48 protein-coding genes and 1 tRNA gene (1 of these 49 running past the window's edge) are annotated in these 57,671 nt (G+C 68.5%); 9 read left to right on the plus strand and 40 right to left on the minus strand.

Going from position 1 to position 57,671, the window contains the following annotated elements; all coding sequences use genetic code 11:
- Together B5F40_RS11820 and B5F40_RS11825 are read right to left on the minus strand one after the other, a co-directional pair.
- Nucleotides 1-2,917, minus strand: a 2,917-nt coding sequence (locus B5F40_RS11820) for an FtsK/SpoIIIE domain-containing protein (protein ID WP_140396497.1), incomplete at its 3' end; no start/stop codon positions are given.
- 139 nt (nt 2,918-3,056) lie between these two features.
- The gene (locus tag B5F40_RS11825) at nt 3,057-3,350 is read right to left on the minus strand and encodes a WXG100 family type VII secretion target (protein WP_087194489.1); all 294 of its coding nucleotides are present in this window, start codon (nt 3,348-3,350) and stop codon (nt 3,057-3,059) included.
- A 245-nt stretch (nt 3,351-3,595) separates the two neighbouring features.
- On the opposite strand from B5F40_RS11825, the gene selD reads away from it, so the two are divergent.
- On the plus strand, nt 3,596-4,651 hold the full coding sequence (selD, locus tag B5F40_RS11830) for a selenide, water dikinase SelD (RefSeq protein WP_087194490.1): 1,056 nt from the start codon (nt 3,596-3,598) through the stop codon (nt 4,649-4,651).
- 346 nt (nt 4,652-4,997) lie between these two features.
- Here selD and B5F40_RS11835 read toward each other — a convergent pair whose 3' ends face one another.
- The 4 genes from B5F40_RS11835 to B5F40_RS11855 form a co-directional block, all read right to left on the minus strand.
- On the minus strand, nt 4,998-5,246 hold the full coding sequence (locus B5F40_RS11835; protein WP_239443036.1) for a DUF3343 domain-containing protein: 249 nt from the start codon (nt 5,244-5,246) through the stop codon (nt 4,998-5,000).
- Nucleotides 5,243-6,391 (minus strand): aminotransferase class V-fold PLP-dependent enzyme, encoded by a 1,149-nt coding sequence (locus B5F40_RS11840; protein ID WP_087194491.1) that lies wholly within the window; start codon nt 6,389-6,391, stop codon nt 5,243-5,245. The genes B5F40_RS11835 and B5F40_RS11840 overlap by 4 nt, the downstream gene beginning before the upstream one ends.
- Before the next feature lie 4 nt (nt 6,392-6,395).
- Nucleotides 6,396-7,019 (minus strand): sulfurtransferase-like selenium metabolism protein YedF, encoded by a 624-nt coding sequence (gene yedF, locus B5F40_RS11845; protein ID WP_087194492.1) that lies wholly within the window; start codon nt 7,017-7,019, stop codon nt 6,396-6,398.
- Between the two features lie 627 nt (nt 7,020-7,646).
- Entirely contained in the window at nt 7,647-8,492 is an 846-nt protein-coding gene (locus B5F40_RS11855; RefSeq protein ID WP_087194494.1) for a formate/nitrite transporter family protein, read from the minus strand.
- Nucleotides 8,493-8,849: 357 nt separating this feature from the next.
- Here B5F40_RS11855 and selA point away from each other — a divergent pair, with 357 nt between their 5' ends.
- Nucleotides 8,850-10,331: an L-seryl-tRNA(Sec) selenium transferase gene (gene selA / locus B5F40_RS11860; RefSeq protein ID WP_087194495.1), complete on the plus strand. Its 1,482-nt coding sequence runs from the start codon at nt 8,850-8,852 to the stop codon at nt 10,329-10,331.
- A complete protein-coding gene (gene selB, locus B5F40_RS11865; RefSeq protein ID WP_087194496.1) occupies nt 10,328-12,271 on the plus strand; it encodes a selenocysteine-specific translation elongation factor in 1,944 nt (647 codons plus the stop codon). Before selA ends, selB begins: the two co-directional genes overlap by 4 nt.
- Nucleotides 12,272-12,406: 135 nt before the next feature.
- On the opposite strand, the gene B5F40_RS11870 is transcribed toward selB, so the two are convergent.
- The 29 genes from B5F40_RS11870 to dnaG all read right to left on the minus strand — a co-directional run bounded on the left by B5F40_RS11870 (nt 12,407) and on the right by dnaG (nt 42,950).
- Nucleotides 12,407-14,086, minus strand: a complete 1,680-nt coding sequence (locus B5F40_RS11870) for an L-lactate permease (protein WP_087194497.1) — start codon at nt 14,084-14,086, stop codon at nt 12,407-12,409.
- Between the two features lie 67 nt (nt 14,087-14,153).
- The gene (locus B5F40_RS11875) at nt 14,154-14,876 is read right to left on the minus strand and encodes a LutC/YkgG family protein (RefSeq protein ID WP_087194498.1); all 723 of its coding nucleotides are present in this window, start codon (nt 14,874-14,876) and stop codon (nt 14,154-14,156) included.
- Nucleotides 14,873-16,354: a LutB/LldF family L-lactate oxidation iron-sulfur protein gene (locus B5F40_RS11880; RefSeq protein WP_087194499.1), complete on the minus strand. Its 1,482-nt coding sequence runs from the start codon at nt 16,352-16,354 to the stop codon at nt 14,873-14,875. Before B5F40_RS11880 ends, B5F40_RS11875 begins: the two co-directional genes overlap by 4 nt.
- A gap of 3 nt (nt 16,355-16,357) precedes the next feature.
- Nucleotides 16,358-17,104, minus strand: coding sequence for a (Fe-S)-binding protein (locus B5F40_RS11885; RefSeq protein ID WP_087194500.1), 747 nt, complete (start codon nt 17,102-17,104; stop codon nt 16,358-16,360).
- Between the two features lie 907 nt (nt 17,105-18,011).
- Nucleotides 18,012-18,108 (minus strand) — tRNA-Sec (locus tag B5F40_RS16300).
- Nucleotides 18,109-18,212: 104 nt separating this feature from the next.
- Nucleotides 18,213-19,667, minus strand: coding sequence for an AMMECR1 domain-containing protein (locus B5F40_RS11890; RefSeq protein WP_087194501.1), 1,455 nt, complete (start codon nt 19,665-19,667; stop codon nt 18,213-18,215).
- A 458-nt stretch (nt 19,668-20,125) separates the two neighbouring features.
- Nucleotides 20,126-20,950: an aldo/keto reductase gene (locus B5F40_RS11895; RefSeq protein WP_087194502.1), complete on the minus strand. Its 825-nt coding sequence runs from the start codon at nt 20,948-20,950 to the stop codon at nt 20,126-20,128.
- 128 nt (nt 20,951-21,078) lie between these two features.
- Nucleotides 21,079-21,567, minus strand: a complete 489-nt coding sequence (locus B5F40_RS11900; protein ID WP_239443037.1) for a peptide chain release factor family protein — start codon at nt 21,565-21,567, stop codon at nt 21,079-21,081.
- Between the two features lie 282 nt (nt 21,568-21,849).
- Nucleotides 21,850-23,523, minus strand: coding sequence for an AMP-binding protein (locus B5F40_RS11905; protein ID WP_087194503.1), 1,674 nt, complete (start codon nt 23,521-23,523; stop codon nt 21,850-21,852).
- Between the two features lie 191 nt (nt 23,524-23,714).
- The gene (locus B5F40_RS11910) at nt 23,715-24,266 is read right to left on the minus strand and encodes a helix-turn-helix domain-containing protein (protein WP_087194504.1); all 552 of its coding nucleotides are present in this window, start codon (nt 24,264-24,266) and stop codon (nt 23,715-23,717) included.
- A gap of 188 nt (nt 24,267-24,454) precedes the next feature.
- Nucleotides 24,455-25,009 carry a 2-oxoacid:acceptor oxidoreductase family protein gene (locus B5F40_RS11915; RefSeq protein WP_087194505.1) on the minus strand — a complete coding sequence of 185 codons (555 nt, stop codon included), beginning with the start codon at nt 25,007-25,009 and terminating at the stop codon, nt 24,455-24,457.
- Nucleotides 25,006-25,851 carry a thiamine pyrophosphate-dependent enzyme gene (locus B5F40_RS11920; RefSeq protein ID WP_087194506.1) on the minus strand — a complete coding sequence of 282 codons (846 nt, stop codon included), beginning with the start codon at nt 25,849-25,851 and terminating at the stop codon, nt 25,006-25,008. The genes B5F40_RS11915 and B5F40_RS11920 overlap by 4 nt, the downstream gene beginning before the upstream one ends.
- Nucleotides 25,852-25,854: 3 nt before the next feature.
- Nucleotides 25,855-26,937 (minus strand): 3-methyl-2-oxobutanoate dehydrogenase subunit VorB, encoded by a 1,083-nt coding sequence (locus tag B5F40_RS11925; RefSeq protein WP_087194507.1) that lies wholly within the window; start codon nt 26,935-26,937, stop codon nt 25,855-25,857.
- A 5-nt stretch (nt 26,938-26,942) separates the two neighbouring features.
- On the minus strand, nt 26,943-27,149 hold the full coding sequence (locus B5F40_RS11930) for a 4Fe-4S binding protein (RefSeq protein ID WP_087194508.1): 207 nt from the start codon (nt 27,147-27,149) through the stop codon (nt 26,943-26,945).
- Between the two features lie 124 nt (nt 27,150-27,273).
- Nucleotides 27,274-27,999, minus strand: coding sequence for a nucleotide-binding protein (locus B5F40_RS11935; RefSeq protein WP_087194509.1), 726 nt, complete (start codon nt 27,997-27,999; stop codon nt 27,274-27,276).
- Complete coding sequence (locus tag B5F40_RS11940) at nt 27,996-29,786, minus strand: AMP-binding protein (protein WP_087194510.1); 1,791 nt, start codon at nt 29,784-29,786, stop codon at nt 27,996-27,998. Before B5F40_RS11940 ends, B5F40_RS11935 begins: the two co-directional genes overlap by 4 nt.
- 132 nt (nt 29,787-29,918) lie before the next feature.
- Nucleotides 29,919-30,500 (minus strand): helix-turn-helix domain-containing protein, encoded by a 582-nt coding sequence (locus B5F40_RS11945; RefSeq protein WP_087194546.1) that lies wholly within the window; start codon nt 30,498-30,500, stop codon nt 29,919-29,921.
- A gap of 219 nt (nt 30,501-30,719) precedes the next feature.
- The gene (locus B5F40_RS11950; RefSeq protein WP_239443038.1) at nt 30,720-32,606 is read right to left on the minus strand and encodes a transcription antitermination factor NusB; all 1,887 of its coding nucleotides are present in this window, start codon (nt 32,604-32,606) and stop codon (nt 30,720-30,722) included.
- On the minus strand, nt 32,599-33,552 hold the full coding sequence (gene fmt / locus B5F40_RS11955; RefSeq protein ID WP_087194511.1) for a methionyl-tRNA formyltransferase: 954 nt from the start codon (nt 33,550-33,552) through the stop codon (nt 32,599-32,601). The genes B5F40_RS11950 and fmt overlap by 8 nt, the downstream gene beginning before the upstream one ends.
- A gap of 2 nt (nt 33,553-33,554) precedes the next feature.
- Nucleotides 33,555-34,097: a peptide deformylase gene (def, locus tag B5F40_RS11960; protein ID WP_204217397.1), complete on the minus strand. Its 543-nt coding sequence runs from the start codon at nt 34,095-34,097 to the stop codon at nt 33,555-33,557.
- A 796-nt stretch (nt 34,098-34,893) separates the two neighbouring features.
- On the minus strand, nt 34,894-35,835 hold the full coding sequence (locus B5F40_RS11965; RefSeq protein ID WP_087194512.1) for an SPFH domain-containing protein: 942 nt from the start codon (nt 35,833-35,835) through the stop codon (nt 34,894-34,896).
- Nucleotides 35,832-36,260: an NfeD family protein gene (locus B5F40_RS11970; RefSeq protein WP_087194513.1), complete on the minus strand. Its 429-nt coding sequence runs from the start codon at nt 36,258-36,260 to the stop codon at nt 35,832-35,834. Before B5F40_RS11970 ends, B5F40_RS11965 begins: the two co-directional genes overlap by 4 nt.
- A 152-nt stretch (nt 36,261-36,412) precedes the next feature.
- Nucleotides 36,413-36,760, minus strand: coding sequence for a DUF4176 domain-containing protein (locus B5F40_RS11975; RefSeq protein WP_087194514.1), 348 nt, complete (start codon nt 36,758-36,760; stop codon nt 36,413-36,415).
- Complete coding sequence (locus B5F40_RS11980; RefSeq protein ID WP_087194515.1) at nt 36,747-37,634, minus strand: hypothetical protein; 888 nt, start codon at nt 37,632-37,634, stop codon at nt 36,747-36,749. Before B5F40_RS11980 ends, B5F40_RS11975 begins: the two co-directional genes overlap by 14 nt.
- Nucleotides 37,631-38,494 carry a hypothetical protein gene (locus B5F40_RS11985; protein ID WP_087194516.1) on the minus strand — a complete coding sequence of 288 codons (864 nt, stop codon included), beginning with the start codon at nt 38,492-38,494 and terminating at the stop codon, nt 37,631-37,633. The genes B5F40_RS11980 and B5F40_RS11985 overlap by 4 nt, the downstream gene beginning before the upstream one ends.
- 5 nt (nt 38,495-38,499) lie before the next feature.
- Complete coding sequence (locus tag B5F40_RS11990) at nt 38,500-39,990, minus strand: hypothetical protein (RefSeq protein WP_087194517.1); 1,491 nt, start codon at nt 39,988-39,990, stop codon at nt 38,500-38,502.
- On the minus strand, nt 39,987-40,328 hold the full coding sequence (locus tag B5F40_RS11995) for a hypothetical protein (RefSeq protein ID WP_087194518.1): 342 nt from the start codon (nt 40,326-40,328) through the stop codon (nt 39,987-39,989). Before B5F40_RS11995 ends, B5F40_RS11990 begins: the two co-directional genes overlap by 4 nt.
- A complete protein-coding gene (locus B5F40_RS12000; protein WP_087194519.1) occupies nt 40,325-40,603 on the minus strand; it encodes a hypothetical protein in 279 nt (92 codons plus the stop codon). The genes B5F40_RS11995 and B5F40_RS12000 overlap by 4 nt, the downstream gene beginning before the upstream one ends.
- Nucleotides 40,604-41,081: 478 nt before the next feature.
- Nucleotides 41,082-42,950 carry a DNA primase gene (gene dnaG / locus B5F40_RS12005; protein WP_087194520.1) on the minus strand — a complete coding sequence of 623 codons (1,869 nt, stop codon included), beginning with the start codon at nt 42,948-42,950 and terminating at the stop codon, nt 41,082-41,084.
- Between the two features lie 627 nt (nt 42,951-43,577).
- On the opposite strand from dnaG, the gene B5F40_RS12010 reads away from it, so the two are divergent.
- Nucleotides 43,578-44,804, plus strand: coding sequence for a deoxyguanosinetriphosphate triphosphohydrolase family protein (locus B5F40_RS12010; RefSeq protein ID WP_087194521.1), 1,227 nt, complete (start codon nt 43,578-43,580; stop codon nt 44,802-44,804).
- Here B5F40_RS12010 and B5F40_RS12015 read toward each other — a convergent pair.
- The gene (locus tag B5F40_RS12015; protein ID WP_162610970.1) at nt 44,783-46,243 is read right to left on the minus strand and encodes a LuxR family transcriptional regulator; all 1,461 of its coding nucleotides are present in this window, start codon (nt 46,241-46,243) and stop codon (nt 44,783-44,785) included. The genes B5F40_RS12010 and B5F40_RS12015 overlap by 22 nt on opposite strands.
- Nucleotides 46,244-46,531: 288 nt before the next feature.
- Here B5F40_RS12015 and B5F40_RS12020 point away from each other — a divergent pair, with 288 nt between their 5' ends.
- The 4 genes from B5F40_RS12020 (at nt 46,532) to yfcE (ending at nt 50,848) form a co-directional block, all read left to right on the plus strand.
- Nucleotides 46,532-48,937 carry a molybdopterin-containing oxidoreductase family protein gene (locus B5F40_RS12020; RefSeq protein WP_087194523.1) on the plus strand — a complete coding sequence of 802 codons (2,406 nt, stop codon included), beginning with the start codon at nt 46,532-46,534 and terminating at the stop codon, nt 48,935-48,937.
- A 3-nt stretch (nt 48,938-48,940) separates the two neighbouring features.
- Nucleotides 48,941-49,480, plus strand: coding sequence for a 4Fe-4S dicluster domain-containing protein (locus tag B5F40_RS12025; protein ID WP_087194524.1), 540 nt, complete (start codon nt 48,941-48,943; stop codon nt 49,478-49,480).
- 115 nt (nt 49,481-49,595) lie between these two features.
- Nucleotides 49,596-50,237, plus strand: a complete 642-nt coding sequence (locus tag B5F40_RS12030) for a TorD/DmsD family molecular chaperone (protein ID WP_087194525.1) — start codon at nt 49,596-49,598, stop codon at nt 50,235-50,237.
- Between the two features lie 62 nt (nt 50,238-50,299).
- Nucleotides 50,300-50,848 carry a phosphodiesterase gene (gene yfcE / locus B5F40_RS12035; protein ID WP_087194526.1) on the plus strand — a complete coding sequence of 183 codons (549 nt, stop codon included), beginning with the start codon at nt 50,300-50,302 and terminating at the stop codon, nt 50,846-50,848.
- 836 nt (nt 50,849-51,684) lie between these two features.
- Here the strand turns inward: yfcE and B5F40_RS12050 are convergent.
- Both B5F40_RS12050 and B5F40_RS12055 read right to left on the minus strand, forming a co-directional pair.
- The gene (locus B5F40_RS12050) at nt 51,685-53,001 is read right to left on the minus strand and encodes a Na+/H+ antiporter NhaC family protein (protein ID WP_087194529.1); all 1,317 of its coding nucleotides are present in this window, start codon (nt 52,999-53,001) and stop codon (nt 51,685-51,687) included.
- 171 nt (nt 53,002-53,172) lie between these two features.
- On the minus strand, nt 53,173-53,976 hold the full coding sequence (locus tag B5F40_RS12055; protein ID WP_087194530.1) for a type III pantothenate kinase: 804 nt from the start codon (nt 53,974-53,976) through the stop codon (nt 53,173-53,175).
- A gap of 164 nt (nt 53,977-54,140) precedes the next feature.
- On the opposite strand from B5F40_RS12055, the gene B5F40_RS12060 reads away from it, so the two are divergent.
- Nucleotides 54,141-55,868 carry an OPT/YSL family transporter gene (locus B5F40_RS12060; protein ID WP_087194531.1) on the plus strand — a complete coding sequence of 576 codons (1,728 nt, stop codon included), beginning with the start codon at nt 54,141-54,143 and terminating at the stop codon, nt 55,866-55,868.
- A gap of 120 nt (nt 55,869-55,988) precedes the next feature.
- On the opposite strand, the gene B5F40_RS16705 is transcribed toward B5F40_RS12060, so the two are convergent.
- Together B5F40_RS16705 and B5F40_RS12070 are read right to left on the minus strand one after the other, a co-directional pair.
- Complete coding sequence (locus tag B5F40_RS16705; protein ID WP_239443039.1) at nt 55,989-56,588, minus strand: hypothetical protein; 600 nt, start codon at nt 56,586-56,588, stop codon at nt 55,989-55,991.
- Nucleotides 56,589-57,283: 695 nt separating this feature from the next.
- Nucleotides 57,284-57,671, minus strand: the final stretch of a protein-coding gene (locus B5F40_RS12070) for a glycosyltransferase family 2 protein (protein WP_087194533.1). The gene runs 644 nt beyond the window's last position; 388 of the gene's 1,032 nt are visible here — the last part of the coding sequence; its start codon lies off the right edge, out of view; its stop codon occupies nt 57,284-57,286.

Genomic DNA, 57,671 nt, shown 5'->3' on the forward strand with positions numbered 1-57,671 from the left:
AGATGTGTATAAGAGTCTGGGCCGGGCGGGCCGACGCGAGCGCGCGGCCGGCGCCCGAGACGAGCTCCACCGCGTCGTCGGCCGCCGGCGCGAAGGCCTCGGCCGGCTCGTAGGGCGCGCCCGCCCAGGCGGCCTGGCCCGACGAGAACTGCTCGTTGTAGCCCACGAGCATGAAGAACCTGCCCGCCTGGGACAGCGCCGCCGCGTCGGGGCGGCGGATCATCTCCTTGGAGTCGGCCGCGTCGGCCACCTTGAGGCAGACCTTGAACTTCGAGTTCGACCATATCTGGTCGTTGACCACCCCCGTGGGCTTCTGGGTGGCCAGCACCAGGTGCACCCCGAGGGAGCGGCCGATGCGCGCGGCGCTCACCAGCTCGTCCATGAACTCCGGCTCCTGCTGCTTGAGCTCGGCGAACTCGTCGGCCACCACGAACAGGTGCGGGCAGGGCTCGCCCACCTTGCCCTCGCGGAAGAGCTCCAGGTAGCGGTAGACGTCCACGGTGCCGCCCCCCGCCGCGGGCCTCGCGGCGTTGAACAGCGCCTGGCGCCGGCGCAGCTCGCTCTTCAGCGAGGCGAGCGAGCGGGCGATGGCCGCGCCGTCGAGGTTGGTCACCGTGCCGGCGAGGTGCGGCAGGCGGGCCCGCTCGTTGTCGAAGGCCCCGGCCAGGCCGCCCCCCTTGTAGTCGATGAGCACGAAGGCCGCCTCCTCGGGGGAGTACTCCACGCACATGGAGAGCACCCACGAGATGAGGAACTCCGACTTGCCGCTGCCCGTGGTGCCGGCCACGAGGCCGTGCGGGCCGTGGAAGCGCTCGTGGAGGTTCAGGAGGAACGGCTCGCCCGACGGGCCCGCGCCCACGCGGGCGGCCAGCGTCTCGGAGGCCTTCGCCTCGGCCCAGCGGGCGCGCACGCCCAGCTGCCCCACGTTGCCCGCCTCGTACATCTCCAGAAAGCCCAGGGAGTCGGGCAGGGCCTCGCGCGCGGAGGCCACGTCCAGGCGCACGAGGTCGAGCGCGCGGCAGAGCGCCTCGCAAGCCCGCGGATCGGCGAACGCGTCGGGGCGGAACGCCAGACCCTCCCCGCTCGCGTCGTCCTTGGCGCGTATCGTGCCCGCGCCATCGGCCACCTCCACGATACAGGTGCACTGCCGCGGCAGGTCCTTGCGCGCCTCGGCCACGCACACCACGGTGAACCCAGGCGCGGGGCGGCGCGCCAATCCGGCCACCAGCTCGCCTTTGTCGGCGAGGCGCTTCGACGCGCACACCACCACGTAGTGCGGCAGGGGCGCCGCGCCCCCGCTCCGGCCGGCCTCGCGCCGCTCCTCGGCCACGCGCCCCAGGGAGAGCCCCAGCTCGGTCGCCTCCTCCAACGTGGACGCGGCGTAGCGCTCGGCGCGGTCGTCGCTGAAGGCGTGCGGAAGGGCGCGGGCCCAGGCCCACGCGCCCGCCTCCGCCCCCTCCGCAAGCACGACGAGCTTCACGTCCTCGTAGGAGTGCAGGCACGCGACCTGCGCCACCAAACCGAACGCGAACGGTCGCGCCTCGGACGCCGGACCGGCAATGCCCACCACGGGGTTGGCCGCCAGCGGCACGGCAAGAGGGGCGTCTTTGATGTCCTTCGGCTCGCGGGCCAGCCGGAACACCACCTCGGACAGGTCGTCCCTCTCCACGCTGAAGCGCTCGTCGGGGTAGCGGACGTCGGCCGCGAGCGGCACCGCGCCCGTGCCGACGCGCACCTCCAGGAAGTCGTCGTGGGCGGGCGTGCGGTCCATGAGGCGCGGATCCCGCTCGAACGCGCGCCGCAGGCACTCCCCCACCTCGACGCGGTTCTCCTCGAGCACCTCCTTCTGGTAAGCCGCCTCGTCGCGGATGAGCGACCTCATCCTGTCCAAGTAGGCGGTGTAGGCGCGGCGGCGCTCCTTTTCGGCGCGGTCGGCGCGCCTACCCTCGAAGCGCCGCGCCAAAACGGGCCACAGCACGCTGCCCAGCACCAGCGACACGGCCATCACCAGCGTGGGCGCGGCCGATAGCGGCGACCCGCCGGACTCCTGCATGCGCACGAACATGGCGGCGCCCGAGAACACCGCCGCCAGCGCCATCACCATCGACGGCCCTATCTTCATGGCAAGGGGCGTCTCGTCCGGCTTCCGGGGCGCGGGCGGCGGGTCGACCGAGAGAGCCCGGCGCACGACGTCGCGCTTGAACCGGGGAGCGGGGTAGAAGCGCTCCTCCTCGTCATCGCCCTCGACCTCCCGCCCAGCATCGGGGGAGGGAACGGCGGGCGGCAGCTCGAAGGGCACGAACGTGGGCGTGGGATTCACTGCGAGAGCGCCGCCGGGATTGTTGAAGCTGACGAACCGGTGGCCGAATGCCATCACCAACCCCAAAACCTCCAGCACATCGCCTGGGGCGAGGGGCGTGCGCCGCTGCGGCTGGATGCGCCGACCGTTCACGAACGTGCCGTTGGCGGAATCCAAGTCGGTAACGGAGAACTCATCGCGCTCGTAGTCGATGCGCGCGTGGTGCGACGACACGAAGCGCGAGGAGTGCGCCAGCGTGTTGTCGGCCGCACTTCCAACGGTGAGGCATTCGTCGTCGGAGAAACCCACGATGCGCCATGATCGATCCCCCGTCGCAGCCGGGCGAACCACCAGCGCCGCCGACGCTTCGCCCCCTTCTATTTGGAACACGGCCTCCTCGTCGCGCGTGAGCGCAGCCTTGCCCAGAGGCTCACCCTGCTCGCTGAGGAGGCGAAGCCCCCGCTTGGGCGAGAGCACCCACGCGCCGTCTTTGGCCTCCGCGAGGGCCCAGCGCCGCCCGCCGCACGAGGCAGGTTCGGCTATCCAGACCATGCCGGATGCCTCCTCGGGCAAAGAGGACGTGTTGATGTTCCCGTCAGATATCAGCGTGATCAGCATGTCCGTCTCCGTTTCGCAGGGCCGCCCATCCGGTGCACGCCGACTCTCCTTTCGCCGTCTTCCGACGCGATGGGCCCTGACAGACGGCCGCCCCGCCGGCAGCAAGGGCCTGCGGGGCGGCCGCTGGACGCGTCGCTCGCTAGCCCCTGAACCCGCTCGCGATGGCCGCGTCGGTCTCCTCCAGGGTGGCCGCCGTCTGGTCGAGGGCCTGGGCGATCTCCTGGATGAGCTCCTCGGCCTTCTGGAAGCCGGGCTTGAGCTCGGCGTAGCGCTGGGCGTAGGACTGGCTCGCCTCGCCCTCCCACTCGCTCTGCAGCATGCTCAGCAGGTTGTCCATGCTGGCGATGACGGCGTTCACGTTGGCCGCCTCGTTGCGGTACTGGCCCGCGCGCTGGCGCATGACGTCGGGGGAGATCCTGATCTGTCCTGCCATGTGAGTTCCTTTCTCTCGTCCGCCTCCTAAAGGTTACGAAGCAGATAACATAATACCAGAGAATGGCATACTTTTACCATTAAAATTAAAAACACGGGCGTCGGCGGCCCGTCTCGGGAGGGCGTCTCCGGATCGACTCGAAGAATGCGGGCGTCGGCCACGAAGCGCACGACCCTCCTTCCCGCCCCGCCGCGATGCGCTATACTCGCTCCATCGACCATAAGCGACCACGATAGGCGGCTTCCATGAGCGAGAGAGAGCGCATACGGCTGACGCACCTCACCGAGAAGGGTGGTTGAGCGGCAAAGTGGGGTCCGGGCGACCTCTCCGACATCCTGAAGGGCATCGCGCCGTCGCCGACGGCCGAGCTGCTGCTGGGCTTCGACACCTCCGACGACGCCGCCGTCTATCGCTTGGACGACGACACCGCCGCCGTGCTCACGCTCGACTTCTTCGCGCCGGTGGTGGACGACCCCTACGAGTTCGGCGCCGTCGCCGCGGCCAACGCGCTCTCCGACGTGTTTGCGATGGGCGCGCGCCCGCTCGCGGCCCTCAACATCCTCGCATTCCCCTGCAGCCTCGGCAAGGACGTCGCGTCCGAGGTGCTGCGAGGCGGCTCGGACAAGGTTCGCGAAGCCGGAGCCGTCTTGGCCGGCGGCCATTCCGTCGAGGACGACGAGCCGAAGTACGGGCTGGCCGTGTTCGGCACCGTCCATCCCGGCCGCATCGTGCGCAACGACGGCGCGCGCCCGGGCGACGCGCTGTTCTACACCAAGCCCCTCGGAACCGGCATCGCGAACGCGGCGTTCCGCGCGGGGCTCATCGACGACGCAGGCATGCGCCCCGCCATCGACTCCATGATGGAGCTCAACCGCGCGCCGGCCGAGGCCATGCTCGCGGCCGGCGCGCACGCGGCCACCGACGTGACGGGGTTCGGCTTGGCCGGGCACCTGCACGAGATGCTCGAGGCGTCGGGCGCCGCGGCCGCGCTCGAGTGGGGCGCGCTGCCCCTGCTCGACGGGACGCTGGAGCTCTCGCGCGACTTCTGCCGGCCGGGCAAGACGTTCGACCTCGTCGAATGGGCGGGCGCGTTCGTGTCGCAAGAAGCCCTCGACGACGCGGAGCTCGAAGCGCGCATGGGCGTGCTCTGCGACCCCCAGACCTCCGGCGGCCTGCTCGTGGCCGTGCCCCCCGATGCGGTCGCAACGTTCGAGGAGGCGTTCGAAAAGGCGGCGGGACGCGCGCCGTCGCTCATCGGGCGCGTGACGGACGGAGCGCCAGGGACGATCGAGGTTCGCTGAGGCCCTCCCGAGCCGCCCTTCCTTCGGGGCGCCGACCCTGCGCACGGCCTCCCGCGCGCCCGAAACCGCGTCCGCGCATCGTCCGGAAACGGCGCCGCAACGGCGCGCGGCCCGTCTTCGAAACCGGAAGCGCGGCGACGCGTCAAGGCGCGCGCCGCTTCCGCGGAAAAGTCGCGAAGCTCCGACGCCATGGCGTCGGGGCAGGGCCCCTAAGGGGAGAAGCGGCCCGCGGCCACGGACCTTCCTGCAGACGGCATCGGGAACATGCCGGGAAAAGAGGCCGGGCCCCTTACCAGTCACCGCCCTCCCCTGCCTCCTGCGCGGAAAAAAGGCGCGAAGGGGCCCCTCAGTACAGCTCCACCTCGTGCAGGGCCTCGAAGGGAAGCGCCCTCTCCTCGAGAGCGCGCTCCAGGTCGCCGCGCTCGCGGGCGTCCACGCACCAGGCCAGCCCGCAACCGGCCGAAACGGCCGCCGGCACGGGGATCATCCGGCCGGGGACGCCCCCTTCGCGGGCCGCGGCCTCCACGGCCAGCGCGTCGCCCGTCGAGGTGAACGTGGCCACCACCTTGGGCACCTTCTCCCGCACGGCGCTCACGAGAACGCCGCCTCGGCCACTTCGGCGACGGCGCGCACGGCCGCATCGGCCTCGGCCTCGGTGCCGAGGCAGCTGAAGCTGAACCGCACCGCCCCCTGCCCCCGCGTGCCGAGCGCCTCGTGCATGAGCGGCGCGCAATGCGCCCCCGCTCGCACGCAGATGCCCCAGCCCGCATCCAGCTCGCCGGCCACGATCGCCGAGTCGACGTCGGCCACGTTGATCGCCACGATGCCGCATCGCCCCGCGTCGCCTCCCCCGCCGAGCACGCGCACGCCGGGAACGGCGCGCACGCCGAGCTCGAAGCGCTCCGCGAGCGCGCGGGCCCGGGCGCCGGCCGCCTCCACCCCGCGCTCCTGCACGAAGGCCACGCCCGCAGCCAGGCCCGCGAGGCCATGCGCGTTGAGCGTGCCCGCCTCGAGGCTCTCTGGCATGCGCGCAGGATGGCGACGATCATAGCTGCGCGCTCCCGAGCCCCCTTCCTTGAAAGGGGGCACCTCCACATGGCAAAGCGCGGCGAGACCGCCCGTGCCCTGCGGGCCGTAGAGGCTTTTGTGCCCGGTGAACGCCACGAGATCTATTCCGTCTCGAACCATGTCGAGGGGCACGCAGCCCGCTGTCTGGGCCGCATCCACCAAGACGAGCGCCCCGTGCTCGTGCGCAAGGCGCGCGATGCGGGCCACGTCGTACACATCGCCCGTGAGGTTCGAAGCGTGCGCCACCGCCACGAGCCGCGCGCCGCGGGAAAGCTCGCGCTCGAGCGCGCCGTAGTCGAGCGCGCCGCGCGCGTCGTGCGGCACCACGGCCACCTCGCATCCCTCCTCGTCCTGCTTGCGAAACAGCGGGCGCAGCATCGAGTTGTGGGAGGCGGCCGTGGTCACCGCGCGCTCGCCGGGGCGCAGAAGCCCCGCCACGGCCGCGTTGAGGGCCTCCGTGGCGTTCGCGCAGAACGCCACGCGCGACGGCGACGGCGCGCCCAAAAGCCGCGCGAGGGCCTCGCGCGCATGGAGCACCGCGACCCCCGCGTCGAGCGACGCCCCGTGCGCGCCGCGGCCCGCGCCCCCGAAGCCGTCGATGGCGCGGGCGACCGCGGCCGCGACCTCGGGGGGCTTGCGCGCCGTGGTGGCGGCGTTGTCCAGGTAGATCATCGCCTCACGGCCTCACGACGACGCGGGCCGACATCTGGCGCTCGACGATGTCGTACATGTTCGTGGGCTCGCCCACTGCCAAACGCTCGGTCAAGCCGTAGTGCGAAAGGCACGTGCCGCAGCTGAGCACGTCCGCGCCCGCGCCCGCGAGCGCGCGCAGGTCGTCGAGCGCCTCGGATCCCTCGCAAGCCCATTTCACTCCGCCGTTGTACAGCAGGACGGCCTCCGGCGGATCGTCGAGCTGCGTGAGCGCGAACAGGAAGCCCTTCATGAGCGTGCGCCCGAGCCCATCGTCGCCCGAGCCCATGGTCTCCGACGACACGACGGCCACCCGCCCGCCGCGCGCGGACGCGGGCCCTCGCTCCGCCGCGTCGCCCGCGGAGGACGCGGCCGCATCGGCGCCGGCGACCTCCGCGCCCTTCGCGATGCGCACCGCGAACTCCGTCCCCCCGCGCCGCTCGCTCTCGGAGGCGCACTTGAGGGCCCGCGCGAGCGCCTCGAGGTTGCGCGCCGCCGTCTCGTTGTCCACAAGCACCTCAAGAGACCCCTCCCCCATCGCAGAGAGCGCCTTCTTCGCCCGCACCACCGGCAAAGGGCAGGCCTGCCCCCGCGCGTCGATCCTCTCCATAAGCGCTCCTCTCTCTCGCGCCCTCCCTCGGGTGGCCCAGCGGGCAGGGCGTCGACGCTCGGCGGACCGCGAAGGATGCGCCGCCGACCTCGGACATCGGAAAATCGCAGAACGACATGCTCGCGCATGCGGCTCCGCCGGGAAGACCGCGCGGCGCCGACGCGCCGAAGAGCTTCGGGCGCCTCTTCGAGCCCCTTTCGAACGGCCTCGCGCAAAGCGACGGCCGCCAGCGGCCCCGCCTTCGACTGCGGCGCGCCAAAGCGCCTGCCGCGGCGGTCTTTTCATCTGTGGTCGCGCGACAAGGGCGCGCGGACGCGGAGCGGCGGCCCGCAAAGGGCGCGGCATGCGCGCAAGAACGCGCTCGCAGCGTGCAGAAAGAGGGGATCCGCGCAGAAAGGACGCCCGCGAGAAAGCTGCAAGCAGGGAAATGATACCTCCCTCGGCCCCGTTGCGCAATCGCGCGGAAGCCCGCAGGTCGGAAAAACACCGATGCCGCACATCGCATGATGCGGCCGCATGGGAGGCCTTGCCGCCTCGGCGCGCTTCGCGCGGACGCGCCGGGCGCCGCAGAACCACGGGCGCGCCCGACTTCGCCCGAGCACCCGTCGCGCCCCCCTCCGAGCCGCGCTACCCCGATGCGGCCTTCCTGCGGTAGACGAACCAGTAGGCAGCGCCCACGAGCAGGCCGCCCACGACGTTGCCAAGCGTGACGGCCGAAAGGTTGCACAGCGCGGACCCCGCACCGAGCGCCTCGACGCCCGCCACGGCCGATCCGCAGCCGAGCGCCTTCGCGAGCAGGCCCATGGGGAGGAAGAACATGTTCGCCACGCAGTGCTCGAAACCCGCAGCCACGAAAAACGAAATGGGCAGGAGGATGCCGAGCACCTTGTCGGCCACCGTGCGGGCCGAGTACCCGATCCACACTGCCAGGCACACCGCCATGTTGCACATGACGGCCTTGGAAAACAGCGTCCCCCACCCCGGCGCGACCTTGCCCACGGCAACCGACACCATCGCATCCCCCACGGCGCCGCCGTTCATGTCCGCCACGCCCGCCGCGAAGACGAGGGCCACGGCCAGGAGCGACCCCGCAAGGTTTCCCGCCCACACGATCGCCCAGTTGCGCAGCAGCCCGCCCATCTTGATCCTCTTCGACAGAAGCGAGGTCACCATGAGGTTGTTTCCCGTGAACAGCTCCGCGCCGCAGCACAGCACGAGCACGAGCCCCAGGCAGAAGCAGACGCCGCCCATCGCGCGCTGCGCCGCGAACGGCAGGCTCGGGTCGCCCGAGACCACCAAGAAGTACGTGGCGCCGAAGCCGATGAACGCCCCGGCCAGCATCGCCGAGACGAAGCACCGGTCCGCGGCCATGCCCGCCTTCGACACGCCGAGCGCCTCGGCCTTCTCGAGCGTCTCTGCCGGAGTGAGCGCATCGGGCCTCGAAGCCTCGGACCCGTCCCGCGTCGTCGCCATGGAAACCCGCCTTTCCTCTCTTCCGTCCGATCCCCCGCCCGAAGCGGCTGGGAGCCCGCGCCCCTCGCGCGCCAAGGCCCCTCGGCGCCGCGCGCAGACGGGGAAGATCGGAATAGCCTCTTCGCGCAACCCTCGGAAACGTCATATCATCGCAGATTCCGCCCGATTCGCCAAGCGAAAACGAAGGGAGGGCGCGCAAAGGGAAGCGAGCGGCGTGCGCAGGCCGTCCGCACCGTCCGCACGAGCCGTCCGGACCGTCCGCGCCGGCCGTCTTCCGCGGCGTGCGGGGATTGCGTATACTGTGATCCGTTCCATCCGTCGAGAGCGGGTCCTTCCCGCACGCGAGAAAGGCCCCGTATGACGACGCCCCGAACAGACCAGCTTCGCATGCTGCCGCAGGTGGAGGAGACCCTGCGCGCCCCCGAGCTGCGCGCCCTCGAGGCGATCATGGAGCGCTCCGTGCTGGCCGACTGCGCGCGAGAGGCCACCGACGAGCTCAGGCAGCGCCTCCTCGCCGGAGAGCGGACCTGCGCAGACGCGGACGAGGCGGCTTGCACCGTCGTCGAGGGGGCCGTCGCACGGGCGCTCGCCTGCCTGCGTCCGTCGCTTCGGCGCGTGGTGAACGCCACGGGCGTCGTCGTCCACACGAACCTCGGGCGCAGCCCGCTTCCCGAGGCGGCCGTGCAGGCCGTCGCGGACGTGGCGCGCGGCTACTCCACGCTCGAGTACGACGTCGCCTCGATGGCCCGCGGAAGCCGCCATGACCACGTCGAGCGCCTCGTCTGCGCGCTCACCGGAGCCGAGGCCGCCATCGCCGTGAACAACAACGCGGCCGCCGTCATGATGGTGCTCTCCGAGTTCGCCCGCGAACGGGAAGCCGTCGTCTCGCGCGGCGAGCTGGTCGAGATCGGCGGGTCGTTCCGCATCCCCGACATCATGGAGCTCTCCGGCGCGCTCATGCGCGAGGTGGGCACGACGAACCGGACCCGCGCCGCCGACTATGAGCGCGCCCTCGCGCCCGGCACGTCGATGCTCTTGAAGGTGCATCCTTCGAACTACCGCGTGGTGGGATTCGCCGAGGACGTCGGCGTGCCCGAGCTGCGCAGGATCGCCGACGAGGAGAACGCGCGGCGCGGGGCGGCGCGGGGCGGGCGGGATTCCGTCCTCGTCTACGAGGACCAGGGATCCGGCACGCTCCTGCGCCTCGGATTCCTGGGCTCCTCCGCCGAGCCCACGGTGGCCGAGTCGCTGCGCTCGGGCTGCGACCTCGTGTCGTTCTCGGGCGACAAGCTGCTCGGCGGCCCTCAGGCGGGCATCGTCGTCGGCTCGAGCGAGCTGGTGGGGCGCCTCAAGAGAAACCCGCTCGCCCGCGCGATGCGCCTGGACAAGATGGCGATCGCCGCCCTCGAGGCAACGCTTCGGCTCTACCTCGACCCCGAAGGGGCGCTTCGGAGCATCCCCGTGCTCCGGATGCTCTCCGAACCCGCCGAGGCCGTGCGCGAGCGCGCCGAGCTCCTGGCGCGAACGTTGCGCGAGGCCGTGCCCGAGGGCTGCGCGCGCATCGAGGTCGTGCCCGAGACGGCGCGGGCGGGAGGAGGGGCCCTACCCTTGTGCGACATCGAAACGCACGCCGTGCGCGTGGGCTTCGAGCGCGGATGCGCCCAGAGCTGCGAGGAGTTCCTCGTGAGGCGACGCGAAGTGCCCGTCGTGGCCCGCATCAGCAAGCAGGCCGTGCTCTTCGACGCGCGCACGCTTTCCCACGACGACCTTTTCGAGGTGGCCGCGGCCGTGCGCGCCTACTTCGAAGAGGCCGGGACGGCCGGAAAGGCGGGCGCATGAGCAGGGCGGACGGACGGACGAGGGAAGACCTCGTCCTGGGCACGGCGGGCCATATCGACCACGGCAAGTCGTCGCTCGTGAGGGCCCTCACCGGCGTCGATCCCGACCGCCTGGCCGAGGAGAAGTCTCGCGGCATCACCATCGAGCTCGGCTTCGCGCGCCTCGAGCTGCCCGACGGCACGTCGCTCGGCATCGTCGACGTGCCGGGGCACGAGCGCTTCGTGCGCCGGATGATAGCCGGCGCGACGGGCATCGACCTCGCTCTCCTGTGCGTCGCCGCAGACGACGGCGTCATGCCCCAGACAGAAGAGCACCTGGCCGTGCTCGACCTCCTCGGCGTGCGCACGGGCGTCGTCGCCCTCACGAAGTCCGACCTCGTCGATGCGGAGTGGAGCGCCTTCATGGCCGAGGAGGTGCGCGCGCGGTTGGAGGGAACCCCCTTCGCCGATGCCGAGATCGTGCCGGTTTCCAGCCGCACGCGGGAGGGGATCGGCGAGCTCGAGGCCGCCTTGGCGCGCGCCGCCGCGCGCACGACGCGCGCCAAGGCGGGCCGGCTCCTGCGCCTGCCCGTAGACCGCGCGTTCACCGTCAAGGGAGCGGGCACCGTGGTCACGGGCACGCTGTGGAGCGGAACGGCCGCGGCGGGCGACGAGGTGGAGGTCCTCCCCTCGGGGGCGCGCACGCGCATCCGGGGCGTGCAGATGCACGGAGAGCCCGTCGAGCGCGCGCGGGCGGGAAACCGCGTCGCGCTCAACCTCAACGCGCTGTCCGTGGACGAGGCCCGTCCCGGCTGCTTCCTGACGGCGCCCGGCGCGCTGCGGGCCACCGACCGCTTCGACGCCGAGGTGCGCTACCTCGGCGCTCCCGGCGCCGCGCGCCCGCTCGAGAGCGGCGCGCATGTGCGCGTGGCGCACGGCACGCGCGAGACGGGCGGACGGGCGCTTCTCATGGGCGGACGCGAAAGGCTCGCGGCGGGAGAGCGCGCCTTCGCGCAGATCCGCCTCGACGAGCCGCTGCCCGTGTCCTGGCGCGACCGATTCGTCCTGCGCTCCGCCTCCTCGGCGCGCGTCGTGGGCGGAGGCACGGTGCTGCGCGCGCGGCCGCGGCGCTCGACCGCGCTCGACCCGACGACCGAGGAGCTGCTCGTCGCGCTCAGGGACGGGGACGAGGCCGCCGCCGCGCGCGCGGCGTTCGCCCTCGAAGCGCTTCCGACAACCGCCGAGGAGCTCGCCGCGGCGGCGGGCATCGGCGAGGAGGCGGCGCGGCGCGAGCTGGCAGCTCTCGAGGCGGAAGGGAAAGCCGTCGCCCTCCCCTCCCGCGACGGAAAAGCGCGCTTTTCGGCGCCCCAGAAGCTGCAAAGGCATCGAGCCGCCCTCGAGAACGCGCTTTTGCGCTTCCATGCCGAGGAGCCCGCCGCAGCGGGCATCGCGAAGGACGCGCTCCGGCGCCGCTGCCTCCCGAACGCGACGCCGGAGTGCTTCGACGCCCTGCTCGAAGACGCAGCGGCCCGCGGAGCGGCGGAGGTCGACGAGGGCAGGGCGAGCCACCCCCGCGCGGGCGCGAAGGCTCGCAAGCGAGACGAGGAGGCCGCCGAGAAGCTGCATGCGGACCTCGCCGCCGCCGGAGCCGCACCGCCCTTTGTCGCCGAGCTCGTGGCCGGCTGCGGCTACGAGCCCGCCGTCGCCCGCCGCGCCCTCGGAGCGCTCGAGCGGCAGGGGCGCATCGCGCGCGTCGGCGCCGAGCTCTGCTTCGACGCCGCGGCCCTCGAGGCGCTCGAGGCCGCGGCGCTCGAGCGCCTCGCCTCCGGACCGGCCACCGCCGCCGAGCTCAAGGAGGCCATGGGCACGAGCCGCAAGTACGCCATCCCGCTCCTCGAGCACTTCGACGGCAAGGGCCTGACCCGCCGCGAAGGCGACTTGCGCGTCCTCAACGCGCGCTGATCGGGACAGGGCCCTCCCGCCGGGCCGCTCTCCATCTTCGGAGGTTTCGTTCGAGGGCCGATAGGCGAAAGGCGGCCCGCACCGCACGGAGGGGCCGCCTTTCGCAGGTCGGGACGGGGGATCCGAAGACGATCCCTAGCCGGGGATCATGAACGACAGCAGCCCCGATTGCAGGAACACGAGCAGGCACATGCAGGCGAGCAGCCCCAAGCTCCACGGAAGGACCTTCTTGAACAGCGACGACTCATGCTCTCCGGTGGCAACCGCCGCAATGGCCAGAGATTGGGGGGATATCATCTTGCCCATGACGCCGCCCATCGTGTTGGAGGCGAGGAACAGATCCGGCGATGTGGCCGCAAGCGAGGGGTTGGCCTGGGCGGCCGTGTGCTGCAGGCTGGCGAACAGGGCGTTGGCCGAAGTGTCCGAACCCGTCACCGCCGTCCCCACCCAGCCGAGCACGGGCGAGAGCAACGCAAAGAACACGCCCGTCCCTGCGAGAAGCTGGCCGATGGCGATGGTCTGACCGGAGAAGTTCATCACGTAGGCGAGCGACAAGACGAGCACGATGGTCAGGCACGACAAGCGCATCTTCCACGCGGTCCTGAACAGCTCCCGAACGACCGTGCCCATCGTCACCTTGTACGCCCCGCCTCCGTCAAACACCGAGTAGATGAGCCCCACGATGAGACCGGCGACGACGAGCATAGTCCCTGGATTCGACAGCCAGTTGAACGTGTAGGTGGTGCCCGGGTCGGCTCCGAGGGCGTTCGTCACGTTGCCGGCCAAGCCCGGCCACGGAATCTTTATGTCGGTCGCGGCCAACACGTCCGGTATCCCCAGCTTGCCTATCGCGAACACCGCCGTCACCACGACGTAGGGCAGAAGGGCCATCCAGCCGCGAGAAAGCGAGAGCTTCCCGGCCGCATCCGAGGAGCCCGCCGGCGCCCCCATGCGCTCGCGGGCCTCGTCGGCTCCCTTGGCTTTCCACACGCGCATGAACACAACGGCCGCGCCCAAGGACACGAGCGACGCGATCACGTCGGTCAGCTCGTAGGCGAAATGGTTCGAGCACCACCATTGGGTGAGAGCGAAGGACGCGCCGATGACGAGGGCGGCCGGCCAGCAGTCGCGCACGCCCTTGCGCCCGTCGAGGACGACGCACACGAGCAAGGGCACCACAAGGGCGAAAAGCGGAGCCTGCACGCCCACGATGGCGGCCACGTGCTCCGCCGTCTCGGCGGCGACCGAGGCGTCCCCGCCCGCCACCATGCTGCCAGCCGTGGTTATGGGCGTGGCGACCGCCCCGTAGGCGACCGGGGCGGTGTTGGCGATCAGCACCACGAGAGCCGCGCGAACGGGCTTCACGCCCAAGGCGAGCACCATCGTGGCCGTGATGGCGATGGGGGCCCCGAATCCCGCCAGCGCTTCGAGCAGCGCTCCGAAGCAGAACGCCACGAGCACCGCCTGGATGCGGATGTCGCCTCCGCCCACGATGTCGAAGAAGCTGCGCAGATCGTTGAAGCGCTTCGAAACGACCGTGATCTCATAGAACCACACGGCGGCCACGATGATGAACACGATGGGGAACGCCCCGTAGGCAGCCCCCTGCAGCGCCGAAAGCAGCGCAAGGTCGATCGGCATGCGAAAAGCCAGGATCCCCACGAGAAGAGAGGCCACGAGCGCTCCCAACGCGGACACGTGGGCCTTGAGCTTGAAACCTGCGAGCATCACGAAGAACGTTGCCAGGGGGGCGCAGGCCGTAAGCGCCGAGAGCGCGAGGCTTCCCCCCACAGGGTCGACGGTTGCCTGGAACATGGTGCCTTCCTTTCACGAGACCCCTTTTCGGGGGGCAGGCGGATGCGGGCGTTCGATCCCGTCTTCATCAGGCCGATGGGGCCGGCCCGTCCTCGAGCAAGATGACCGCCGTCTTCACGGGCCCGTGCACGCCCACCACGCGGACAAGCTCGATGTCGGAGGTGGCGGATGGGCCGGTCACGAACACGAGGCTCGACGGCAGAGGGGGCAGCTCCCCGCTATCCCGGGCTCCGTCGATCCGCTCGAGAACGTCTATCATGTGCGGGACGATCGTGGATGTCCCGACGATGGCGATGTGGCACGCGGGCAGCAGGCTTATCGACCTGCCGCATTTCTCGTCGCAATGCTGCGCAACGGTCGCCGTGGTCGCGATCCCCGCGAACGGAAACGTGATGCCCACATCGGCGTCACGCGCGCAGGCGATGCTCTGCTCGGGACGCCTGGGATCCCATGCGGTGCCGAGAACCCCCTCCTCCGTCAGGGCCTCGACCAAGCCGAGATCGACCATCCGGGGGTCGTCCGGCCACACGGCCCGCCGCGCTTCGAAAGCGCGCGCCTGCCGGGCCAGAACCCCCGGCAGCGTGTCGAGGGTCGCTCGGGACACGGCCGTTCCGATAGCGGCGGCCTCCAGCTCGAATCGCTCGACCAGCTCCTCTCGGGAAAGCGAGGCGAACCGCTCCCTTTCCATGCCGAAGGAAGGATCCGGGGACGGGCCGGGATCGGCCGGAGAGCGGCGTCCCAAGGCCGCCGAGATGGGCCCCAAGAACTCCTCGAGCGTCGTCTCCTTCATCGACGGCCTCCTTCCTCGACACCCGACGAGGCGTCAGCGTCCCCGGCGCCATCCTGACGAGACCGCTGCCGCTCGGCGAATTGAGATCGAAACGTCTTTTTCATCGGATCGAGATCACGCGATCCGGTCCAGCCTTTGAGAACGGGGATCCAGTTCGAAGCCTCGCCGACGCGCCCCGACTTGCCCGTCATCGCCTTCATGCCCAAGCGGCCGACGCCCGCCATCATGCCGTACAGCGCACGGCTTCCCAGAAGCTTCCCCGCCGCCTCGAACGCGATCCTCTCGCCGCCCTGCACGTACCCGCCGTCCACCAAGTTGTTGCGATGCTGCAGGATGAGGCTGTTGAGGGGGATGCGCACCGGGCACATGTCGGCGCACGCCCCGCACAGCGTGCAGGCGTTCGGAAGCTTCTTCGTCCTCTCGTAGCCCTCGAGCAAGGGGGTCATCACCACGCCGATGGGGCCGGGGTAGATCGAGCCGTAGGCGTGACCCGTGATGTGCCGGTACACGGGGCAGGTGTTCATGCACGCTCCGCAGTGGATACAGCGCAGCGCATCGCGGTAAGGTCCGGCGAGGATGTCGCTGCGGCCGTTGTCCACCAGTACGACGTGCACGCTCTTCGGCCCGTCCGCCTCGCCCTCAAGCCGCGGACCGCTGTTGAGCGTGAAAGAGCTCGTCAACTTCGACCCCACGGCGCTCGTCACCAGAAGGCGGGTCATCACATCGAGCGAAGCGAGGTCGGGCACGATGCGCTCGATGCCCACGAACACCACGAGCGTCTCGGGAAAGGACGAAACCATGCGCCCGTTGCCCTCGTTCGTGACGAGCGTGCACGTGCCCGAATCGGCGACCGCGAAGTTGCACCCCGCAACGCCCACCCGCTCCGAAAGGAAGCGCGGACGCAGAAACGAGCGCAGGAAACGAGTGATCTCCTCGGGGTCGTCCTCGCCCTCGTAGCCGAGACGCTCACGGAACAGGTCTCGTATAGACGCGCGGTCGAAATGGAGCGCGGGCACCACGATGTGCGAAGGCGCGCTCCCCGCCGTCTGCAGCACGACCTCAGCGCAGTCGGTCTCGATGGCGCGCATCCCGCAGGCTTCCAGATGCTCGTTCACGCCCACTTCTTCTGTGAGCAGGCTCTTGGCCTTGATGCACGTCGCGGCCCCCGCGTCGCGCATCACCTGCTCCATGATGGTCGCGGCCTCGTCGGCCGTGCGGGCGAAATGGACGCGGCATCCTCGCCGCTCCGCGTTCTCGGCGAACTGCCGGACGTAGAAGTCGAGGTTGTCGAGCACATGGGCGCGGATGGCGGCCGCCGAGGAGCGCAGGTGATGCCATCCGGGCTCCGCCTCGACCAGGGCGTCCCGCTTTCCGGTGATAACGTCCTGAGCGGACATGATGGCGCCATGCTGGAACTCCTTGGCCAGGTTGGTCTTCACCCGCTCCTTGAAGGGGGCCTCGTCGTAGATGACCGGCATGGGTCACGCTCCTTTCCGCATGTCGAGGATCTGGGCTATGTGAAGGACGCGCAAAGGCGAGTTCGTCTCCCCCCGCTCGCGCATGCGGTCGAGGCATCCTTTGATGTTCATGAGGCAGCATTGATCCGCGCCTACGAGGAAGTCGGCGCCGCATTCGAGCGCCGCAAGCGTCTTCTCCCGAACGATCTGCTCGGATATCTCGGGCTCCTTGAAGCTGAACGTTCCGCCGAATCCGCAGCATCGATCCGCCGCGCGCATTTCGACAAGAGACAGCCCTTCCACCGCCGAGAGCAGGGCGAGCGGCTGCCGCTCGATTCCGAGGCAGCGCGTCAGATGGCAGCTGCGGTGGTACGTCGCGGTGCCGTCCAAGCGGGCGCCCACGTCGACGACCCCGAGCACGTCCACGATGAACTCGGTGAACTCGTGGATACGCGGGGCGAGCGCCGAGAGCTTCCGCCGATAGGCCGCATCGTCGCCCACGAAGCGCATAGCCTCCTCCTTGAGCGCGTAGGCGCACGAGCCGGACAAGGACACGATGGTCTCGTAGTCTGCATAGGCGTCGATGGCGTTCTTGACGATGGGGGCAGAAGCCTTGCCGAATCCCGAGTTGAACAGAGGTTGGCCGCAGCACACCTGCTTGTCGGGCAGCTCGACGTCGCATCCCAAGCGCTCAAGCACACGGACGGCCGCCATGCCCACTTCGGGGTAGAACATATCGACCAGGCATCCGGGAAAGAACGCGACCTTCATGAAGCCTCCTTTCTCTATTGCTTCGCCTATTTTCCTAAAAGCAACTCATTTAATTCCATATTTCATCGACAAGCAGGTGTTCTCGGCGGCAAGCGGAAAGCCGCCCCTTCGAAAAAACCGTTCGTCGGCTTATAAGACCGCTGACGGCTCCGGGAGAGCACCGGCCGCCTTGCGATCCTGGCCGCTTTGAACCCGTCGCGCCGCCCTCCGCGCGACCGCGCTCGGAGAGAAGCGTTCGATCGCCAAGCGCCCACCCCCCCCCCGCCGACGACGCACGGTTCCTTATATGACACATATGTGAAATCATTTTAGACGAGGGGTGCGCGCGGGAAAGGGAGCTGCAGTGGGATCGACGAGAGGAGGGAGGGATCGCCGACGACGCGTTGCGCGGGGATTCTTCGAGGCTCGTGGCGTCGCGTTCGCCGCATCCGCGCCCTTCGAGCCTACGCAGGGTTCCAGAACGCGCGGCCCAAGCAAGGCGGGCAAAGGCCGACGGCGAGCGCATGGCCGTCCGCCGTCGCAACACCGGCCGATGCGAGGCCGTCCGCGCGACCCGGAACAGCCGACTCGTCAGCGCAAAAGGCGGCTGCGCCATCCCGTCGGCGAAAAGGCGCTCAGCCCGAAGGCCGTTGCAACGCCTCGAGTGCGCAGCTTCGTCGGCCCTGGAACGAAGGAGGCCCCCAACGCCCTGACGCATCGCGCTCGACAGCGCTCCAACCAAGCGCATCCGAATGGGCGCCCGGCTCTTGGGACGTCGCAGGCGCGACCGGCGCATAGTCGGGCAAGGCGCAGCCTGCTGGCTCCAACCGCAAGCGAACGCCCCACCCGAACGCTTCCCTCAAGATTCGAGCCTTTTTCCTATCCAGTTGTCGGGATCAGGTTCATACGATGCGCTTTTCCGCCTCGTTGGCGGAGATGCGTGCGAATCGAACGCACCCGAGACGTTCTGCGCGCCTCACAGCGGCTTTGAAGGCCGTGGGGCCCACCAGGGCCCATCCATCTCCGTTTCGACCGCGCGCCGAAACCGGCGCACGGCCATGATAGCGCAAGCGGCGGCAAAATCAAACGCCGAGCCGCGCCCGGCCGCCGAAGGGCGCGAAAGTCGTCCTCAGCCGTCGAGGATCCCGGAGGCCGTATGCCGCACCGTCTCGAACCGCTCGAGCTCCACGTCATCGTCGGCGAGGTCGATGCCCGCCGAGCGCTTGGCGAGCTCGATCTGCTCCCGCGCCGTGCCGACGCCTTCGAGGCCCGGCAGCGCGACCCCGCGCCGTCGACCCTTCGACACGGCCACTCCCCAGCGGGCGGGGTCGAGCTCCGAGACGGATCCGACCGGCATCGCCGGGCGCAGCACGTCCACCACGTACGACAAGCCTTCGAGCTCGCAGGGGCTCACGGGCGCGGAGAGCGCGCCGTCGGTCGCGGCAGATGCGGCGTTTCGCATGATCTCATCGGCAACGCATCCTGTGACCGGCTCGAACGTCCCCGCGCGTCCGCGCAGCCCGGCGCGGGCGCGCAGCGAGACGAACACCCCCGCGCGCTCGTCCATGAGCTCGGAGGGCAGATGCGCGGGACGGTCGATGGGCCCGCCCGTGCGGGCAAGCCCCTCGACGCTCGCCTTCGCGAGCGCCGCGTACGGGTCCGCCCCCTCCTCGCGGATGGCCTGCCGGACCGCTTTGCGCGCGGCCGCTTGGGCATCGACGGGCGACGAGACCGCTCCGTCTCCCTGCGCGCCGCGCACCTCGAACGCCGCCGCGAGCCGCATTGCGCCCGTCGGCGCCTCGCGACCCAACAGCTCGTGCGTGAAAGGAGCCCCCTCAAGCGCCCCCGCCATGACCTGCAGAGGCCTGAGCGCGCACGCGCCGGCCGCCTCGGCGTATGCAGGATCGACGGACAGCAGCCCTTCCAGATCGCCCGCATCGAGCAACGCCGCCACGCCACGGGCGAGCACGGTGCCCTCCAAACGCGCCGCCCCACGCGCATCGCCCGAGGCAGCCACTCCGATTTCGCCGTCCAAACTGCCGATCGCCACGAGCACGCATTTCCTGTCCAGATCGCGCGCCGCCTCCGCGATGCAGCGGCCGAGGGCGAGGTGCGCTGCGGACGGAAGGTCGGAGACACCGACGCGCACGACGCGCGCGCCCCCGAGCGCCTCGGCAAAGAAGGGGAGCAGGAAGGCCGTCGCGGAATCGAGCCGGGCATCTCCCATCCCGCTGCCGCAGATGGGCGCCGCATGCTTGCGCGCGCATGCGGCCACGGAAGCCACGAGCGCTTCGTCGTTGCGCACCGCGCCCGCGAAAGCCCGGGAAGGGGCCTCGTCGACAAGGGCGGCCTCTCCGGTCGCGAGATGGAAGCAGTCGCGAAACCGGGGCGCGCGCGGAGAGATCGCGATCACGGTTTCAGGCGCATGCGCGCCAATGCGGCGAGCCACCTCGCGAAAGGCCCCGAACGAGCCCACCTCTTCGAGCGACGATCCCAATCCGGCGCGCTCGGGCGCACCCGAGCGCGCCGCCTTCGGATCGCGAAGCGACGGATGGACGACGACGTATGCGGCGACGATGCTCATGGCGAGCCTCCTTTCCCAAGGCGCGCGGCAAGGCCCTCGCGCACTCCGCAGCGGACTCCCCGGACAGGCGCTCCTTGCGCGGAGCGGCCCGCGATGCCGGGCATGCGCGCCATCTGCAGCCTCCCTGGCCCTCGGATGCATGCGCGCCTTCCTGAGCACTTTAACGGCGACACGCGCCGTCGCGCGTCGGAAGCGGCAGCCGTTGCCGCTCCGTGCTGCCGTCGTCAAGCGCCCGCGACGCCGAGCGAGCACCGCGACCAGGCGGAAGCAGCCCGGCAGAAGCCCGTTGCCCGTCCTTCCCTTCTCGGCAATCCACGCGTTTTGCGAAGCGCGCACAATGGTAGCCACACCGCGCGGGAGACGCATGAGTTGCGGGCTAGGGGTCGAACGGACGCCCGACGCGCTTGGCAAGGGCGCGCTCTTTAGAAGCCCGCCGTGCCGGGATCGAGATCGGACCGTCAGGACAGCTCGAGCTCGTCGATGCGACGCAGATCCTCCTCCGAGATGTCGAACCAGAATACGCGCGCGTTCTCGGAGATGCGCGCCGGATCGGCGGACTTCGGCAGCGGAATGGCACTGCGCTGCAGGCACCAGCGCAGGCACAGCTGCGCCGTCGTGCAACCGTACCTGGCCGCGATGTCCGCGAGCAGGGCGCTCCCGAGCACGCGCCCGCTTCCGAGCGGCGACCACGCTTCCACTACGATGTCGTGGCGATCGCAGAACGAGCGCGTCTCCTCTTGGGCGCAACCGGGATGCAGCTCGATCTGGTTGACCATGGGAAGTATGTCGGCTGCGTCCATGAGCGGCTCGAGATGGCGGCGCTCGAAGTTGCTCACGCCGATGGCGCGCACCCGGCCGTCGCGGTACAGCTCCTCGAGGGCGCGCCAGGTCTGCCGGTTCGTGCTCTGCCACTCGTCGTCCGCACCCTGCGTGGCCGGCCAGTGAACGAGGTACAGGTCGAGGTAGTCGAGGCCGAGCCGCTCGAGCGACCCTTCGAAGGCCTTGAGCGCGGTATCGCGGCCGCGATGGTCGTTCCATACCTTCGAGGTCACGAACAGATCCTCGCGGGCGACGCCGCTGTCGCGCAGCGCCCTGCCCACGCAGGGCTCGGTGCCGTAGACCTCGGCCGTGTCGATGTGCCGGTAGCCATCGGCGAGGGCCTGGCCGAGGGCGTCGAGGCCCGCCTCGCCTTCGGGCAGCTTCCACGTGCCGAAGCCCACGCACGGCACGCCCGTGCCGTTGCGCAGCTCTATGCGGTCCTTCACGCTTTCCAATCGCGCCATAGCGCCTCCTCTCGCACGCGCCCGACAGAGCGGCGGGCGCACGGTTCGTCGTCACGCACCACGATACGACCAGGACAGGAGAGGTCGCCGAACCGTGGCGCAACCGTGGCGACGCGGGAACCTGCGCTTCATTCGCCGTCCACGCGGGCGCGTCGCGCCTTCGTCTGGGCACGATGGCGCTTGTCGGCGAGGCGCCGCTCCTTCGAAGCGCGGGTCGGCTTCGTGGCTCGGCGAGGCTTGGGGGCCGCAGCCCTGCGCACGAACTGGGCATGCAGCTTCCGGAGGCACAGCTGACGATTGCGGAACTGGCTGCGCGACTCCCGCGACGACACCGCGATGCCGCTGGGTCGGTGCGTCATGCGCACCGCCGAGTCGGCGGTGTTCACGCATTGCCCGCCCGGCCCGCGCGCATGGAACGCGCGGACCTCGCAGTCGCGCGCCACCTCGTCGAGAGGCTGCGCCGCCCAGCGAGCGAAGTCGCGGTATGTCGGCTCGCGAGAATCCATGGGGACATGATAGCGCAATGCCGGGGAAGGCGTCCGGCGCGGCGTGCCCGATGCGGCGCCGATCATGCGGGCGAATCCAAGATCGTCGCGCGGATCCCGTTTCTCCGACAAGCCCCCCGGTCGGGCAGCGGCCCCCTTCGCCGCTGGACCGAAGCCGATGCGATCCCATGCTCGGCAGACCCCGGATCGATCCCCTTGCGGCCAGAGGAGACGGGGCCGTCCGTTGGGGAAGAAGCCCAGACTCCGAAGGGAGCTGCGCGACGTGCCTGCACGGCCTCCGCCGATCCCGCCCCGGCCGTGAAAGGATCCTTTCGCAGAAGTCCCTCGCTCCAAAAAAAGAACGAAGGGGAAAGGAGCCGAGGGCAGGGGGGGTGCCAGCGGACGCCCCGGCCCTCAGTCCTCGATACCGTCGCGCGCGCGGATGAGCTTGCGCTTTATCTTGCCGCCGATGGTCTTGGGAAGCTCGTCGGTGAACTCCACGATACGGGGATACTTGTAGGGTGCCGTCGTGTGCTTCACATGCTCCTGAAGCTCGCGCACGAGCGCATCCGACGGCTCCCAACCGCGGGCCAGCACCACGGTGGCCTTCACCACCTTGCCGCGAACGGGGTCGGGCGCGGCCGTGACGGCGCACTCCACCACCGCGGGATGCTCGATGAGCGCGCTCTCCACCTCGAAGGGCCCGATACGGTAGCCCGAGCACTTGATGACGTCGTCGTTTCGCCCCACGAAGAAGCAGTATCCGTCCGAGTCGCGCCATGCCATGTCATGCAGGTTGTAGCAGTCGCCGCCCACGGCGTCGCGCGTGCGCTCCTCGTCGCGGTAGTAGCCCACGAACAGCCCCGGAGGGTACGCCTCGCGCAGGCCGGTCACGCAGATGGCGCCCTCCTCGCCGTCGGGCACCTCTCGTCCCGCGTCGTCCAAAAGCCTGATGTTCAGAAGCGGCGAGGGCTTGCCCATCGAGCCGGGGCGCGGCTCGATCCACGGGAACGTCGCGAGAAGGACGGGCCCCTCCGTCTGTCCGAAGCCCTCGCGGATCCTCTTGCCGGTGAGGCGCTCCCATTGGATGGTGACCTCGGCGTTGAGCGGCTCGCCCGCCGTGGCGAAATTGCGCACGCTCGAAAGGTCGAAGGACGCCACGTCCTCCTGCAGCATGAAACGGTACATCGTTGGCGGCGCGCAGAACGTTGCAAGACGGTAGTCCTGCATCTTCTGCAGAAGCTTCGTGGGCACGAACCTGTCCATATCGTAGGCGAACACGGTCGCCCCGCAGATCCATTGGCCGTATATCTTGCCCCAGCCGAACTTCGCCCAGCCGGAGTCGGTCACGCTCATGTGCAGCTCGTTCTCCCGCACCTGCTGCCAATAGCGCGCCGTGAGGATATGCCCGAGAGGATGCGCGAAGTTGTGGCACACGGCCTTGGCGAGCCCCGTGGTGCCGGAGGTGAAGTAGATGAGCATGATGTCCTCGCTCGTGACGCCCGCATCGCCCGTCGGTCGCGCGAACTCCTCCGGTTCGCCCGCGATCAGCCCGTCGAACGCCGTCCAGCCCTCGCGCTCGCCCGCCACGACGATGCGGCTCCCAACAGACGGCGCCTCCGGCAGCGCCTGCTCCATCTGCCCGCACACGTAGTCGTCGTCCACGCATACGACCATTTTGACCTGCGCTGAATTAGCGCGGTAGACGATGTCCTTCTTCGTGAGCTGCAACGACGCGGGGATAATGGTGGCGCCCAGCTTGCAGAGCGCCACCGCGCATACCCAGTACTCCCAACGGCGTCGCAGGATCATCATCACCACGTCGCCCTTGCCAATGCCCAGCTTGCGAAACGCGTTGGCCGCCTGGTTCGACAGCCGCGCGATGTCGGAGAACGTGAAGGCGCGCTCCTCGCCCGCGTCGTCGCACCACAGAAGCGCGCGCTTGGCGGGCTCCACGCGCGCCCACTCGTCCACCACGTCGAACCCGAAGTTGAACGCCTCGGGCACGTCGATGCGGAAGTTGTCGTAGAAGTCCTCGTAGGAGTCGAACTCGATACGGGGGCAGTATTTCTTCAGGATGTGGTTCACGGGTCGTTTCTTTCTCTCTTTGCTCATCGGTCGAACGTAAGTCAGCAAGAAGCATTGAGGTGTCCGAGATTGCCGTGTTTCGCGGCCGAGCGTGCTTCGCACGTGAGAGAAAGCGAAAAAGCGGCAAGATCGGGCGCATCAATGTTTCGCAGCGTCGAGCAGTTCCGCCGTTCGGAGAACGGCGGAACCCATTACTCGGCGATGATCGTCACGAACTTCGCCGGCACGTCGCCGCCGCAGCGTTGGCCGTGAGGGCGCTCCGGGTTGAAGTAGATGCTGTCGCCGGGATTGAGCTCGAACTCCTTCTCCCCCCAGGTGACGACGACCGTGCCCTCGAGCACCAGGTTGAACTCCTGACCAGTGTGGCACACGAGCTTCGCCGGCGCGTCCGAAGGATCGAGCACCACGAGCAAGGGCTGCATGACCTTTCCCGCATAGCGCCATGCGAGATCCTCGAAGTGGTACTCGGGGTTGCGGTCAACCTCGCGCCCCTCGCCCCAACGCACGACCTGGTAGGTGTCGAGCTTCGCCGCGGTGCCCGTGAGTATCTCGGTGAACTCCACACCGAAGCGATGCGCCATATGGTAGATGGCGCTGATGGGCACGTCCTCGCCCGTCTCCTCCCAGCTCGCGTACGTCTCGAGCGGCACCTCCAGCTCGGCCGCCATGTCCTCGGCGCGCACGTCGCACGCTTCGCGCAGGCCCTTGATGCGCAGGCCGATCTCGGCCAGTTCATCTACCATGCGCACTCCTTCCACCGTATCGTCGGTTGCAAACACAGGTCGGCGAGACGCCGCATCGAGCCTCCGGATGACCCATAGCGCGTCCGGAGATCGAGCGTCAGCCATCCCGCCCGAGCGCGCCTCGCGCATCCGCTCAGGCAGGCCGCTCGGAGAGCAGCGGCCGAACCGTCGGACGGAGGCGGGGGCCGTCAGGCCGCCGGCTCCGCCTCGGCCCTCATGCCCAACGCAAGCGCCCGCTTGTTCAGCTCCAGCATCTCGGCCTTGCGGGCGGGCACGCACGCCTCCATGGCCTTCCACAGCGCCTCCTCGCCGCAAAACGACGTCTCGGCGTACAGGGCGCCGGCGAGGATGATGTTGGCGAGCTTTTTGAAGCCCGCCTCCTCGGCCATGGCCGTGGCGGGAACGGCTCGAACCCGCACGCCCGGAATGACGGGTATGCGCTTGACGAGCGTGGAGTCGGCCACCACGACGCCGCCTTCGACCACGCTGCCCTCGAACTTGTCGAGCGAAGGCTGGTTCATGGCCACGAGCGCGTTCGGGGCGAGCACGAGGGGGCTTCCGATGGGATCGTCGGACAGGCACACGCTGCAGTTCGCGGTGCCGCCGCGCATCTCGGGGCCGTAGGAGGGAAGCCACGACACCTCGCGGCCCTCCACGAGTCCGGCGTAGGCGATGAGCTTGCCGGCGAAAAGAACGCCCTGCCCGCCGAACCCGGCGAGCACGATGTCGAGGCTGCGGCTCATCGCGCACCTCCTTCCGTCTGCGAGGGCTGGTTCGCGACCGGGCAGTCCGCAGAGCGCGCCGCAGCGGCCTCAGCGGCGTTCGCGAAGCCCTCCGCGCGCACGTCCTTGTACACGCCCAGCGGATAGTACGGCAGCATGTTCTCCCGCATCCACGAAAACGCCTCCTGCGGCGTCATGCCCCAGTTCGTCGGGCACGTGGACACCACCTCGACAAGCGAGTAGCCCACGCCGTCGATCTGATTCTCGAACGCCCGCCTGATGGCTTTCTTCGCCTTGCGCACGTTCTTCGGGCAGTCCACGGTGACGCGCTCCAAGTACGCCACGCCGTCAAGCGAGCTCAACAGCTCGCACACGCGGATGGGATACCCCGCGCTCGCCACGTCGCGACCGTAGGGCGAGGTCTGCGTCACCTGGTTCGGCAGACTCGTGGGCGCCATCTGCCCGCCCGTCATGCCGTAGATGGCGTTGTTGATGAAGATGACGGTGATGTGCTCGCCGCGCGTGGCCGCGTGCACCGTCTCGGCCATGCCGATGGAGGCGAGGTCGCCGTCGCCTTGGTAGGCGAACACGACGCCCTCCGGATGCACGCGCTTCACCGCCGTAGCCACCGCCGGAGCGCGGCCGTGCGCGGCCTCGATCATGTCGCATCCGAAGAAATCGTACGACGTCACCGAGCAGCCCACGGGGGCGACGCCCACCGTGCGCCCCTCGACGCCCAGCTCGTCCAACGTCTCGGCGACGAGCCGGTGCACGATGCCGTGCGTGCAGCCCGGGCAGTAGTTGGTCACGACCGGCAAAAGCGCATGGGGCCTCTCGAACACGACCTTGGATTGTGCAGCCATGGCCTACTCCCCTCCCTTCCCGACGAAGCGCCCGTTCATGTCCACGATCTTGGCCAGCACCTCCGCCGGCGTGGGGACCACGCCTCCCGCATGCCCGAAGAACTCCACCGGCCGCCGACCGTTCACGACGAGGCGCACGTCATCCACCATCTGGCCCATGTTCATCTCCACCGACAGGTACGCCTTGGACGCGGGCACCGTGGCCTCGAGGACGTCTTTGGGAAACGGCCACAGCGTGACGGGCCGGACGAGCCCGGCGAGCACGCCCGCATCGCGCGCGGCGACAACAGCGCTTCGCGCGATGCGGGCCGAAGCCCCGAAGGCCACGAGCACGATGTCGGCATCGTCGACGAGGAACGCCTCGGCGCGCTGCTCATCGCGCTCGATGCGGGCATAGCGCTCGAAGCGCTCGACGTTGAGGCGCTCGAGGGCCTCGGCCGTGAGGTACAGAGAGTTCGCCACATTGTGCGGACGCGCGTCCGCATGCCCAGTGGTGGCCCAGGGCTTCGCGGGCAGGTCGGCGGGATCGAGCGGCTCCGGCAGCTCCACCGGCTCCATCATCTGGCCCAGCATGCCGTCCGCGAGGATCATCGCAGGGGTGCGGTAGCGGTCGGCCACCTCGAACGCCTCCCGCACGAAGTCGGCCATCTCCTGCACCGTGGAAGGCGCGTACACCACCACGTGGAAGTCGCCATGGCCGAGCGCGCGCGTGGCCTGCCAGTAATCGGATTGGGACGGCTGGATGCCGCCGAGGCCCGGGCCGCCGCGCTGCACGTTGATGATGACGCCCGGCAAATCGGCGCCGGCCATGTAAGATATGCCCTCGCCCTTGAGCGAGATGCCGGGACTCGACGACGACGTCATCGCGCGCGCTCCCGCAGCCGCGGCGCCGTACACCATGTTGATGGCCGCGATCTCGCTCTCGGCCTGCAGGTACGTACCGCCGACCTTCGGCATGCGCTTTGACATGTAGGCCGCAAGCTCGGTCTGCGGCGTGATGGGATAGCCGAAGAAGAACCGGCATCCCGCACGTATGGCGCTCTCGGCCAGGGCCTCGTTGCCCTTCATGAGCACTTTCTCTGCCATAGGGCTCACCTCTCTACTGTGATGGCGACGTCGGGGCACATGATGGCGCACGACGCGCAGCCGGTGCAGCGCGCCTCGTCGACGCACTGGGCCGGATGGTAGCCCTTCGCCGTGATCGTGTCGGCGTCGAGCTCGATGATGTGCACGGGGCATGCGTCGACGCACAGGCCGCATCCTTTGCAGAAGGTGTCGTCTACGCTGATTCTCGCCATGGTCCGCCTCTCTCGCGTCTCTCTTCTCCTCCGCGCCCCAATGCGCGCGGAGCGCCTCGTCCTCCCGAAACGTTCCGCGCCCGGGGGGCGACTGCCGCCCGCAAGCGCACGGAGCCCGTCTCGTCTATTCCCAGGGTGTCTGCGCATATACTCGCACAGGATAAAGCCCATGCCCACCGTCGGTTTGCCGAAAGCGGCCGTTTTGCCGGTCGGCGAACGGCCCGGCCAGCTCGGCGGGAACCGCCGTGAACGCGATAGGCAAGTCGGCGGCTTGCGCGACCGCCTCAGCGAACGGCACGCCCGCCTCGAGGACGGACAGGTCGGTTTCGGCTTTGAGATGCGTGTTGTTCGCAATCGCGGTCGCGCGCAGACGGCAGGCGGCTTCGATCTCCCGCAGGATCGCCACCGCCCCTCCCGCGTCCCGAGAAAGGACGCGGCTGCGGTTCACCACGTAGAGCATCTCGTAGGGCCCGGCCGCCACCGCGCGCGCGAAGCGCCCGAGGGCCGTCGCGCCCGCGTCGTCGCCGCCCGCGTCCACGATGAGCAGCCGCCCCTCCCCCGCGCGCGCCCGCTCGATGGCCGGCAGGATGGTGCCCGACAGGCTCGGCCCGTCCAGGTTCGTGCCGGCGAACACGGGCGCGATCACGCGCACGCCCGCCTCGTCGAGCAGCGCGCGGTAGTCGCTCGAGCGGAAGAACGGGTTCACCACGTCGAGGTCCGCCACCGCGACCTCCAGCCCGCGCGCCGCCGCGTCGAGCGCCAGGTTGAGCGCGAGGTTGGTCTTGCCCACGCCGTAGTGCCCGGTGACCACGAGGACGGGCGCGGCGGGCGCCCAGGCGGGCGCCGTCACACCAATCCCTCGGGGGTCTTGGGCCTCTCGTCCGCCTCGCGGATGGCGGCGCGGCGGATCTTGCCGTTCACGGTCTTGGGCAGCGCGCCCACGTACTCCACGATGCGCGGGTACTTGTAGGGGGCGGTGCGCTTCTTCACCCAGGTCTGGAGCTCGCGCGTGAGCTCGGAGGAGCCGGCGAAGCCCTCGGCCAGCACGATCGTGGCCTTCACGGCCTTGCCGCGCACCGGGTCGGGCACGCCCGTGACCGCACACTCGCGCACGGCCTCGTGCTCCAGAAGCACGCTCTCGATCTCGAAGGGCCCGATGCGGTAGCCGCTCGACTTGATCACGTCGTCGTTGCGGCCCACGTACCAGAAGTAGCCGTCCTCGTCGCACCAGGCGGTGTCGCCGGTGTGGTACCAGCCGCACGTCATGGCCGCGGCGGTCTTCTCAGGGTCGCGGTAGTACTCCAGCATGATGCCGGCGGCCTTATCGTGCACGTCGATGCACACCTCGCCCGTCTCGCCCGTGTCGCAGCGGCTGCCGTCCTCGCGCTGGATCTCCACGTTGTACAGCGGCACCGGCTTGCCCATGGAGCCCGGACGCGGCACCGATCCCGTGAGGTTCGCGATGGTGAGCGGCGTCTCGGTCTGGCCGAAGCCCTCGTAGATGGTGAGGCCCGTGTGCTCCTTCCAGAAGTCGAACAGGTCGGGGTTCAGCGCCTCGCCCGCCGTGGTGGAGTACATGAGCGTGTGCAGGTCGTAGGCGTCCACGTCCTCGGCCATCATCATGCGGTACATCGTGGGCGGGCAGCACAGCGTCGTGATGCCGTACTTCCCGATGAGCGAGAGTATCTCGGAGGGATGGAAGCGGTCGAAGTCGTAGGTGAACACGCACGCCTCCATGAGCCACTGGCCGTAGTACTTGCCCCACACGGCCTTGCCCCAGCCGGTGTCGGCGATGGTGAAGTGCAGGCCGTCGGGCTGCACGTTGTGCCAGTGCTTGGCCGTGACCAGGTGCGCGATGGCGTACTCGGAGTCGTGCAGCACCATCTTGGGGTTGCCCGACGTGCCGGAGGAGAAGTACATGAGCATGGGGTCGGCGGCGGCCGTCTCCACACGTGCGAAGTCGGCGCTCGCCGCGCGCACGCCCGTGTTGAAGTCGAGCCAGCCCGCGCGCTCGGCGGGCGCGGCGCACACGCCGTCCGGGCCGGAGAGCGCCTCGCCAAGCGGCAGCCCGTCGTCGGGGAACACGAGGTTGCCCTCCGCGTCCTCGGGCGTGAGCCCGCCGCCCGCGCCGTTCACGAGGATCTTCGCCTCGAGCGTGGGGCACGCGCCCGCCACGTTGTCCACCACGTCGGCGATGTCGCCGAGCGAGGTGGCGATGACCGCCTTGATGGACGCGCCGTTCAGGCGGTACTCCAGGTCGTGCTCCTTGAGCATGAAGGTGGCCGGCACCATGACCGCGCCCAGCTTCGCGAGCGCCGTGGCCACGAACCAGAACTGGTAGTGGCGGCGCAGGATGACCATGACGTAGTCGCCGCGCCCGATGCCCGCGTCCGCCAGGAAGTTCGCGGTCTTGTCCGACCAGCGCTTCATGTCGGCGAACGTGAACACGTGCTCCTCGCCCTCGGGGTTGCACCACACCATGGCGCGGCGGTCGGGGTCGTTCTCGGCAATGTCGTCGACCACGTCGTAGCCGAAGTTGAAGTGCTCGGGGCAGTTAACGGCGAAATCAACGAGCAGGCCTTCCTCGTCGTAGGCCTCGTGAACGTAACGGAGATGGATGTTCCTCGTGGTGTGCATGGATGCGGCTCTTTCTCGCAGGATGCGGCGGGCAGGCTCGCCGCAAGGCGGATGATGTCGTCGAGCGGAACGGCGCATGCGCCCCGCCCACCGACGCGGAAGTCGCGTCACAGGGGGGGGGGGCGCATGCGCCTAGATAATCTCTCCGCCCGGCTTCATCACAACGGCCAGGAACACGCATGGTTCGCCGCCCGTGGCTATCATGCCGTGACCCCGTCCGGAGTCGTACATGAGCACGTCGCCCGCTTCGAGTTCCTCCACATGGCCCTCGTAGGCGAAGCGCATCCTGCCCGAGATGACGAAGTCGAGCTCTTGCCCTTCGTGGTAGGACAGGTGGATGGGCCGGTCTTGCTCCTCCTCGAGGTACGGCGCCGTGACGAGGAACGGCTCGGCCAGCTTGTTCTTGAAACGCGGCGCCTTGTGCAGGTACTCGAACCCCGCACGGCGTTTGATGGACAGCCCTTCGTTCGCGCGAACGAGCGAGTACCCCGACAGATGCGGATCCTCGCCGGTGAGCAGCTCGATGACGTCCACGCCGAGACGCTGGGCGCACTTGTAGAGGAATGTGAACGACAGATCCTCGTCGCCAGACTCCTGCGCGGCGTACTCGGCCACCGACCGCCCCGTCGCGTCGGCCATCTCCTGCATGGTCAGGCCCATATCCTCGCGCAGCGCTCGAATGCGCCCCGCCACCTCTTCGATGTTCGGCTCCATGCTCTCGGACCTCCTTCGCTGCTGCGCGGCTTTCATTCTGAAAAAGTCGTTTCATTGTAGAGCAAACCGGGCGAAACAAAGCGAAAAAGTCGGAAAACCCCGTGCACGATGGGTGCGCGGCATGCACCATCAAGGTCGCCATGCCGGGAAAACCCGCGCAACGTGAGCGCCACAGCGCGCGGCAGCCGACGCATCGGACGCCCGAGCGCGGCCTTCGCCCTACGGGCAGGAGGCTCCCCCATCATCGACTCGCGCGAACCGCACGGCGAAATGGGCGTCGGGCGAACCCTCCGAGAGCCTCGTGGCGATGCAGGATCCTCCGGCTATGGGAGCGAGACGGAAACGCGAACCCTCCTCGGTCTTGAGGAACGCCTTCGCCACGGCGTCGTTCTCCATGCGGGTCACCGTGCAGGTGGCGTACGTCAGCGTGCCCCCGGGGTTCACATGGGAGGCGAGCGCCCGCAACATAGCCACCTGCTGGCGCGCCATGTCGACGATCGCGCCGGGCTTCAAACGCCAACGGATCTCGGGATGGCGGCGCAGCGTGCCGAGGCCCGAGCAGGGCGCGTCCAGGAACACCGCGTCGAAGGACCGCCCCGGCAGAAGCTCGTCCGCGCTCAGCACGTCGCCGACGAGCGCCTCGGACACGCGGATGCCGCAGCACTCCACGCGCTCCTCGAGCACCTTCTTCTTGAACGCGCGATTGTCGAGCGCGACGTACTCCTCGATCTGGGCTTCCCACCGCCGCAACGCGCCGTTTTGGATGAGGATCGTCTTCGTCGCGCGGCCCGATCCCACCTCAAGAAACGACGTCGGCCTCTCCTCGGGAAGCGCGTTTGCCGCCACCCACTGAGAAGCGGCGTCGGACACGAGGATGCGCCCTTGCTTCAAAAGGCGCTTCACGTCGGGGACAAGCAGCGTTCGAGGGTCGTCCAAACGCAGGCACCCCGGCACCTCCACCCCGTCGATCTCCACGCGCTCGAACTGCTCCCCTATGCGCTCGAGCGTGCGCAAGACCAGATCGTCGCGCGTCTTCGCAGCGTTGACGGCCACGAACAGCGGCGCGGGCTCGTTCGAGGCGCGCATGAACTCGAAAGCGGCTTCGGGGCCTAGGTCGTTCATGAGCAGGGCGGCCTGCCACGTCGGGAACGCATGGAGGCGCGCAAGCGCTTCGATGTCTTTGTTCGGATCGGCGAAGGGGAACTCGGCGCGCAGGCGCACGAGTTGGCGCAAGACGTAGTTGGTCAGGCCCGCGGCAGGCGGCGCGACGGACTTCACAAGCTCCACGCCCTGGTCGACGGCGGCATGGAAGCGCTTGTCGAGGAAGAGCACCTCGTAAGCCGAGATGCGCAGGGCATCGCGCACCTGGGGGCTCACATCGCGGGGGTCGTCCAGCACGCGGTTGATGATCTCGTCGAGAGTGCCTGTCGAGCTGACCACCCCGAGCACGAGCCGCGTTGCGAACGCGCGGTCCTCGGGCGTGAGCGACGAGTCGTCGATGTCCTTCGCGATGAGGTCCTGGGCGTACGCCCTGCGCTCGCGGACCTCGCGCAGGACGGCCAGCGCCGCAAGGCGCGCGGGCGTCGCCTTCGTGCGCAGAGGCCGGGGGCGGTCGGATCGGCCCGCGTAGCCGGAAGGCGCGCGCTTGCCGGCCGCATCAGAGCGGGCGGAGCCGCGCTCGTCGGAGCGCGGCGCCTCGGAAGAGCCGGGGGCGCTCCGGACGCCTCGCCGGGCGCCGGCCGAAGCGCCCCCGGAGCGCGAGGGGCGCCGGCCGTCGCGCTCCGGGCGAAAGCCTCGAGCATCGCCACCGCGCGCAGGACGCACGCCCTTCCCGCGGCTCTCGCGGATGGAACGCGCATCGTCCCCGATAGAAACCGCATCGCGGCCTTCGCCGCCATGATGGCCGCGGCGTTGCGGAGCGTCGGAACGCTCGCCTTTTCGACGCGGAGCGCCTGAGCGCGCAGACGCTCGGCCCTCGCCGTCGCGGCGCGGGGCGCCCTTGCCCTTCCCGCCGCGCGGGGCGCCCTTGCCGAGGTTCTTCCCGCCGCGCGGGGCTCCGGACCGGCCGCCACGGGGCGGCCGGCTATCGCTTCGCTTCTCAGACACAGGGCTCCTCCCAGGTCAGGTTTCCGTCCTTGATGCCATGGACGCCGGCGGCGAACGCCTTGGCGTCCATGGCCTGCTTGCCGTCGGGCTTGCAGGAGAGCACCTCGAGCGCTCCTTCGGCCGTGCCGAGGAGAAGCCGCTTTCCGACGAAGCGCACTCCGCCGGGCGCGAGGCCCTCCGCAAGCGCACGCGCGTCCCCTTCCGCTTCGGAGGCGCTCAGCACCGTGAGGCCCCTTCCCGCCACGACCGCACGCGAAGGGTGCGCGGCGCTCGAAGCCCTCACCCGTCGCTCGAGGACGCGTGCGGGGGCCTCGGGCGAGAGGTCGAGCTCGCCTTTGGCCACCTTCTCGGCGTACGTAGCCCGCCTCTCGTCCTGCTCGGTCCACACGTCGGCCCCGCGCTCCACCCGCACGAGCGCCGTGAGCAGGGCATGCGACCCGAGGTCGGCCAGCTCCTCGGTCAGGTCGTCCGCGCTTTTGCCGGCGACCGAAGTCGTGCGGCACACGCAGTAGGCGCCCGTGTCCAGGCCCTCCTCCATGCGCATGACGCACACGCCCGTCTCCTCGTCGCCCGCCAAGATGGCGCGCTCGACGGGGGCGGCGCCGCGCCAGCGCGGCAACAGCGACGCATGCACGTTGAGGCACCCGAAGCGAGGCAGGTCGAGCACCTCCTTCGGCAATATGGCGCCGTAGGCCGCCACGCAAACGACGTCGGGCTCGAACGCCGCCAGCTCGCGCTGCACAGCCTCGTCGCGCAACGAGCGCGGCGTGCGCACGGGAAGCCCCAGCCGCTCGGCCGATGCCTTCACCGGAGACGCCTCGAGCCGCCTGCCGCGCCCGCGAACCGCGTCGGGACGCGTGTAGACCGCGGCCACCTCGTGCTGTTGCGCGAGGTTCTCCAGAATGGCGGCCGCGAAGCACGGCGTGCCCATGAACACGACGCGCATCGTCAACGCACCTGCGCTTCCACCGACGTCTCGCCGGGACGCGCCCCGGCGGCCAAAGCGAGCTCGTAGTCGCGCAGCGCCTGGATGCGCACAAGGGGGTCGCAGCGCTCGAACATCGTGATGCCGTCGAGGTGGTCGAGCTCGTGCTGCAGGCAGCGGCCGAGCAGTCCGTCCCCTTCGACCTCCCACTCCTCGCCGTCCAAGTCGAAGTAGCGCACGCGCGCGAACGGAGGACGGGCGATGGGCACGGAGATGCCAGGGCACGACAGGCAGCCCTCGCCCTCCGCGACCGGATCGCCCTGCGTCTCAACGAGCACGGGGTTCACCAGCACGAGCGGATCTTGCTCGCCGTCCTCCTGGTCGCAGTCCACCACCACGAGGCGCTTCGTCACGCCCAGCTGGGGGGCGGCCAGGCCGCACCCGTCGTTTTTGTACATGGCCTTGGCCATTTGCTTAGCCAGCTTGCGCAGGCTTTTGTCGCCCAGCTCGCACGGCTCGCATACCGTGTTGAGGATGGGGTTGGGAGATCGCACGATGGATATCATGGTCGGCACGCCCTTCTGTTGCGATGAAACGCGCCGCAGGTCGCGACGCGGAATGGTTCCGCAGGCCATTGTCCGCAATCGCGGACGCCTTGTCCAGACCGCAGGGAAAGTTCCACAGAACGCCGCCAGCGCGAGGCCGGGGAAAGCGCCCAATCGGGAAAGCGTCCGCAGCCCGATGCGGCGGCGAGCGGGCGGCGGATCGGAGCAGAGGCTTCGGATCCACGGGGATGGGACGCAACGCGAGCCCGCCCGAAGGAGCGGCGCTTCGGCGGAGGCGGCGCGCATCCCGATTCGCCCCCGCCCGGCCGGGACGAGGCGAGGCGGAGGGGGGATCGGAACCGACGCGCGTCGGACGGACGGGCCCGGCCCCCTCACGGCCTTCACCAGGCGATCCCGACGTCTCGCTTTCCGGAGCCTCCGTCGACAAAACCCGAGACGGCAAGCTCCTCGGCGACATCTTGCCGAAGCGCCTCTCGGACCGAAGAAGAGCACCGAAACGGCGGCGCTTCGAAGAGGGAGCGAACGTTCCGACCGCACCGGACCCCAACCCCCGCCCTCGCCTTTCGGCGGCGCGCCGAAGAGCCCTCGCCGCTCCATCGCCGAGAGATCCGAACGCGAGGCCGCCTCGAGGAGGGTCGATATCGGACGGGAAAGCCGATGCGGAATCGCCGCCGAGCTCCGTGCATGCCGAGACAGGCGCGAAACCCTTTCGGAAGGAGAGCCGCGCCTGCGAAGCCCCGCCACGAACCCGAGACCCCCCCCCCGCTCATCCAGCGAAGGGCACCCGGGTGCCGGGCTACGCCCCCTTGGTACCCTGCGGAGCGTCGTCGGCGACGACCTCCTTCAGCGATGCCGCCAAGCCGGCCAACCCTTGGATCTCGGAGGGGATGATCAGCTTCGTGGCGCGTCCGTTGGCGACGGACTTGAGCGCCTCGTACGCCTGAAGCGTGAGCACGGCGCCGTCGGCCCCGGCCTCGCGCACCATCCTGATGCCCTCGGCCGTCGCGCGCTGGACGTTCAGGATGGCCTCCGCCTCGCCCTCGGCCTCGCGAACCTGCTTCTCCTTTTCGGCCTCGGCGGCGAGGATGACCTTCTGCTTGTCCGCTTCGGCGGCCAGGATGATGGCCTGCTTCTCGCCCTCGGCGATGGTGATCGCCGACTGCTTCTCGCCTTCCGCCAGAAGTATCGCCTCGCGTTTCTCGCGCTCGGCCTTCATCTGCTTCTCCATGGACTCCTGGATGGCCGCAGGAGGCGTGATGTTCTTCACCTCGACGCGGTTCACCTTGATGCCCCAGGCGTCCGTGGCCTCGTCCAAGATGGAGCGCATCTGGGAGTTGATGGTGTCGCGCGAAGTGAGCGTCGTATCGAGGTCGAGCTCGCCAATGATGTTGCGCAGCGTCGTTGCCGAGAGGTTCTCGATAGCCACGATGGGATTGTCAACTCCGTAGGTGTAGAGCTTCGGATCGAGCACCCGGAAGAACACGACCGTATCAATGGACATGGTGACGTTGTCCTTGGTGATGACCGGCTGTGGGGGAAAGTCGAACACCTGCTCCTTGAGCGAGACGAAGGGGCGCACGCGATCTATGAACGGCAGCTTCACGTGAACGCCGTTGCTCCATGTGGCGAGATAGGAACCGAGCCTCTCGACCACGGCGGCCTCCGCCTGCGGCACGATTTTCACGCACGTGACGCTGAACAGCACCACGAGCACCACGAGCACGATGAGGACGATCATCGCTGCCTCCTTTCGACGATGAGCCTGACGCTTTCCCGCCCGACCACCACCACGCTCTCGCCGACGGGAATGGGGTTACCGTCGGCAGATCGGGCGGCCCAGGTCATATGGTCAGACGTCTCAACGCGACCCGTCATCAGATCGTTGTCCACAGCCTCGCGCACCACGGCATGCTCGCCGAGAACCGAGGGCTCCTCTTTCTTGCCGCGCTCGCGGTACCTGACGAACACAGGACGCAGCACCGCCAAACACAGAACCGACACCGCGAGGAATACGAGCACTTGAACGAACAGACTGGCCCCAAGCACGTTCGCGACGAACGCGGCAAGCCCGCCCACGACGAACCACAGGGTGACGAGGCTCAACGATACGACTTCGATCACGGCCATCACGGCCGCGACGACCAACCATGCAATGGGGCTCACAGTCTCTCCTTTCCTGTTGGAAGTATAGCAGAAACTTCAAGACCCAAAGCCCCGAAAAAGCGATGGAGCGCGCTTGGCCCGGCCAGCCCTGAAAGGCCGGGCGAAGCCCCCTCGCCGCCGGAGGCCGTCCGCCCGGCCCGTCGTCCTGGCAGCTATCTCGCGCTCGCACGCTCGGGAGGCCACGATGCGTCCCGCGCCCCTTCGAGGTAAGCCTCCACCGCGTCGACGAGCGCGTCGTCGCGGGAGGATCTCAGGCCCTCGAAGAAGACGCGCTCCACCCGGTCTCGGGAGAAGAGCAAGGAGTGCTCGGCGTCCACCAGCCCCTCCGGATACGGGACGCCGAGGTAGTCCCACACGAGCCCCTCCTCGTCCCGAAGAGCCCTGCCGATCACGGCAAGCGGGACCGACGCGCCGGCAACCGCCACCACGCTTCCCACCGGGAGGAGCCGGATTCCCTCCCGCTCCCCTTTCTCACCATGCGGCCCATCAGGATCGATCATTGCTTCTCCCTTCGTTCGAATCGCTTGCCTTGGCTCCGCGCCGCGGCGGCTTGGGCCAGCGCACGCGGTAGAGCTTGGTGAAGAACTGCCCGAATAAGACGTTCGGATTGGCATGGGGGCTCGTCTGGCGCGCCTTGCCCGACAGCCGCCAACCCCTCGTGCGCTTGAAGCGGAAGCGCGGCTCCAGGTGGGCGAGCAGGGCGTCCGCGTCCCCCTTGACGAAGGTCGCGGGGTCGACCACGACGTCCCACACGCATTCGAGCCCCTCCCCCCAGCAGAACCTCAGGACGAGCATGTCCTCGGCGCGCCAGGCGCACGTGATCCACCCGTAGGGCAGGCGCATCCACGACCTCCCGGCCCGGCCGCGCCGCCCCGTCTCCGCCTCCTTCGGGACGCGCACGCCGCTGAAGCCGTCGAGGACGTCCATGCTCTCCCGGCGCGCCTCGACGCGGGCGGGATGGCGCTCGCCCGAGCGGGAGAGGTGGATCTCTTGCGACCGATACCAGCTCCCCCTGCTCCGACCGAATTTGGAGAACCTCCAAACATAGAAGCGCTCGCTCAAAGACAGGAGGACCAAGCACGGAAACCCCACTGCGAAGGGCACGGACACAAGCGGGAAGACCGGCCAGAGAAGGTACAGCATGAAACTGTGGCGCGTGGCCATGGCTGAGAAGCCGGGCCACTCGCCTCCGCCCTCAACCCACACGACGGTCATTTGGACTGCCACGACAACGAGCACGACGCAGAAAAGGGCCAGCACCTTCCTGCCATGCGACATGGTGACGACGCGGTAGCGCCCGTAGACGTTGCCCTGCGCCCCCCGCGGCCGCGCCTCGAACAGGACGGGGTCGTCCTCGCGCTCCACAGCGCTCATGACTCGGCCTCGCTCCCCTTCGCCCGCTTTCCGCGCCGCGGCGGCTTGGGCCAGCGCACGCGGTAGAGCTTGGTGAAGAACTGCCAGAAGAAGACGTTCGGACTGGCGTAGTCGCTCGTCTGGCGTGGGCCGTCCGGCTTGCAATTGTAGCTCGTGCGCTTGAAGCGGAATCGCGGCTCCAGGTGGGCGAGCAGGGCGTCCGCGTCCCCCTTGACGAAGGTCGCGGGGTCGACCACGACGTCCCACACGCATTCGAGCCCCTCCCCCCAGCAGAACCTCAGGACGAGCATGTCCTCGGCGCGCCAGGCGCACGTGATCCACCCGTAGGGCAGGCGCATCCACGACCTCCCGGCCCGGCCGCGCCGCCCCGTCTCCGCCTCCTTCGGGACGCGCACGCCGCTGAAGCCGTCGAGGACGTCCATGCTCTCCCGGCGCGCCTCGACGCGGGCGGGATGGCGCTCGCCCGAGCGGGAGAGATGCCGCCTCTGCCCTTCCGACGAGTAACCTCGGAGCAACGTGCATTTCGAGAACCGTCCGACGAAAAACGACTCGCTGCACGACAGGATCAGGAAAACGGGGAACCATACGATTATCGCCGGCGAAAGGATCGGGACAACCGGCCACAAGAAATACATCGTGAAATGATGGCGCGTCAGCCCGGTGGAGAAGCCGGGCCACACGCCCCCGTTCTCGAGCCAGAGCGCGAGGAGGGTCGCCGCCGCCCACCATACCACGGGGCAGAACAATGCAGCCACCTTCCTGGCGTGCGACATGGTGACGACGCGGTAGCGCCCGTAGACGTTGCCCTGCGCTCCCCGAGGCCGCGCCTCGAACAGGACGGGGTCGTCCTCGCGCTCCACGGACCTCACCTCGCCATCCCGGTCGGCGCGGTGACGAGCTGCTCCCAGAACGCCTCGGCGCATCCGTTGGCGAAGGCGTGGCCGCCCCCGGCGTACCACCATTCGTCGATGTCGCCCTGAACCGTTCTCCCGTCTCCGTCAAGGTCGGACTCGAGATAGGTTTCAACTCCCTGAGAGAAGACAAGACCGACCACAGCCCCCACCACCACCCCCGCAGGCCCTCCTAACGCAAGCCCCGCAACGGCACCTTCCAAAGCCCCCGCTCCCGCCGCCGCGAGAGACCCGATGGCGGCGGCCTCGGCATCGGAGCGCCTGCGATCCTCGTCCTTCCCCTCGCCCTCCTTGTAAGTCGAGCCGTAGGCGCTCGCCGCGCCCGCGCCTACGAAGAACATCGAAAGCAGCCCGCCTCCCGCCCTCAGTCCGGACGCCTTCGCTTTGGCTGCGGCCTCCACCTCCTCGGCCGCGAAGACCGCTCCCGGGCGGGCGTGCTTTCCGATGTTGTCGGCGCTGATGCGCGTGGTCATCTTCTGCGCGCCCTCGGCCATCGTGAAGCCCGAGAACACGATCTTGCCGTCAGAGGTGAACCGGTACGTGCCCGCCTTCTCGATGCCGACGGCGCGCAGCACGTCCGAAGCGGTCGCCTTGCCGTCGAGCTCCGCCTTGAGCGCCGCGAGGTCGATGCTCGCGCCGAGGCCGGTTTCGGCGAGCGCGGCGATAAGCTCGCTCGAAAGGAGGCCGGAAGCCGTCCCGGCGAGAGGGAACCTCTTGCCCGAGACGTACGCCCACGCGCCGTCCTCCGAGACGCACACCATGCCCGGCTCCTTGCGCGTCGCCTCCAGCAGCACCTGGTCGGCCACTTTCGCGGCCTTCTCCCGAAGCTCGACGCTCCACGACATGTCGAGCGCGCCCCATCTGCCCGCCTCCGCATCGAACCCCGACGACGACACGGCCGCGCATCCCCGGGCAAGGCACGAGGTCAGATCCGCGAGATCCCCTTCGTAGGCGCCGTTCGTCTCGTCGCAGTAGGAGTACACCTTCGACAGCATGTCGCCCGCCAGGTTGGCGGCGTCGTAGGCGAAGGCGGCGGCTTCCTCGTACATCCTCGCAAGGCCGGCGCTGCCCACTGTCCCGTGCAGCGCCCATCGCGCCCGCTCCTCCATCAGTCTGGCTTGGGAGAGAGCGTCGCTTTGACGGTCGAGCCACTCCCGCTCGCTCACACGCTCGCAGCCTTCGAAATAGCCCGCCAGGGCCGATGACACCCGCTCGTCCGCCTGCATCGTCCGCTCGGCCGCCGTCGTCAGGGCAGAGAGCAGCGCGCCGTAGGAGGCGATCCGGTCCTTCGACGCCTGCCATCCCGCCCCCGTCAAGAGCGTGTCCTGGGAAAACCCCTCGACGGAAAGCAGCTTCGAGGCGGCCTCGTCCCGAAGCGCCTCCAGGGCCTCCTTCTTGCGCTCGATCTGCTCCATGACCGCCGCGGGCCTGATCTCGATCGTCATCGTCCATCTTCCTCCCTCAAGGCCCGCAGATGCCGCTCGTAGAGCTCTTCGCGACGCCGGTCGAGCGACGAGCGCTCTTCGAGGTTCTCGTCCAGAAGATCCCCCACCGTCGTCCGGCACTCGGCTTCGAGCGCCTCGGACATTTGGAGCAATCGGAAAAGACGTCCTTGGCCTTGCGGACCCGAAGGCGTCGACGCCGCGCACTCGTCGAGCCACGACCTCCGCCAAAGAGAGAAGCGCTCGAAGTCGTCCCATGCCTCCTCGAGAAGCGCGCGCCGCTTCCGATTCGCACCCTGGGCGTCCTCGATTTGGAGTATGGCCCGCTCCATGCCCTTCATTCGAACCCCTTGGCACTGGCGGTGTCCGCCGCCTCGTACGCCTCGGCCGCCTTCTGCACGTTGCCGGCGTCCGCATCGAGAGAGGCCAGGAGGGTTTCGCCGCAGGATTTCAGATCATGATGGCTGTTGTACACCCCGCTTTCCGCAAGGGTGTTGTCGTCGTCGACTCCGTAGAGCCCTTCGGGCCTGAAGCCCGTGCGCAAAAGACCCGACCATAAGGCGGCCTGCGCGTCATTGGACAAGATGGGATGGTCCATGTCCACCTCGATTCGCACATGTTCGATAACCTTTCGACAAATATTATCATAAAGGTATCAGTAAAGCACGGGGAAAGCGAGCGGCATCCCGCTGCCATCGAAGAGCGGCTGATCGTCAAACGCGAGCGGAGCACGGCATCGGGCGGAAAGGGGCGGGTCGAGCGCGCGACGGCCCACTTTTTCGCCATCCGACGCCATTCAGCCCAGCTCGCATCTTCGCGAAGCGGAGTCAGCGCCCATGCACGAGGAAGCGAAGGCGCGGCAAGCCGGGGGGTTGTCCGAAACGGAAGGAAGACGAAGCCGGAAGGCTCCGAGGAGCGGAGGGCGCGCCTTTCCGTCAGGCCGAAACAGGGCAAGCGGGGCTGCAGGCCGAAAGTCGCTGCAAGCCCGCGAAGGGAGAGCCGGAGCGCGGGGCCGTGCCTCCCTACGGCGTTCGATCAGCGACCCGGAAAGCGGAGCGGATTCGGCGGGAGCGCGCCGACGGGATTCGGCGCCCCTACCCCACCGGCTTGTGGGCGGCGCGACGGCGAGCGAGATCCTTCTGCATGGCGGCCACCGTCTCGAACAGCATCTCGTACTCGTCGGCGGGCAGACGCGCAGGATCGACGAGCTGCGCGCGCAGGGCGGCAACGGCGTCCTCCGCATCGCCGATGGAAAGCTCCTCAACGAGGAAGGCCGCCAAACGCTCGTCGCCCGCACCGCCCGCGGGCGCGCCCGCCGTCAATAGGTTCGCCGCTGCGGGCAACCGGCGGGCGGCATCGGTGACGATGCGCGCCGGCGATGCCGCAGGGTCGTCGGCGAGCGTATCGAGCACGCTTTGGGCGATCTCCGCGCTCGCACGGTCGTGCCACTGCGTCTGAGCGAGAGCGTCGGCGTGGACGAGCGCCAAGTCGGGCCGGCGCGCGGCGAGGGCGAGCAGCTGCCGCTCGAAGCGACGACGGCTCCGCTCGGCCGACGACAGAGCCGCGCGACGCGGTGCAGGAGCAGGGGCGTCCGAGGCCGGATGCCCCTGCGTCGAGCCCTCGTCGGGCATCGGGCGAGGAGCCTTCAAATGCGCGAGCTCGGCGAGCACGTCCTCCTCGCGCGCCCGGCAGCGACTGGCGATCTGCACGGCGTAGTCCTTCGCGAGCATCGAATCCTTGATGGGGGCGAGAACCGAGAGCGCGTCCGAAAGCGCAGCGGAGCGCCCCTCGGGACGCGAAAGATCGTGCTTCGCCAAACGTCGCTCGATGCCGTAGGTGAGCAGGGGCTGCGCGCGCTCGACGAGCTGCCGCAGCGCGTCGGCTCCACGCGCGCCCACGAACTCGGCCGGATCGAGGGCGTCGGGCAACGTGACGGCAGCCAGCTCGATGCGGCTCTTGCCGGCCTCGGGCGTCATGGACCCGTCGATGAAGGCGAGCGCCCGGTCGGCGGCGCGCTGCCCGGCCTCGTCGCCGTCGAACAAGTACACGATGCGATGGCGGGCATGGCGCGAGAGCAGCCTGATGTGGCGCATCGTGAGCGCCGTGCCGAGCGTCGCCACCGCGTTGCGCAGCCCCGCCTCGTGCAACGCGATGACGTCGGTGTAGCCTTCGCAGACCACCGCCGTGCCCGTGGAAGCCATGGCGGCCTTCGCCTTGTCCAGCCCGTAGAGCACCTGCGACTTGTGGAACAGCGGCGTCTCTTGCGAGTTGAGGTACTTCGGCTCGCCCTTGCCCACCACGCGTCCGCCGAAGGCGATGCACTCGCCCTGCGGATCGTTTATGGGAAACATGATGCGGTTGAAGAAGCGGTCGCGCAGCCTCCCGTCATCCTTGCCGACAAGCGCCACATTGGCCTGCTGCATCTCCTCGGCAGTGAACCCCGCCGCCGAAAGGTGCCTCACGAGGCTTCCACGTCCCGGAGCGAACCCGAGCCGCCAGGCCTTCGGCACCTCCCCGCCAAGCCCGCGCCCCGCCAGATAGCTTCGCGCGGCCGATGCGTCCGGACCAGGGTTGCGCATGAGCTGAGTGTGGTAGTACTCGGCCGCCTCTGCGCACACGGCTTTGAGGCGAGCCTTGCGCCCGGCACCCTCGCCCGGACGCCCTCCCGACTCCGATATCTCGATATGGGCGCGTTCCGCGAGCCGCCGCACGGCCTCCGGAAACGACAGATCCTCCGACTTCATCACGAAGGCGAACACGTCGCCCCCCTCGCCGCAGCCGAAGCAGTGCCACAGCTGCAGGGCGGGGTCGATCTTGAACGAGGGCGTCTTCTCGTTGTGCAGGGGGCAGCAGCACCAGAAGTCGCGCCCGCGCTGCTTCACGGGCGTGCGCTCGCCGATGACCGCGACGATGTCGCTGGCCTCGCGTACCTTCTGGATGTCCTCTTCGCTGATGCCCGCCATGGATGCGCCCTCGCCGCCCTTCCCGTGCGCCCGACGTGTGTTTCGCATCAGTATAGCGCAAGCGGGAAGGGCGGCAGGGCTTAGGAGGGAGGGAGAGGGCATATTCGGCGATGCGCTTTCCGACCAGGTAGCCGTACGTGAGGGCGAGGCTGTGTCTCATGCCCGCGAGCGTTATGGGGTAATCGTTTCGATAGGGCCATCGGCCAATCCGAATCGGCGGAAGCCCATGCCCGCAAGCGACGCGCGCCGATCGATGCCGCAGTCCGCCGCATCTGCGCGATCCCGCGCCTGCCGCACGAAGCGCCGCTCGCAACGACTCCGTCCGCTTCCCCGGGAACACGGCTCTCCCCGATTGTCGCGTTCGGAGGGCTGCGCGCATCTTGCAAGGATACGCCCGGGCCGCGTTTCCCGAATCGCCGCAAGCCGCAGGAAAACGAAACATCTCGGGCAAAACCGCACGCCCCTTCGGCGTCCGCACGCTCGGACGCGCGGCAAGGCCGCCGCAACGCAGTACCGTGCGCCGATGTTTCACGTGAAACATTTGTACGGTACTGCTCCATGCGCTACAATGTCCTCGATACACACGTTGCGCCCTGCGAAGCGGGGCCCGCGCAGCAGAGGACGCCTATGGAACGCACGGACATCCCCTATCTTTCGCTCGACCCCGACATCGAAGCCGCCATCCGCGCCGACCGCGCCGCGGGTCGACTGCACCCGCATCGTTTCGACGACGCGAACGTGGTGCGGCGGGAGCGGAACCCGCACGACGACGCCACGCTCACGCGCCCCGCGTTCGCGCGCGACATCGAGAAGATACTCAACGTGCCGGCGTACAACCGCTACGCCGACAAGACGCAGGTGTTCTCGTTCGTGGAGAACGACGACATCAGCCGCCGCGGCCTGCACGTGCAGCTGGTCAGCCGCGTGGCCCGCGGCATCGGCTCGCTTCTGGGCCTGAACTGCGAGCTCATCGAGGCCATCGCGCTCGGCCACGACGTGGGGCACACCCCCTTCGGCCATGCCGGCGAGCGCTATCTCAACGCCTGCTACCATGCGCGCACGGGGCGCTACTTCAACCACAACGTCCACTCCGTGCGCGTGCTCGACCAGCTGTACCGCCGCAACATCAGCCTGCAAACGCTCGACGGCGTGCTGTGCCACAACGGCGAGTTCGCCCAGCAGGTGCTGAGCATGGGCGACACGCGCGACTTCGCCGCGCTCGACAGCCTTGTGGAAGCCTGCACCGCAGACGAGCGCGCCATCAAGACGCTGCGGCCCTCCACGCTCGAGGGATGCGTCGTGCGCGTGGCCGACATGATCGCCTACATCGGCAAGGACCGCCAGGACGCCATCGACATGGGCGTGCTGCACTCGCTCGCGCCGTTCGAGAGCACCGTCATGGGAAAGGCGAACGCCCAGATCATCAACAACCTCACGGTCGACATCGTGAACAGCAGCTACGGATGCGACCGCATCGCGCTCAGCGAGGAGATGTTCGCCGACCTCAAGCGCGCCAAGCGCCAGAACTACGAGCTCATCTACGAGCGGGAGGGCATGGTGAACGGCGCGGGCAACATCGTGGGAGAGATGTTCGAGGAGCTCTACGAGCGGCTGCTGTCCGACCTCGAGGCCGGCGACGAGAGCTCGCCGGTGCTCAAACACCACATCGCTTCGCTCGAGGCAAAGTCGCGCACGATGAGCGCAACCGACTACCTCGCCTCCGATCCGAACCAGATCGTCGTGGACTACATGGCCTCCATGACCGACAGCTATTTCATGGCGCTCTACGCCCATCTGTTCCCGAAGAGCGGCAAGCGCATCCTCGCGCGCGGCTATTGCTCCGACTTGGCCTGAGGACGCTCGAGCAGGTCGATGATCTCCTGCTTGTCGTGCACGTCGAGCTTGCGGTACAGGTGCGCGAGGTGCGTGTTCACCGTGCCCGCCGTCAATCCGAGCGCTTTCTGTATGCGCGGCGTTGAGCGACCCTTCGCGACGAGCGCCATGATCTCCTGCTCGCGGGGCGTCAGGCTGTACTCGCGCGCCACGCGCTCGCAGCGCTCGCGGAAGGGCCGCCGCCTGCTGTCGGGGCGCACGCCCAGAAGGCTCGTCATGGAGCGGTCGGTGAACAGGAACAGGTAGGCCAGGAACAGCAGACACACGCACCCGAGCTCGACGACGCTCAGCACGCGCGGCGCAAGCTCGATGAACGACCCCAGCAAAGCCCCGCCGAACGTCCCTGCGAGCGACCCGGCCACGTGCGCGCCCCAGCCCACGCCGAACGAGAACGGCGCCACGAGCCCGAACAGCCCCGTGATGCGCACGAGCACGATCCACACGAGCAGCGTCACCGTGGCGTACATCGTGAGCGCCACGATGTCGGCGGGCAGCGACCCCAAGTCGAGGATGGGCAGCAGCAGGAACATGAACCCGAGCGCGAGCACCGCCGCGCGGTACGCCGCGGCCACGTCCAGCCCGTCCGCCGAGAACAGCGGCACGCACACGAACGCGATGGACGCCATCGTGGCCACGAGGAACAGCCATGGGTAGCTGCCCTCGCTGATGATGGGCGAGGCGTTGAAGAACAGCGCCCGGATGAACGACTCGGCGAACGACAGCACGCCGAGCGACAGCAGCGCGCGCACCGAGAACGCCCCGCGCCTGAGCGGGGCCGGAGCGCTCGCGGGCTCGGCGGCGTCCTTCCACACGCCGCGCGCGAGCACGACGAGGCCCACCGCCAGCGGCAGAAGCACGGTCGCGACGACGCCGACCGGGCGCGGCAACGCGACCACCAGGGCGAACAGAAGGGCGGCCAGCATGAACGACGAAGCCGTCTCAACGACGGCCTGCGTCGGGGCGAGCCGTCGAAACTCCTCGCCCCACGCGAGGTAGAGCACGCCGAGCCCGGCGCCCGCCGCCATCGAGGAGAGCGAGCACCACGGCTGCGTGAAGAAGTTCAGGTCGATGACGACGAGCACCACGGTGGACACCGACATCACCGCCGGGGCGAGCGCGCGCATGATGGGCGCCCGCATGGCGCGGGCGAAGCGCTTTGGGCCGAGCGCCGCCGGCAGCAGCACGGCCAGCATGCCAACGCTCGAGAACCCCACGACGCTGTTGAAGTGGCTCACGTCGTTGCGCGTGGAGAAATGCACGGTGGTGCTGAAGAACACGATGGACGCCCACGCGAGCGTCAGCGCGAACCCGAGCGCCCGCACGTCGAACACGTCGGCCAGCGTCACGGCCTTCAGATGCCGTCTGAGAGCGGCCATCCGCTCCACGATCCCCGCCTCCATGGCGACCCCTTCCCCCTGCCGCTTGAGCGGCTGCCATGCATCGGCGGGTATTGTACCGCAAACGGCGCTCATACGAAACATATGTCTTCCCAGATGGGAAACGTATTTTGCCAGCCTGTGAAACCTACGATTCAAAATGGGCGATGACCTGCGTAAAGTGAAGCCATCGCATAAGCGATCCCGACGAGGGGCGCAGGGAAACGCGGGCGGCGTGCACGGAGGAGGGGTTCGACAGCACAGGCCGACGGGCGCGAAGCGTCGGGGGGAATCGATCCAAGAGGAGGGATCATGCCAGAACTGACGAGGAGAACGTTCTTCAAAGGCGCCGCAGCCCTGGGCGCCGCAGCCCTGCTGGGCGGATGCGCCCCGCAGAAGATGAAGGAGTCCGAGGGCACGAACGCCGCAGCCCCGGCCGCCGACGACGCCGTCGTCGAGGTCAAGCACGCCTGGTGCAAGATGTGCGGCCCCGCCCGCACGCACTGCTCCACCCTGTGCACGGTCAAGGACGGCCGCTGGGTGCACGTCGAGGGCAACCCCGAGGCCGGCAACAACTTCGGCCGCGGCTCGCGGACGCTGTGCGCCAAGGGCAACGCCGCCATGCACACCGTGTACTCGCCCACGCGCCTTCTGTACCCCATGAAGCGCACCGGCGAGAAGGGCGAGGGCAAGTTCGAGCAGATCACATGGGACCAGGCGCTCGACGAGATCGCCGCGAAGCTCAAGGAGCAGAAGGAGCAGTACGGCCCCGAGTCCTACGCCGTGCTCAGCCCGCAGTTCTACGCGGTGCTCGGCAGCCTGGGACGCCGCTTCCTCAACGTGCACGGCTCGCCGAACTACCTGCATTCCGCCATCTGCAACTCGCAGCGCATGTTCTCGCGCCTTGTGACCATCGGCGGCCCCGAGCACGCCAAGGCCACCGACACGGCGCCCGGTCAACTCGACAAGACGAAGCTTTTGGTGGTGTGGGGCTACAACTCCGAGAACTCGGCCGTGAACCAGGGAAACCCGTACGCGCGCATGAACGCCAAGGAAGGCGGCATGCAGATCGTGGACATCCGCCCGATGCAGGAGGGCCTCGGCGCGCACGCCGATCACTGGCTGCCCGTGCGTCCCGGCACCGACACGGCGCTCGCGCTCGCGTTCCTCAACGTCATCATCGGCGAGGACCTCTACGACCACGACTTCGTCGAGAACTGGACGACCGGCTTCGACGAGCTGGCCGAGCATGTGAAGCAGTTCCCGCCTGCCTGGGCCGCCGAGATCACCGGCCTGCCCGAAGAGCAGATCACGGAAGTCGCCCGCCTCATGGGCACCGTGAAGCCCATGGGCATCAACATCGGCAACGGCATCGGCGACCAGGCCAACGACGGCCACTGGACCGTGGCCTGCGCCTGCATCATCGAGGCCATCACCGGTAACCTCGGCATCGCGGGCGGCGGCGGGGCGGGCATGGTCATGCCCGAACCCCTCATCAAGACGAAGGGCATCGACCTCTTGAGCGACCGTTTGCCCGAAAGCGAAGAGGACAAGGCGAACGGATGGATGGCCGGCGCCTCCAAGCTCGTGGCGCCCGAGACGCCGCGCTGGTTCCAGAACATGATGACGCAAGAGTCCGGCCCGACGAGCGCCTACAACAAGGGCCTGCAGTCCATCCTCACCGAGGATCCCTACCCGCTGCGTTTCGTGTTCGGCCAGTCCTCGAACCCGATGTCGGCCACCCGCCAGCCCAAGACCATCGCCGAGGCCTTGAAGAAGCTCGACTACTACGTGGTCATGGACACGGCGTGGAACTCCTCATGCGACTACGCCGACATCGTGCTGCCGGCCACCACGCAGTACGAGTCGGCCGACCAGTTCGCCACGAAGAACTCCCCCGCCGGCACGTTCATCGGCATCAACCAGGTGATCTCCGAGCCTCCGGGAGAGACGCGCTCCGACTGGCAGTACTACCTCGACCTGGCCGTGAAGATGGGCTACGGCGCCGACTTCTGGGACGGCGACATCGACAAGATGCTCTCCGAGCAGCTGGACGGCTCGGGCGTGACGCTCGAGGAGCTGCGCGAGAAAGGCTACGTGTTCAAGGAGCGCACCGACGGCGCCAAGCCGACCGAGCCGGCGTACCAGGACTACGAGAAGATGTTCGCGAACCTGCCCGGCGGAAAGGTGCAGTGCGTCAACGAGTGGATCGGCGGCAAGCCCAACGCCATGGACAACGGCACCATCCCGAGCCTGCCCGAGTACACGGGCGCGCCCGAGAGCATCGTCGGCACGCCCGACATCGCCGCGGAGTACCCGCTCGTCATCTCCGACGTGCACGCCTACCGCCTGTGCAACCACAGCTACTACCACGACGTGCCCTACCTGCGCGAGCTGCAGCCCGAGCCGTGGGTGAAGATCAACCCGGCCACGGCCAAGCAGTACGGCATCGACGACGGCGACTGGATGACCGTCGAATCGCCCCACGGCTCCATCAAGATGGTGGCGCGCTACTTCGAGGCCATCGCGCCCGACGTACTGATGACGAAGCGCGGCTGGTGGGAGCCGTGCGAGGAGCTGGGCCTGCCCGGCTACGGCGCGCTCGACGGCGGCAGCGAGGTCAACGTCCTGTACGACGACAACATGGAGAACTTCGACGGCTTCACGTCGGCGATGGCCAAGCAGACGCTCGTGAAGATCTCGAAGAGTGAGGGGTAGATCATGGCTGAGCAGTACGGATTCTACGTCGACACGAGCCGCTGCATCAAATGCTGGGCCTGCCAGATCGCCTGCAAGCAGTGGCACGGGATCGAGGCCGGCACCGTGTCGCGCCGCAACGTACGGGAAACGGTGGACGGCACGTTCCCCAACGTGAAGCGCATGTTCGAATCGCTTTCGTGCATGCATTGCGATCGTCCCGCATGCTTCGCACAATGCGCGCAGGGCGCCATCAGCAAACGCGAGGAAGACGGCGTCGTGGTGGTGGACGACGAGAAGTGCATCGGGTGCAAGACCTGCTCGACGGCCTGCCCGTTCGACGTGCCGCAGTTCCGCGAGGCGGAAGGCGGCGGCCTGAAGATGGACAAGTGCGACACCTGCCTGTCCATCGGGCGAACCGAAGAGGGCGAGCCGCACTGCGTGGCGTCGTGCCCCATGCAGGCGCTGCACTTCGGCCCGCTCTCCGAGATGGAGACGCAGGCCGCCGAGAAGGGCGGCGCCCGCATGGAAGGCGAGACGAACCCGAGCGTGTACGTGTCCTGAGGCCGACGTTCCCGGGGGCCGCGCCCAGCCGCGGCCCCCTTCCCTCCCCAGCACGAAGGGCGCTTCGGCGCCCTTCGGCGTTCGCAGCCCGCGACGACGACCCAGAGGAGACCCCATGCAAACCAGCGACATCATCGAGCTCATGGGCGAGCGCGCCCTCGCCTACCGCTTCCTCTCGCGGGCCTTCCGCACCGCACCCGACGCGGCCTTCATCGCCGCTTTGCGCGAAGCCGCGAAGGACCGTCCCGCCGACGACCCGCTCGCGGAGTTCTTCGCCGAACTGGACAGCCGCGACGCCGCCGAGGACGAGGCGCTGCGCATCGACCTCGCGGCCGAGTACAACCGGCTGTTCCTGGGGATGGGGCCGCATCCGGTGGCGCCGTACGAGTCGGTGTACACGAGCCCCGAGCACCTGCTCATGCAGGAGGCGCGCGACGAGGTGCTGACCGCCTACCGCTCGCAGGGCCTCGACGCGCCGGACGATTTCGACCTGCCCGAAGACCACCTTGCGCTCGAGTGCGCGTTCGTCGCCGAGCTGGCCGACCGCACCGCGGAGGCATGCGCGAAAGGCGACGGGGAGGCCGTCGGCGAGCTCGTCGCGTTCGAGCGCGCGTTCGTGGAGAACCACGTTGCCTCCTGGGTGCCCGCATTCTGCGACGACGTGGAGGCGCATGCCCGCACGTCGTTCTACCGGGGGCTGGCCGCCCTCGCGCGCGAGCAGGTGGAAGCCGATCGGGAAGTGCTCGCAGGGCTGTAGGAAGCGGGTCGCGCGCCTGAGCCGTTTGCGCTACACTGGCACGACCGACGAAAGGAACGCCCGTGAAGCTGCTCATCGCATCCGACCTGCACGGCTCGGCGCCGGCCGTGCGCGCGCTCGCCGCGCGCATCGAGGCCGAGGCGCCCGACCGCATCGCCCTGCTGGGCGACCTCCTGTACCACGGCCCGCGCAACGACCTGCCCGCAGGCTACGCGCCCAAGGAGGTCGTCGGGCTGCTCAACGACCTGGCCGATCGCATCGTGGCCGTGCGCGGCAACTGCGACGCCGAGGTCGACCAGATGGTGCTCGGCTTCCCCTGCATGGCCGACTACGCCCTCGTGGAGGCCGACGGCCACCTTCTCTACCTCACCCATGGCCACCTGCCGGGAAAGACGCCCGCCGATCCGCCGGCGCTGCCCCCTCGAAGCGCCTTCCTCTCGGGCCACACGCACGTGAAAACGCTCGAAGAGCGCAACGGCTTGCTGCTCGTCAATCCGGGCAGCACATCCATCCCCAAGGACGACTCAGCAAGCTACGCCGTCTACGATGACGGCCGTTTCTCGCTCAAAACGCTTGACGGTCGCACGCTGTCCGAGAATGGCTGGAGTTAGAAAGGCCAAGCCTGCTCCACCATGGCGGCGAGGTCGCGCTTCCTACGCATCCCGAGTTTGCGGCACGAGCTTTTCGAACAGGTGGGCGCCGTGCCGACGAAGATGCGGAGCGCTTCGGCGTCATGGCCCAACGCGCATCCCTTGACCAGCAGGAACGCCACGTCAGGCTCACGTTGCGTCAAATCGAACCGTTCCGAAGCGAGCAAGAGGGCGTTCGACCGCGAGATCCGGGCCGACGGGCCCCGAGAGGCGGGCAGCGTCGAAGCGCGGGACGGACCGCCTCCCCGAATGCAATCGCCACCGTCGCAGCGACGAGGACGAGCGGCATGGCCGCCATCGCCATGATCGCCTCAAGATCTGGAATCGAAAACGATCATGCCGGCAAGAAGCGCCCCCATGCCGTCGCGATGACGACGGACGACGGGAGTGCGTGCGTCGTCTCGGCGAAACAGGGAAGCCGCGAAAGGCTCCTGCCGCTGATGCTCCCCGCAAGCGCCACCCAGCGGAACAGCGCGAGGCGTTCTCTCGTCGCTCGAAAAAAGCTCGCGGCGAAAAGCGGATCGCCGCGCGAGAAGGACGAGAAGAAGAGGAGCCCGCCGAAGATGGCCGCCACGAACGGAGGCCAAACGCTCTCCGAATCCCGTTTCAGCGCGAATACCCAGATGCGGCAGAGGGCGAGGCGCCGAAGGGCATCGTTGGCAGACACGTCCGGCAGGAAGGGCGCAGAGCCCGTCAGTCGCCTCGCCGAGCCATCCGCACCTTTGTCGGAGGCAGGCGGACCCGTCGCAATGCGCAGGTCGGAGCCCTCTTTCGAGGAGAGCGGCCCGAACGCCCGCCTAATCGCGCTCCTTCCCCTCTGGCGCAAGGAAGATGAACGCAAGCGAGCTCAGAAGCAGCAAAAACGGGTAGAACAGAAGCGGGATGATCTGGAACGCCGACACCGCGTATCCCAGCTCGGATGCCGCCGAGATGGCCACGAGCATCTGAGCGCCATAAGGGATGACCCCCTGGAACACGCACGAGAACGTGTCGAGGATCGAGGCCGTCTTGCGCTTGGAGATGCCGTAGGTCTTCGCCATGTCGGCGGCGATGGGGTTCGCCATCACGATGGCCACCGTGTTGTTCGCCGTGGAGATGTCCATCGCCCCCACGAGCAAGCCCATGCCGAGCTGTCCGCCCTTCTTGCTTTTGAACAGGCTCTTGATGCCGTTCAAAAGAGCGGTGAAGCCTCCGTGCTCGCGGATGAGCGCGCAGATGGCGCTCACCAGCACCGCCACCATCGTCGTCTCGAACATACCGGCAGCGCCCGACCCCATGTTCGTCAGCAGATCGACCGGCGCCGTGGCCCCGGTAGCCACCATGATGAGAGAACCCGACGCAATGCCCAGCAAGAGCACGACGAAAACGTTCACGCCCACGATGCCGCCCACGAGAACGATGAGGTACGGGACGAGCTGGACGAGGTCGTAGTCGTGGCTCACGGTGCCGCTGATGTCGGATCCGAGCGACAGCGCGAGGATGATGACGAGCGTCGCGAGCGCCGCCGGCAACGCGATCTTGAAGTTCTCGCGGAACTTGTCCTTCATCTGGCACCCTTGCCCCTGGCAAGCCGCGATGGTGGTGTCCGAGATGAACGAGAGGTTGTCGCCGAACATCGCACCGCCCATGACGGAGGCCACGCACAACGGCAGGTCGAACCCCGACGCGGCGGACACCGCCACGGCGATGGGCGTGATGAGCGTGATGGTGCCCACCGACGTTCCCATCGACAGCGATACGAAGCAGCTCACCACGAACAGCACGAGCACGGAGAACTGCGCGGGAATGACGGACAGCATGAGGTAGGCGACGCTCTCGGCGCTGTCGCGGCCCACAGTGCCCACGAACACGCCCGCCGCCATGAAGATGAGGATCATCGTGACGATGGTCTTGTCGCCGATGCCCCGCCCCATGATTGCGAGCTTGTCATCGAAGGGGAGCGCGCGGTTCTGAAGGCACGCAACCAAAAGCGCGAGCAGGAACACCACCACGACCGGCACGGACGAAAACCCCATGGCTATGCCCAGTCCGTACTCGAACAGAAGCCCCAACCCCAGGTAGCACACGAGGAACACCCCGATAGGCAGAAGCGCCTTCACGTTGCCTTTCTCCATTGCGATCCCTTCTCCGAAACGACAGCCCGCCTATTGTAACCCAGGGGCGCCGCGATGCGCGCGGCATATCCCGCAGACGCGCGGAAGCGCGCAAGAGAGGCGCGAAAGGGCCGCCCGTTCCGCTTCGCCGCGAATCAGCAGATGCGCCGACCTCGCAAAAACTCGTCTGCGCTATCGTCGGTTGAGGGCGTGAAGCACGCCCAGACCGCGCAGCGTGAGGTGCTCGTCGGCCTCGTCGATGCGCGCGGAGAGGGCGCGCATCGTCTGCGCGTCGGCGCCCGTGGCCACGACGAGCGTCTCTCGGCCCAGCTCGCGCCAGATCATGTCGATGAGCCCGTCGATGCGAGCCACCTCCCCCATCACCACGCCGGCCTGCACGGCCTCGCGCGTGCTCTTCCCGATGACGGATGCGGGCGCGCGCAAATCGACCACGGCGAGCTTCGCCGCCGCATCGGCGAGCGCTCGGGCCGACAGCGCGAGACCCGGTGCGATGATGCCGCCCACGAACACCCCGTCGGCGTCGACCACCTCGAAGTTCGTCGTCGTGCCAAGATCCACCACGACGAACGGCGGCTTATAGGACTGCCTCGCGGCGGCAAGATCGGCCACGCGGTCGGCCCCGAGCTCGCCCGGATCGTTGTAGCGCATGGGCACGCCCGTCTTAAGCCCCGGCCCCACCACGAGCGGACGCCTGCCGCACAACGCGCCCGAAGCAGCGGTCCACGCATCGGTCAGGCCGGGCACCACCGAGGCAACGATGGCGTCGTCCACCTCGCGCGCGCCGTCCGTCGCGCCCAGGAACGACATCGCTGCCACGCGCGCCTCGTCGGCCGTCATGCGCTCCGGCGTCGTGAGCGACCACGTGGCGACAAGCTGTCCGCCTTCGACGATCCCCAAACTCGTCGTCGTGTTCCCCACATCAATCGCCAGCACCGCCCGGACCGCGGGCGCCGCCGACGCCTCCCGCTTCGCCATGCTCTCCGCCTTTCCCCTCGCACGCCGCCCGAGCGCGCCCAGACCCACAATCGCGAGGAATTAACGATGTCTTCGACCCTTTCGCTCGATTATACTGTACCCGTCCCGCTGGTAACCCGACTTCCCGAGCGAAGGGGAAGCGGATATACGCAAAGGAGAAGGGCATGGACTCTGTCAAAGGGCAGTTGACGCTGCGCGGCATCCTCATAGGCTGCGTCGGCTGCATCGTCATCACCGCCGCATCGGTCTACACGGCTCTCAAGATGGGGGCACTTCCTTGGCCCATCGTGTTCGCGGCCATCGTTTCTCTGTTCTTCCTCAAGGCGCTCGGCCACGGCAAGGCCAACCTCAACGAGGCGAACGTCACGCACACCGTCATGAGCGCAGGCGCCATGGTGGCGGGCGGCCTGGCTTTCACCATCCCCGGAATCTGGATGCTCGGGCACGCCGAGCAGGTCGGCTGGTACGAGATGCTGCTCGTGGCGCTCTCGGGCGTCGTGCTCGGCCTCGTGTGCACCGCGCTTCTGCGCCGCCATTTCATTGAAGAGGCGGGGCTCACCTACCCCATCGGCGAGGCTGCCGCGCAAACGCTCATCGCCGGAGAGTCCGGCGGCAACACTGGCTGGAAGCTATTCGGCTCCATGGGGCTGGCCGGCATCTTCACGGCGCTGCGCGACTGGCTCGGCGTTATCCCGACGATGCTCTTCGGGGGCATAGCCATCCCAGGCGTTTCATTCGGCATCTACCTTTCGCCGATTCTCTTGTCGGTAGGCTTCCTCGTGGGAACCGGCGCCGTCGCCGTGTGGTTCTCCGGCGCGCTGCTGGCGAACTTCGGCATCGTCGTAGGCGGATCGGCCGCCGGCATATGGGACGTCGCACAAGCCCAGGGCATCGTATCGAGCCTCGGCATGGGCGTCATGATGGGCGCCGGTGCGGGAGTTGTCTGCAAAGACGTGATCCCAAAGGCGATCGGCGCGCTGCGACGGACGCGCAGATCGAGCACGAGCGGCCCCGCCACCCCGGATGCGCAACCCTCGAATGCGAGCGGCTCCTCCGAAGAGGTCGCAGCGCCCGGCGGCCTCCGCGTCACCGCCGGGCTCGTCGCGCTCGCCGTCGCGGCGGTCGCGCTCGTCGCGTGCTTCGGCCTGGGCCTCGGCCCTGTGCCCGCCGTCATCGTCGTGCTGCTCGCGTTCGTCGCCACCGCCATGAGCGCCCAGAGCGTGGGGCAGACGGGCATTGACCCCATGGAGATATTCGGCCTTATCGTGCTTCTGGCCGTGGCTGCCGTCTCGGACGTGCCGCAAGCTCAGCTGTTCTTCGTCGCGGGCATCGTGGCCGTCGCGTGCGGGCTGGCGGGAGATGTGATGAACGATTTCCGTGCCGGGCACGTGCTGGGCACCTCGCCGAAGGCCCAGTGGATCGGCCAAGCCGTCGGCGCGGTGGTCGGCGCGGTGGTGGCCGCCGCGGTCATGGCCGTGCTCGTGGGAGCATACGGCCCCGAGGCGTTCGGCCCGCAAGCGTCGTTCGTGTCCGCGCAGGCCTCCGTCGTGGCCACGATGGTATCGGGCGTTCCGTCGGTGCCAGCCTTCGCCCTGGGGTTGGCAGCGGGTTTCGCACTCTACTTGGTCGGATTCCCCGCTATGATGCTGGGGTTGGGCATCTACCTGCCCTTCTACATGTCGCTCACCGCGTTTCTGGGCGCGCTTGCGAAACTCGCCTACGACGCCGCGTGCGCCCGCCGACGCGCTGCCCTTGCGCCCGAAGAGCGCACCGCACGCGAGAAGGCGCAAGTCGAAACAGGCCTTGTCGTGTCGAGCGGCCTCCTCGGCGGCGAGTCAGTCGTCGGCGTCCTCGTGGCGCTTGCCGCCGTCGCGACGGGGCTGGGATCGTAGGCGCATCGACGTCCTCGTGGCGCTTGCCGCCGTCGCGACGTCCGCCTCCCAAATGCGTTGTCGCCCGAAACGGTCGGTTTTCGCGCCGAAACCGACCGTTTCGGGCGACAACGCGCGCGTTCAGAAGGGAATCACGGTGAACAGATGCGCCGATGTCGAACGCGATCGCGCCAAACGCCGTTCGATGCGCGCGTCCTCGTCGTTTCTCGGAACCCCATAGCGGTCGAGAAGCTCGGCGAAGCGACCTTCGTCCATCACGTCCTGGTATGAGAATCGGACGATGGGCATGCCATACAGGGTGAGCTGCGCTTCGCGATGGCGCTCATCGGCAAGCGCCCGCAACGAAGAGCGCCCTGCGAGCATTGTCGCGTCCTCGTACTTCTGCATGCCGTCGAACTCGCCGAGCACTTTGCCGCCGTCCGTGCGATTCCAAAGGAAGTCCACGCGAAAAGAGCGCTCCCGATTCAAAGGCTGCGGCAAAACGACCTGCAGTTCGGGAAGGGCGAAGCCTCGACGGATCATCACCGCACGCGCGATGGACTCTCCCCCGCTTTCGCTGCGGGCGTCGGCGTAACGCATCGTCCGCACGGCATGGGCAGTCCCCGTATGGGTGCCGCCCATGTGCTCGAAGCAGGCGGCAAACGACGCTGACGTCATTCCGCTCACGCGCAGGGCGCTATCGGCGGTGGCTAGCGCTTGATCGAAACCGGAGGTGCGCATGCAGTCGAAAACGGTCCTCGCCAAAGACGTGACGCGGACGCCACGCACGACAGCGGTTCCATCACCCTCGACGACATGCCATCGAACGCCTTTCGAGCTCGCATTGCGAACCGACCGAGATGTCGAGACATGAACAGATCGTAGTCTCTCATACGGAACCGCCAAACCGAATGCGGCAGCGGCCGACTCATGGCAAAACACCCAATCCGGATGGGCATCCTGCATCGTCCGCATCATATGGAGCATCTGCCGGGACCTCGTGAGAGCGTTCCAATAAGTCGTTCTCGCGAACATACCTCGTGCCGGTCGAACCACCTCGCCCCGCTCGACCCTTCGACGCAAGTTAGAACGCACCTGCTCAGAAGAGGGAGCCAGGCACATCTGCCTGGATTCCGCCCGCGAGAAAAGTCGGGCCATCTCAACATCGTTGGCTCTCATAGCCCATCACCGCCGTCCGCGTCTCCACGACCCTGCCCATCATCCCACACGCCAGCTGATCGCGATACGTCCGCAGGTCTTCCTCCAAAAAACCGACGTTGTCGCCCGAAACGGTCGGTTTTCGCGCCGAAACCGACCGTTTCGGGCGACAACGCATCCTGGAAAGGGCGTATGACGCCAGCGCGCCAGCAGAGCCGCGCATCGGAGCGCTCATCGGCATGCGGCGGCCGCGCCCGCCGCATGCGACGCACCATGGGCTAGTTGAACTTGAAGATGCGCCGCGCCATCCGGTAGCCGGAGATGCCGATCTTGCGACCGAGCTCGGTGGGCAGGTTCGTGCCCATGTTCAGCACACTGCGGCGGATGCGCCGGTAGACGTCCGGGTTCTGCTCTTTGAGGTAATCCCAGATGGCCTCGCGTTTGTCCTCGGCCTCATCGGTGTCGATCATGCGCAAGAAGATAGAGCAGATGCACATCATCATGGACAGGTAGTTCTCCATGTAGCGCTCGAGGCGCTTCTCGGGAACGGCATCGGGCAGCCGCACGGCGTCGATCATCAGGCGCGTCACGCGCAGCTGCTGGTCGATGCGGCCGATCATCACGCTCTCGTTCACGCTCTGGTCCTCGCGGCCGATGAAGTAGCGG

It is taken from the genome of Gordonibacter sp. An230 (assembly GCF_002159915.1).
GTDB lineage: Bacteria > Actinomycetota > Coriobacteriia > Coriobacteriales > Eggerthellaceae > Rubneribacter.

Bases quoted from the DNA above. Each gene is read 5' to 3' on its own strand.
- B5F40_RS11825 (WP_087194489.1), bottom strand. From the start codon at position 3,350: ATGGCAGGACAGATCAGGATCTCCCCCGACGTCATGCGCCAGCGCGCG.
- B5F40_RS11840 (WP_087194491.1), bottom strand. From the start codon at position 6,391: ATGATCTACCTGGACAACGCCGCCACCACGGCGCGCAAGCCCCCCGAG.
- yedF (WP_087194492.1), bottom strand. From the start codon at position 7,019: ATGGAGAGGATCGACGCGCGGGGGCAGGCCTGCCCTTTGCCGGTGGTG.
- B5F40_RS11855 (WP_087194494.1), bottom strand. From the start codon at position 8,492: ATGGCGACGACGCGGGACGGGTCCGAGGCTTCGAGGCCCGATGCGCTC.
- selA (WP_087194495.1), top strand. From the start codon at position 8,850: ATGACGACGCCCCGAACAGACCAGCTTCGCATGCTGCCGCAGGTGGAG.
- selB (WP_087194496.1), top strand. From the start codon at position 10,328: ATGAGCAGGGCGGACGGACGGACGAGGGAAGACCTCGTCCTGGGCACG.
- B5F40_RS11870 (WP_087194497.1), bottom strand. From the start codon at position 14,086: ATGTTCCAGGCAACCGTCGACCCTGTGGGGGGAAGCCTCGCGCTCTCG.
- B5F40_RS11875 (WP_087194498.1), bottom strand. From the start codon at position 14,876: ATGAAGGAGACGACGCTCGAGGAGTTCTTGGGGCCCATCTCGGCGGCC.
- B5F40_RS11880 (WP_087194499.1), bottom strand. From the start codon at position 16,354: ATGCCGGTCATCTACGACGAGGCCCCCTTCAAGGAGCGGGTGAAGACC.
- B5F40_RS11885 (WP_087194500.1), bottom strand. From the start codon at position 17,104: ATGAAGGTCGCGTTCTTTCCCGGATGCCTGGTCGATATGTTCTACCCC.
- B5F40_RS11890 (WP_087194501.1), bottom strand. From the start codon at position 19,667: ATGAGCATCGTCGCCGCATACGTCGTCGTCCATCCGTCGCTTCGCGAT.
- B5F40_RS11895 (WP_087194502.1), bottom strand. From the start codon at position 20,950: ATGGCGCGATTGGAAAGCGTGAAGGACCGCATAGAGCTGCGCAACGGC.
- B5F40_RS11910 (WP_087194504.1), bottom strand. From the start codon at position 24,266: ATGGTAGATGAACTGGCCGAGATCGGCCTGCGCATCAAGGGCCTGCGC.
- B5F40_RS11915 (WP_087194505.1), bottom strand. From the start codon at position 25,009: ATGAGCCGCAGCCTCGACATCGTGCTCGCCGGGTTCGGCGGGCAGGGC.
- B5F40_RS11920 (WP_087194506.1), bottom strand. From the start codon at position 25,851: ATGGCTGCACAATCCAAGGTCGTGTTCGAGAGGCCCCATGCGCTTTTG.
- B5F40_RS11925 (WP_087194507.1), bottom strand. From the start codon at position 26,937: ATGGCAGAGAAAGTGCTCATGAAGGGCAACGAGGCCCTGGCCGAGAGC.
- B5F40_RS11930 (WP_087194508.1), bottom strand. From the start codon at position 27,149: ATGGCGAGAATCAGCGTAGACGACACCTTCTGCAAAGGATGCGGCCTG.
- B5F40_RS11940 (WP_087194510.1), bottom strand. From the start codon at position 29,786: ATGCACACCACGAGGAACATCCATCTCCGTTACGTTCACGAGGCCTAC.
- B5F40_RS11945 (WP_087194546.1), bottom strand. From the start codon at position 30,500: ATGGAGCCGAACATCGAAGAGGTGGCGGGGCGCATTCGAGCGCTGCGC.
- fmt (WP_087194511.1), bottom strand. From the start codon at position 33,552: ATGCGCGTCGTGTTCATGGGCACGCCGTGCTTCGCGGCCGCCATTCTG.
- def (WP_204217397.1), bottom strand. From the start codon at position 34,097: ATGATATCCATCGTGCGATCTCCCAACCCCATCCTCAACACGGTATGC.
- B5F40_RS11965 (WP_087194512.1), bottom strand. From the start codon at position 35,835: ATGATCGTCCTCATCGTGCTCGTGGTGCTCGTGGTGCTGTTCAGCGTC.
- B5F40_RS11975 (WP_087194514.1), bottom strand. From the start codon at position 36,760: ATGATCGATCCTGATGGGCCGCATGGTGAGAAAGGGGAGCGGGAGGGA.
- B5F40_RS11980 (WP_087194515.1), bottom strand. From the start codon at position 37,634: ATGAGCGCTGTGGAGCGCGAGGACGACCCCGTCCTGTTCGAGGCGCGG.
- B5F40_RS11990 (WP_087194517.1), bottom strand. From the start codon at position 39,990: ATGACGATCGAGATCAGGCCCGCGGCGGTCATGGAGCAGATCGAGCGC.
- B5F40_RS11995 (WP_087194518.1), bottom strand. From the start codon at position 40,328: ATGAAGGGCATGGAGCGGGCCATACTCCAAATCGAGGACGCCCAGGGT.
- dnaG (WP_087194520.1), bottom strand. From the start codon at position 42,950: ATGGCGGGCATCAGCGAAGAGGACATCCAGAAGGTACGCGAGGCCAGC.
- B5F40_RS12010 (WP_087194521.1), top strand. From the start codon at position 43,578: ATGGAACGCACGGACATCCCCTATCTTTCGCTCGACCCCGACATCGAA.
- B5F40_RS12015 (WP_162610970.1), bottom strand. From the start codon at position 46,243: ATGGAGGCGGGGATCGTGGAGCGGATGGCCGCTCTCAGACGGCATCTG.
- B5F40_RS12020 (WP_087194523.1), top strand. From the start codon at position 46,532: ATGCCAGAACTGACGAGGAGAACGTTCTTCAAAGGCGCCGCAGCCCTG.
- B5F40_RS12025 (WP_087194524.1), top strand. From the start codon at position 48,941: ATGGCTGAGCAGTACGGATTCTACGTCGACACGAGCCGCTGCATCAAA.
- B5F40_RS12030 (WP_087194525.1), top strand. From the start codon at position 49,596: ATGCAAACCAGCGACATCATCGAGCTCATGGGCGAGCGCGCCCTCGCC.
- B5F40_RS12050 (WP_087194529.1), bottom strand. From the start codon at position 53,001: ATGGAGAAAGGCAACGTGAAGGCGCTTCTGCCTATCGGGGTGTTCCTC.
- B5F40_RS12055 (WP_087194530.1), bottom strand. From the start codon at position 53,976: ATGGCGAAGCGGGAGGCGTCGGCGGCGCCCGCGGTCCGGGCGGTGCTG.
- B5F40_RS12060 (WP_087194531.1), top strand. From the start codon at position 54,141: ATGGACTCTGTCAAAGGGCAGTTGACGCTGCGCGGCATCCTCATAGGC.
- B5F40_RS16705 (WP_239443039.1), bottom strand. From the start codon at position 56,588: ATGCGCACCTCCGGTTTCGATCAAGCGCTAGCCACCGCCGATAGCGCC.